A 57,671-nucleotide genomic window follows, 5' to 3' on the forward strand; every position below is an offset into this window, starting at 1 on the left:
AGACAATGGGGCTACAATCACACCAATTTGACGGGCCTCGAAAAAGTAAATGGGGAGCATAGTTTAATTATGCTTGTCTACAACATCAAACGCACGATAAATATTCTTGGTGTACCCAATTTAATTGCCAAAATCAAGAACTGGAACACACCCTACAAAGCAAAAGCTTGTATTGTCTTTATTACGAACTATTTTAGACTTTGTAAAGACATTATTAAAAATGAGCTACAATTTGCTGCCTAAAAAAGAGCTTGTAGTAGAACGATTGTAGTGATGTTTATGAGGATGATTTTAAGCCAAAATAGCGACTAAATGAGGTTTTTTCACAGCCTGACGTCCCGCTACTACAGCGGGTTTGGGACTAAATTAAGCCCTATTTTCGGATTAGCCAAATCTTCCAAATACAAACCAATCTTTCCATAAGCCAAATACCCAAATTGCTTCTAGCGTGTGTTGAACTAAACCTTCGGTAGCACCATTGTTGATTTTGATTATCTTACGAAGATAACTAAAATAGGATATTATGACTACAAAAAAAAGCATCCTGATGCGTTAAGAGAAAACAAAATCCTCAACCAAGCCAAGCGCGAAGTTCCTGGATTTGAGGAATTACTTCAACGATTTGAGCGTACGGTTTCCATTTTAGGAAGAAGCCAAAGCACGTTCAATAACTATTCCCGCCATGTGGCGGCTATTTCGCTTTATTTTGGTAAAATCCCAACTGAATTAGATTCTGAACAAGTACAGGATTACTTGTTTTATCAACAAAAAAAGTCAAAAACACCGTTTCAAACGTACTTTAAACACTGTGTTTACGGACTTCGGTTTTTGCTAAAATCCGAGGGTTTACCGTATGAATTTTTACGGTTGCCCTCGATAAAACACGAGAAAAAACTCCCTGTTGTTTTGAGCAAGGAAGAAGTTTGGGCGATGCTCCATTGTGCCAAGTTGCTTAAACATAAAATCCTCATTGGCTTGCTTTACGGTTGTGGACTTCGCTGCATGGAAGCTAGAAGTGTGCGTTTACAGGATTTAGATTTTGACCGAAAACAACTCAAAGTGGTGCAGGGTAAAGGCAAAAAAGACCGTTACGTACCTCTTTCAGAACATTTAATTCGTGGGCTGAAAAAATACATCGAAGCCGAAAAACCCCAAGATTATGTTTTTAATGGACAGCCTTTGCCTAATGGAGCCGGTGGCGATTTTGACAATCGGTATTCGCAACGAGGCGTGCAATGGGCAGTGAAACAAGTCGCCAAAGCAGCGGGTATTATCAAAGAAGTTCATACCCATACGCTTCGGCACAGTTATGCCACGCATTTGCTCGAAGACGGTATAGATATTATGACTTTGAAAGACCTTTTGGGACACCAGAATGTTGAGACCACAATGGAATATCTACATATTGCCCAACTCGAGAGTCAGCGCGTTTTTAGTCCACTTGATACTCTTTTTGCCCAATGCAGCGGGCGGTAAGCAGCACAGGGCGAAGTCGAAGTGAAGTAGCGGATGTACTGCGAAAAATAGGTTCAAGAATCGAAAACTATGGATTAAATACGTGGCAACTCCGCACGCTTTACGCCATTAAAAAATGTAGAACAGCCGAGTTGGGTGGTCATATCGATGCTTGCGATAGTTGTGGTACTCTCACTATAAGCTACAACTCTTGCCGCAATCGGCATTGCCCGAAGTGTCAGGGTAACAAACGAGAAGATTGGATACAAGCTAGAAGCACGGAACTCTTGCCAGTGCCATACTTCCACGTCGTTTTTACCTTACCAGAAATAATCAATTCTTTGGCGATGCATCAGCCCAAGATGGTTTATGATACCTTATTTGAAGCGACATGGGAAACGCTTCAAAGTTTTGGTAAAGGCAAGCAAATGCAAATGGGCCTGCCTGCCGGCAAGGCAGGAATGATCGCCGTTTTGCACACTTGGGGACAACAATTGAGTTTGCATCCGCACCTGCATTGCATTGTTCCAGGCGGTGGTGTGAATAAAAACGGACAATGGCAAAACAGTAGAACAGACGGTAAATTTCTGTTTCCAGTCAAGGCGTTGTCTAAGGTTTTCAGGGCTAAATTTTGCGAAAAACTCAAGGCAAAATCGCCTACTCAATACGAACAAGTCCGGCAGGAATTATGGCAAAAACCATGGGTAGTATTTGCTAAGAAACCTTTTGGAAGTCCCAAATCAGTGGTGGAATATTTGGGAAGATACACCCATAAAATAGCCATCAGCAATAATAGAATTAAGAGTATTGACGAGCAAAACGTGACTTTTGATTACAAGGATTACCGAATGGGGGGCGTTAAAAAACAAATGACACTAACTCATCAGGAATTTATCAGGCGGTTTTCGTTGCATATTTTGCCCAAACGGTTTGTGAAAATCCGTCATTATGGTTTTTTGAGCAGCACTTGGAAGCGTCAAAAGCTGAAACTTTTGCAGGAAAAACTCAAGGTAAAAGTTTTAGATAAAGCAGAAAAAAAGCCCTTTTTACCCAAGTGTCCTTTTTGTAAAACAGGCAATTTACACCGCATAGCGGTTTTTGACCAGCGTGGTCCGCCTGCTTGGTTTCTCGGCCGTAGTCAAAACGCCATTCCCTATAAAAATTAATTTTACGGGTAAGGGAACTTGTGTTCAAAAGTGAAGGAAAACATGAAAAAAACCAAGTTGAAACAACTCCACAAAAAAAGAGGAACAAAATCCTCTTGAAAATATCTCTACAATCTTTACGATAACTCCATAGTGTTGGCGGCAGGTATTCGGTTCCGTTCAACACGGTTTTCATTGTTGGTGCTGCGCACGCAACGAAATCCTAACTGTTATATGCCGTTATTTTGGAAGCCAATGCAAATAACTATGGATTAACTCTTTTTTGCCTTCAGGTAAATCAATACTTAAAAAACTTTGTTTGTTATCATCGTCGGCTTGCTTAATGCAACTTTCTATAAGGTTTAAAAGAAGTGCTGGATTTAATAAAGTTATGGTTTTATTATTAATATTAGACAATTCGCCATTCCATTCTTCCTCTGAACTAATGAGAAGATCTGTTTGTTCATTGTCGTAGTGAAAAATATAATTTTTCCCCTTTTCTATACCATATTTATTTCGTGAAATGAAACTTGCATTGTGAGTGATTCCGTTTCTTAGGGCATACACTGTTTCTAAAATTTTATCATCATCATCGAAGTTTCCAAAATAATATAAAGCTTTTTTTATTCCGCTAGAATTTGGATTTGGAAATAAAGGTCTCCTAGAGCTAGAGTAGCAATTCCCTAGTTGGTCTAAAATTGTCGTCATTCCAATTAAAGGTAAAATATACTTTGAATTTTCAAAACTAATAGCATGTCTAACTTCTCTATTGAGTCTAGAAAGTGTTGATATTACTCTAAAGTCGATTGTAGTTGTTTCATGATAGGCATTTAAATGAATGTCGATGATTTCGTTATCGGTCAAATCTTGTAAGCGTTTGTCAAAATTTCTCATTAGTTTTTTTATAGTTGCTGTTGTTTATAATGGCATATAACTTGTATAAAAGCGACACAAACCTTCGTATTCATACCCAAAAATGGGTAGATTGATAAAAGTATGTTTCGCTTTGCGTTTTCCAAATATAATTAAATTTTCTTACAATTCTATAAAAAACCGCGCATCATTGGAATGCTTTGCGTGAGGGATGGCAGCGAAAATCCTTTATGTTTTTTCTTTAAAAACATAAAGATTGCAGCGAACAGCCCGACCCAAAGTTGCGAGGAGGAACGACGAAGCAATCTGAAGGGTCACGCCCAAAAAATACGTATTCAATAAATGAGTCCATAAAAAAACCCGCAACTCTAGACTTTTGTCAAAAGGAGCGGATTTATCAAACTACAAATCTAAAAACTACTAACTAAACTCTTTATCCGGATTGTATCCTAAATACGGCATGGATTGTTCCTTGAAAACAACACCATATTCTTCTAATTCTTTTAAAATAGGCACATACACTTCTTTACGAATTGGTAATTGAACTCCAGGAGTTGTAATCTTAGCATTCAAGATTAATAAGGTCGCCATTGCAACGGGTAAACCCACTGTTTTCGCCATCGCCGTGTACGTTTGATCATCGCCAATACAAACCATTTTGGAATCTATTTGTTCTTTTTTGCCATTTAATTCGTATCCAAATTTGTGATACATGACAATCATATCTTTATCATCTTGTTGAAGCGTCCAACTATCAGTTAATATTTTCTCTATAATTTGTGCCGGAGTAGCATTCCTCAATCCTACTTTTTTGTCGCGACTAAACAAATCCAATTCCAAAAGTTTGTCCCACATGATATCATCTTGATCAATCTTCAGAATCAAACGAGTTTTGATTTCCACTGAATCCGTTGGATGATAAGGCAAGAACGAGTTCACAAATTCTCTGTAACTCATGTTTTCTGAATCTTCCATGACGTAACTATCGTCCGTCATTCCTAACTGTACAAACATATTCCATGCTTTAGAAAAACCAACTCTACGAATCGTTCCTCTGTACAAAGTCAGCACATTATCTAATCCATACACACTTCGATATTTCAGGGAATCCCGGTTCGAGTAGGCTTCAAATCGACCATACCCCTCTACATCCAGAAACTCCGTTCTGCGGAATAAATTACCATACGGAATGTATTTATACGTTCCTTCCTGAATAAATTTAGCCGCACCACCCTGCCCTGCAAGAACTACATTGCGCGGGGCCCAGGTAAATTTATAATTCCAAAGATTAGTATCCGATTCCGGCGCAACCAGCCCACCACAAAATGACTCAAAAAGAAGGATTTTACCCCCTTTGTCTTTTATTTCATCAATCACTTTCATCGCACTCATGTGGTCAATCCCCGGATCGAGCCCAATTTCATTCATGAAAATCAGATTATTCTCTTTGGCTGCAGCATCTAATTCCTGCATGGCATCACTTACGTAAGAAGCGGTAACCAAATGTTTTTTGTAAATTATGCAGTCCCTAGCTACCTCAATATGCAAATGAGCCGGCAACATAGAAATAACAATATTGGCTTTTTGTATCGCCGCTTTCCTTTGATTTTCATCAAAAATATCTAAAGCAATCGCCGTTGCATTGGGATGATTATTTGTCTTTTTTTGGGCTAATGCCAATGACAAATCACCAATAATAAGATGCAGGTTCTCTTTTTCTGATTTACATAATAAATAATGTATCAAAGATGAAGCTGATCTTCCCGCCCCGATTATTAAAATTGTTTTCATTTTTTATAATTATAACACAAACATACAAAATTGTTGTATTTATAACAAATAGCTTTGCGAAAAAAATAGCTAAGTTGTGAAATTTGATTCGGGATTAAACCAAGGTTAAAAAAGTAACGCAGCAAACATTATTAAATAACAGACAGATGCGATACTTTTGTAAAAAAATAACAATATCATGGACAAAAAAATTTTATCAACAGGAGCAATTTTCGGAATTATTGCTATAATTCTTGGCGCTTTTGGCGCCCATGCCCTAAAAAAAGTGCTGTCCATCGAGCAATTATCTACTTTTGAAACAGGTGTACGCTACCAAATGTATCATGCGTTATTTTTATTGTTTTTAGGACTTATGACACAAGTACCTCAAAGCACAAAAAAAACAATCTTTTTATTGGTTCTTATTGGTGTAATTTTGTTCTCTGGGTCCATTTATTTGTTAGCGACAAACGACCTTACTTCTTTTAATTTTAAAATTATTGGATTCGTAACTCCTATTGGCGGTCTCTTATTAATACTGGCATGGTGCGGTTTATTGCTGAACATTATGAACAAAAAATCACAAAAATAAAAGAATCAAAGGCTATCTAAAATATAATTTCTACTTTTGCAGTCTATAAAAAGAAACTACACAACAATATATTTATGGACAATAACACGCTTTTCTCGCAATCGATTTCGTTAAAAGAATTAGGAATTGAAAATGCAAAAATTCATTACCAGTTATCCCCTGAAGAATTACACGAAATAACGTTAAAATTAGCCCAGGGAATTGAAAGTTCAACTGGTGCATTAGCTGTAAATACAGGTGAATATACGGGCCGTTCTCCGCAAGACCGATATATAGTTAAAGACAGCATCAGTGAAAACCAAGTTTGGTGGGGAAAAGTAAATATCCCTTTTGAACCAACTGCTTTTGAAGCGCTTTACAACAAAGTAACGTCCTATTTATCTAATAGAGAAATTTATGTAAGAGATTCATACGTATGCGCGGATCCAAATTACAGATTAAATGTTAGAGTAGTCACAGAAACTCCTTGGGCAAACTTATTTTGCTACAATATGTTTTTAAGACCTGAAACGGAAGAATTAGCAAACTTCGACCCCGAATGGACTTTACTTTGCGTGCCTAGCTTTATGGCCGATCCAACTTTAGACGGAACACGTCAAAGCAATTTTGCAATTCTTGATTTTACACGAAAAGTAGTTTTAATAGGCGGAACTGGATATACAGGCGAAATTAAAAAGGGAATTTTCTCTGCTTTGAATTTCATTTTGCCAGTTTTCAAGAATACGTTACCAATGCACTGTAGTGCCAATGTTGGAAAAGCAGGTGATACCGCGATATTTTTTGGACTATCGGGAACCGGAAAAACAACTTTATCAGCTGATCCAAACAGAAAATTAATTGGTGATGATGAACATGGTTGGACTAATGAAAACACGGTTTTCAACTTTGAAGGTGGTTGTTATGCAAAAGTCATAAACCTTTCTGAAGAAAACGAACCAGATATTTTTAGAGCTATAAAAAAAGGAGCAATCCTAGAAAATGTAGTATTTAAAAAAGATACTGATGAAGTTGATTTTGAGGATATTTCCATAACTCAAAACACGAGAGTAAGTTATCCTATTTATCATATTGATAATATTCAGCCAGGATCTATCGGCGACAATCCAAAAAATATATTTTTCTTAACTGCCGATTCATTCGGAATATTACCTCCAATTTCTAAACTGACTCCTGGGCAGGCAGCATACCATTTTATATCCGGGTATACTGCAAAAGTTGCCGGTACAGAAGCAGGTATTACAGAACCTCAGCCTAATTTTTCTGCTTGTTTCGGTGCGCCTTTTATGCCATTACACCCAACAAAATATGCGGAAATGTTGAGTAAAAAAATGAAAGATGCGAATGTAAAAGTTTGGCTGATCAATACTGGTTGGACAGGTGGTCCATACGGAATAGGAAGCCGAATGAAGTTAAAATACACGCGCGCCATGATCACCGCCGCATTAGACGGGGAATTGGATGATGTATCCTACGACAATCACGAAGTATTTGGAATTGCAAAACCGCAAACGTGTCCCAATGTTCCTAATGAAATTTTAAATCCAAGAAACACTTGGAAAGATCCGGAACAATACGATAAAAAAGCAGTAGAATTAGCCCAAAAATTCAAAGCTAACTTTGCCAAATTTGAAGAATTTGCCAATGCCGAAATTATGGCAGGAGCACCATTGACTTAAGTTAATATTAATTCAAAACTAATAGAGCCGCTCGTAAAGAGCGGCTCTATTTTTATATATAAAAATGGCTAATTAAAAACATATCAGTCCTATATACCAATGTTTCTTTTTTGGCGTTAAATTTGTAATCATAACACGAGTCCGACAGGCGAACTGGTGAATCAATCAATCAAAAAATCATAAATCATGTTAAAGCAATTTTTTATCCTCTGTTCCGGCGCAGACAAAAACCTTCTTGAAGGCTGTTCCGAAGGCGAACAAACCAAATATGTAGGTATTGGCGCCACCGTTTTCTTTACTGCAGTAATGGCTTTTCTTGCCAGCTCGTATGCGCTGTTTACCGTTTTCGACAGCATTTATCCGGCAATCGCATTTGGTATCGTTTGGAGTTTGCTTATTTTCAACCTCGATCGTTTTATTGTTTCCACTATTCGAAAAAGAGACCGGTTTGCAAGCGAATTTCTGCAGGCAACTCCCCGAATTATTTTAGCAGTAATCATTGCGATAGTGATCTCAAAACCATTAGAAATTAAAATCTTTGAAAAAGAAATTAATACCGTTTTACTGAAAGAGAAAAATGCCATGGCTTTGAATAACAAAAAAGAAGTGTCGAATTATTTCAAATCCGATCTGGATAAAAACAAAACGGAAAGGGATAATTTAAAATTAGAAATTACCAATAAAGAAAAAGAAGTCAATACACTGTACGAAACTTATATCACAGAGGCAGAAGGAACTGCTGGAACCAAAAAATTAGGCAAAGGCCCTGTTTTTAAAGAGAAAATCGCCAAACATGATTTGGCAAAAAAAGAACTCGACACCTTACAGAAAACCAACTTGTCTAAAATTGCTGAAATGGACAAAAAGTCCCAAACTCTTCAAGCTGATTTAGACAAGAAAGTTACCGAAACCCAACCTATCATTGATGGATTCGATGGATTAATGGCCCGAATCAACGCTTTGGATAAATTGCCTTGGTTGCCTTCATTTTTTATCATGTTGTTATTTCTAGCTATAGAAACCTCCCCTATTATTGCAAAACTTTTATCACCAAAAGGCGAATACGACTATAAATTAGAAGATTTAGAAACCGCATTGAAAGCAACAATCGAACAAGACAAGTACCAGCGCAGTTTACTAGTAAAAACAAGCGCTACAATGCACGACAAAGTATACGGAGATATCGCTGAGGATAAAAAATTATATGATTTACAACGAAAAAACGCTACCGATTTATTAGAATTACAATCCCATAATTTTGTAAAAAAACAGCAAAGAACGCTTTAAGTCAAAGGTCAAAAGTCCTAAAGTCGAAAGCGAGTAAATATCTTTTGACTTTGGGACTTTCGAATTTAAGATTACATATGACTTAAAATTTCTTTTTTGAAAGCATCATATTCCCCTTGTAAAATTAACCCGTTGTCAAGCAATTTTTTGAAGTTCTGTAGTTTTTCAAAAAGTTCATCTTGCGACAAATCATTTAAAGATTTATCTTTTGATGTGACTGCAACTTCCTCGAATTCCTGATGTTCAGCAGTGAAATTCGGTTGTGAAAACGGCATTATTTCAGCGAAATTAGTCACTTCTTCTGTTTCCATTTCTTCAACAGCTTCAATTTCCTCTTCTATCGATATCGCAGGAACTTCATCAATAACTGTTGCGTTTAATATGGCGCCAACTTTCAAGATATCCAATTGTTCTTTGGCATAAGTGAAAATTTTTCGTGCTTGGATTTTAGGAATATAATCAATCGAAACTTCCATATTTGTTCGGGTCGTAAAAGAAAATTCTGAACCCAAAATATTTTCTTTGACAAATGTACCTTCAATTTCATCCCAAGTATAATCAATAAAATTCATTGAAAGTCCCAAATTTTTGGGTTGACAAATGATAATTCTTTTATTTGTCATCACAATACTATCGGGCAAAACGGTAATCGCTGGTTTTTTTTGAACAGCAATGTATCCGATTTCTTCATTCTTCATCAATAAATCACTCAATTTTGACGCGATTTTCTCAATAGCTTTTGGGTCTTGTTCTTCGTTTAAAAATTTCTTAAATTGTTCTTTCATCTGATATGCTGAATTTATTTCAAAGGGTATATTAATTTTAATCCACAATTATTCGCAAAAGTAATGCCTAATTATCTAATTCTTGAATTTCAAGCTGCAATTTCTTTGTTAAACTTTTGAAAACCAATTCATAGGAATGATCAATTAACTCTTTGACAAGCGCATCCGAAACTGACTCATTTACAGCAATTGTATTCCAATGGATTTTACTCATGTGAAAACCCGCCTGAATAGCATCGTATTCAGCACGCAATTCCTGAGCACGCTCCGGATCACATTTTAAATTAACTGATGGCTGCCCTTTCTCCCATTGGCTTAAAGAAGATAAGGCAAACATTTTTCCACCCACTTTAAATACCAACGTATCTTCATCAAAAGGAAAATGTTCCGTCATTCCTTTCTTGGAACCACAATATTCGTAATACGTTTCTAGGTTCATTGTTTATTTTTTTCCTATTTGGCCCAAATGAGTATACTTAAACCCCGTTTCATATTTCAAGCCATAACCAAACATCCGATCCATTGAAGAGTGGGAAAATAAAATTACTCCTGAAAGTTGAATTAATGAATTTGAATAATAAATCCCAATAAAATACAATGCAATGGCAATTGCTCGATGATGAAACAAATTGTAACAGAAAGCTCCTGATTTAGTTCCAAAAACATACCCAATCATGGATAAATCCGGAACTAAAATTAAAACCAGAAACCACCACCAAGCATAATCCAATCGATCGAAAAGATAAATTCCTAGCACAAATAACCATAACTCTTCTAGCTTTAATGTGTTTTTCATAGTATTTTATACAAAACCGGCTTACTCGGACTCGCATCATTTTCAAAAGATGAGATTTGTAAATTCAGCAAATAAGTACCGTCTTTCACCTCATCTGGAACAAAAATCATCTCGGTAATCGTACAATTTAATCTAGCATCTGCATTCAGATTGTTGACATCGGTTACATTCCAAAAGGCTTTGTGCGCCAATAATTTTCCATCATCTTTTTCTTTATCGACACTTGGCAAATCAATTAATAAATGCTGAATTCCGATTTCGCGAATAAAACGCGCAGCCTCTTCATTTAGATAAGGCGGATTCGTATTCGAATATTTTAAAGATTTTTTTATTTTAAAATTAGGTAGAGTTCTAATAATTAGGGCTTCTTTTGGAACACCTAACTTTAATGTCACATCGAGCGCAGTCGAGATGCTATCCAGTGTAATCACCAAATCTTCTCCTTGTAGTTCTGGCACAACCGAAATCAATTCGGCCAAAAATAAAAATTGTTTCAACGATTGATTTATACTGTAAAATTCTCGTGTAATATGCCCCAGACACTCGGTGTGCGTTCCATGTCCGTGTGGATTGAAGAAAATATTATTGAAATTGGTAGACGATTTTCCTTCCGAAACTTTGCCAATCCATTCCCCAAAAACAACAGGTTCAATGACTGGTTTCTCGATATACCAAGCAATTGGATTCTCGTCTGTATTCGTTAACGGAATCGAAATATCAATGGGTTTTGATAAATCGACTTCAATGGTTTGGTTGTTATTTTGAATTGTTGCTAACATTTATGCTGAATTTATTTCAGCATCTCATCTGGAGATACTTTATAAGTTCAAATATAAATCTTTTAATTCAGGATTTGAAAGTTTTGCAATATTCCATTTCCAATCTTTATGCCAATTTTTAAGTTGTTTTTCTCTTTTAAAAGCATCACTTAAATCATCAAACTCCTCAAAATAGATTAAAATTGTAGCATTATATTTTTTTGTAAAAACTGCGCCTGTACCACTTCTATGACAATCAATTCTATTTTTAAGATTTTTGGTAGCTCCAACATACAAAATAGTGGCATTTTTATTAGTCAAAATATATGTAAATCCTTTTTCCATACAAGAATCAATTAAAAATTAACAGATCCTGAAACTAGTTCAGGATAAATAAGTCTGATGCAATTCCATCTGTCAAAAACTTTCCTTTTTTGGTGGGCTTCAAAATATTGTTTTCGATAAAAACCAAATCATCCTCGAGGAATTTCTGAGTCTGTTTATTCAAATATTCCAAATATTCACTTCCAAATTCTGTTTCGACTCTTTCCAAAGAGACGCCCCAAATCGTTCGTAAACCCGTCATAACATATTCGTTATATCGGTCAGTAATCGAAAGAATTTCTATTTCGTTGGGTAATATATCTTCTTGAATGGATTTCAAATAAAGAGAATTATTCGACACATTCCAACTTCTGGAAACGCCATTATAACTGTGCGCAGAAGGACCAATTCCAATGTATTTTTTTCCCAACCAATACGCCGAATTATTCTTGGAGAAATAATTTGCCTTCCCAAAATTTGATATTTCATAATGTATAAAATCATTGGCTTCGAGCGTTTGTACCAAAATAGCAAAATGTTCTTGGGCGACTTCATCTTTCGGAGCGGCAATTTTTCCGGTTTGAATCAGTTTATTCAAAGCGGTTTTTGGTTCTACCGTCAAAGCATAACTCGAGATATGCGGAATCGCAAAAGACAATGCTGTTTCAATGTTTTGTTTCCATTTCTCATTGCTCATTCCCGGAATTCCATAAATCAAATCAAGGGAAATATTGTCAAAATACTGCATCGCTACTTCGAGGCATTTTTTGGCTTCCGCCGAATTATGGGCGCGGTTCATCAGTTTTAAATCTTCTTCAAAAAAAGATTGAATCCCGATGCTTAATCGGTTGATTTTACTTTCAACCAATTCAATTATTCGTTCCCTTGACAAATCATCAGGATTGGCTTCGAGTGTGATTTCAGGACTTTCCGAAACAGAATAGTTTGCATACACTTCAGCAATCAGAAAATTAATTTCTTCAGAAGTCAATACGCTTGGCGTTCCTCCGCCGAAATAAATGGTCTCTACTATTTGATTTTTAAACTCGCTTTTGCGCATTTGAATTTCTTTGGCAATAGCCAAAACCATCTGTTCTTTCTTTTGCATCGAAGTCGAAAAATGAAAGTCGCAGTAATGACACGCCTGCTTGCAAAAAGGGATATGGATATAGATTCCGCTCATTTAGTAATGTTCAGTCGCAGTCGCAGTTTCCAGTTGTTGAGACTGAAAACTGCGACTGAAAACTATTTTTTTATTCGTTCTTCGTTTTGTTTCACAAAAGCACCCCAACCGGTATAACTTTTCTCTCCAACCACTTTTCCAGAATTGAAAAAATGACAAACCGCAGCTGCTAATCCGTCCGTGCTATCGAGGTTTTTCGGTAGTTCTTTCAAGCCAAGCAGTTGTTGAAGCATTTTAGCTACTTGTTCTTTGCTGGCGTTTCCGTTGCCGGTAATCGCCATTTTTATTTTCTTGGGTTCGTATTCAGTAATGGGAATATCTCTCGAAAGTCCTGCTGCCATGGCCACACCTTGCGCGCGTCCTAACTTGAGCATCGATTGCACATTTTTACCAAAAAAAGGCGCTTCAATTGCAATTTCGTCTGGATTATGAGTATCGATTAACTCAATGGTACGCTCAAAAATGATTTTCAGCTTTTGATAATGGTTGTCGTATTTGGACAATTGCAATTCGTTCAGCTGCAAAAATTCCATTTTTTTATTGACAATTTTTATCAATCCAAAACCCATAATGGTCGTTCCTGGGTCAATTCCTAATATGATGCGTTCGTTTGCCAATGATTTAGTTTAAAGTTTAAAGTCTAAAAGTTTAAAGTTTTGTTACTTTGCACCAATGATTTCAATTCCACACAAAATTAAGCAATTCCTAGTACTTCTAATCAAACTTTTGATTGTGGGCGGTGCGTTTTATTTTATTTACAATCAATTGGCTAACAACGACAAACTGAATTGGCAAAAATTCATTGTTTTATTCCAGAAAAACCAGTCCATTGGCGGAATCGCCTTTATTCTATTGTTGAGCGTTTTAAATCGGTTTTTTGAAATCTTGAAATGGCAAAACTTAGTCAAATTTATCCATAAAATATCGTTGGGCGAAGCAACCAAACAAGTTCTTGGAGCATTAACCGCGGGACTTTTTACGCCAAATGGAATTGGAGAATATGCCGGAAAAGCATTGTTTTTTGACAAATCACACACAAAAAAAGTGATTTTCTTGAACCTGATTTGCAACGGAATCCAAATGATAGTGACCGTTATTTTTGGGATTTTCGGCTTATTGTATTTTAACTCGCAATACAATGTGATTACCGCAAAAACGGTAGCACTACTTTTTGGATTTCTAATACTTCTTTTCATTGTTTTATTTTCGGTCAAAAAAATTACTGTCAAAGGTTATTCTATAGAAAAACTGATTCAAAAAATTAATGAAATCCCAAAATCAATTCATCAAAAAAACATCTTTTTAGGCATTTGCCGATATCTGGTTTTTTCGCACCAATACTACTTTTTGTTTTTGGCTTTTGATGTTGATTTACCGTATTTAACATTGCTTGCAACAATCACAAGCGTGTACTTTCTGGCTTCCTCCTTACCCACTTTTCAGTTTTTAGACTTTGCTGTAAAAGGAAGTGTTGCGGTTTATTTCTTTGGAATTCTTGGTGTAAACGAATGGATTGTGATTTTTATCTCGACTTTAATGTGGTTTTTGAACGTAGTTTTACCCGTGATAATTGGCACTTATTATGTATTGAATTTTAAAATCCTCTCCCCAACCCTCTCTAAAGGAGAGAGAGACGAAACTTTATAAAACAACGATGATTACAATTATTTTACACATCATAATCCTCTCTTATTGCTTTGCGATAATTGCACTGATTTATGGTTTCACCAAAGTAACTGCAGTTGAACTTGCCGGCTTAACGCCAAAAACAAAATTCTCGATTATCGTACCTTTTCGGAATGAAGCTGAAAATCTACCTGTTTTATTAGAAAGTTTGTCGAAGCTGAATTATCCGATGGAATTGTTTGAAGTGATTTTGGTCGACGATGAATCTGAGGAAATGTTTTTAGTTCCAAGTGTAAAGTTTAAAACTTCAATTATAAAGAACATTCGGGTTACGAATTCGCCCAAGAAAGATGCTATTGTAACTGCGATGCAAATTGTAAATACGGATTGGATTATCACCACCGATGCCGATTGTGTGGTCAATGAAAACTGGCTATTGACCTTGGACAATTACATTCAGCTTCATGATGTTGCGATGATTGCCGGAGCGGTAACATATGATTGTGACAATTCATTTTTGCATCATTTCCAGCAATTGGATCTAGCGAGTTTACAAGGCGCAACTATTGGGAGTTTTGGCATTGACAAAGGATTCATGTGCAATGGCGCCAATTTTGCGTATACCAAATCATTTTTTAAAAAGCTGCATGGTTTCGAAGGAAATGATGGCATTGCCAGCGGTGATGATGTTTTCTTGTTACAAAAAGCGATTGCCCATTTTCCTAAAAAAGTATGTTATCTAAAATCTCACAGCAATATTGTCATCACAAAACCATTGAACGATTGGAAATCGTTATTCTACCAACGAGTTCGATGGGCTTCAAAAACAAGTTCGTATCAAAGCTCTTTCGGCAAAGGATTAGCAATCCTGGTTTTTATGGGGAATTTGTGTTTGGTTTTAGGTGTTGGGTGTTGGGTGTTTAGCGTTATTCCGTTTCAAAATATAGTTTTGCTGTTCCTTTTAAAATTTCTTGTTGATACCGTTTTGATTTACAAAGCCAATCAATTTTTAACCAAGACCAAAATACAATATTTGATTTTGAGTAGTTTGTTCTATCCTTTTTTTAGTGTGAGCGTGGCTTTGTATTCTTTGTTTGGAAAATACGAATGGAAAGGCAGAAAATTCTAATTTGCACTAAAACCCTAGCCCAGATGGAAACGGCATCCTTTTTCTTTTTTTCTTTAAAAAGAAAAAGATACAGTGAACAGCTGGAAGCAGCTCCAAAAAAAATCTACTCCACTTTAAGAACAACCGGAAGAATAAATTGCGTTTTTACTGGAATTCCTCGCTTGATAGCTGGATTAATTTTGGGGAAATCAACCAAACGGACTCTAAGAATACTGTCAATTTTAATTTTGTCGTACGCAACAGAATCTTTTGGAAACTGCGGTTCAAATTGCAGGGTTGCATTTGGAAAAACAGTGACCTTTACTTCAATTGTATCTAATTCAGGATATTGGATTGAAAGGGTGTCAACGCTCAACTTCTCTTGAATAAGCTGCGTTAAAACTTCAAAAAAACACTGTTGCCGTTGCTTTTTATCTTCTATTTTTTCACAATTAGCTACCGATGGATATTCATCTACTTCTTTCCAATTGATCGCTTTCAGTTCCCTTTGCAATAATTCCTTTTCCGAAGGAATTTGTTTGTCCAAGTACTGACAGGAATTTAAAAATATAAATACTAAAAAGAGGTAATATTGCTTCAAGGTTTTGTTTTTGAATTGAACTAATAATCTATAAAAATACAATTATTTTTTTTGCGATGCTTTCGAAAGCAAATAATTTTCGTAGTTGTCAGCAAACCTTTTCCTTTTGTTTTCAGCTGCCATTTCTTTTTGATCTGGATATAAACCTGCCACTCAATTTGAAAAAACAGCACTTTAAATCGTATACTAAGACCATTCCTACTTTGCGAACACCAACTTCAGATTTAATTTTTTGTCGAAAAATTAAAAGAAAAGCGTTTCAAACTCTTTAACATAAAAATTCAATACTTTTACTGTATTCTCGCATTACATAGCCTCTTAACGCATTATTGCTATTTACATTTTTTTCAAGGCTTTTATAGTCCCGGAAGAAAAAGTAAAAAAAGAACATCCTTGAAAATGAAACAATTCATTTGATCGCTTTCATAAGGTAATTACGTTTTGCTTTTCTGTTTTCAAAATTACTAAAAATAAATATATGGACATACTGCTTTTGACTCTTGGTTTCTTGTGTGTGATTTTAGGTCTTTTTGGTAGCTTTTTACCTGTTTTACCTGGACCTGGCATCAGTTGGGTTGGATTAGTATTCCTTTATTTCACAAATGCTGTTCCGGCAAATTATTGGGTTTTAGGAATTGCTTTATTGATCACCGTAATTATATCGGTTTTAGATTACGTGATACCAGCTAAAGGAACCAAGAGATTTGGCGGGAGTTCCTATGGTATTTGGGGAACAAACATCGGACTTATTGTTGGAATTCTTGCTCCTGTCCCTTTTGGGTTTATTATAGGTCCGTTTGTTGGCGCACTCATTGGAGAACTTATTTATGATTTTAAAGACCATAATCGGGCTTTAAAAGCTGCGACAGGCTCTTTTATAGGCTTTTTAGCTTCCAGCTTTATGAAATTTGTAGTTTGCGTAATGTATTTGGGATTGTTTATTTGGATTGTATGGCAGCATAAATCCGATTTATTCTAACGAATTGTGCGTTTTAGATATATACGACAACAAAAAAGCCTTTCAGTAGCGAAAGGCTTTCCGCTATTTAGCGGTCTGGACGGGACTCGAACCCGCGACCCCATGCGTGACAGGCATGTATTCTAACCAACTGAACTACCAAACCTGCTTTATTTTTAAATCAAAAAAGCTATCCACCAAAGTGGAAAGCTTTTCATTGGTCTAACTACTAAACCCGGTCAGCTTACAAGGCCGACCAAACAACACAACTAACTTTAGATACTTTACAGGGGCAAAAAAGCCTTTCTGTTACGAAAGGCTTTCCCCAATATTGCGGTCTGGACGGGACTCGAACCCGCGACCCCATGCGTGACAGGCATGTATTCTAACCAACTGAACTACCAAACCTCTGCGTTATTGCGGTGGCAAAGATACAATAGATTTCCGTTTACACAAGCGTTTTTAAAAAAAATATTTGACAAAGTTTAACTGGATTATCCAAAGTTTTGTTTTTCAACTAGGTATGTCATTAAAATTTTTTCAAAACTTTCCCCAACGCTTACCGGAATGTACTTTATTCGGTTTTGCGAGCAGGTTAAGGCAAGCTTTTTAAAGTAACTCTCGATCTGTTTTTCGTATTCTTCTTTGACATTATCGGCAAAAACAGCTACTTCTTCGCCCGTTTCCACATCAATAAACTTCTTTGGAGCATTGTCAAAGTCAAAATTCAGCTCCGTTTTGGTATCGACAACATGAAATAAAACTACTTTATGCTTATTATGTTTTAAATGTTGTAAGGCATTAAACAGCTCTTCTTCATTGCCGGACTGAAACATATCCGTAAATAAGATAATCATCGAACGACGGTGAATTTTCTCCGCTATTTGATGTAAAAATGTAATTGTATCGGTGCTTTTTGTAGCTATAGGTTTTTCTAAGAGCCCTTCGAGTGTGTTTAAGATCATTCTGTGATGGCGATCACTGCCTTTTTCAGGGGCATAATACTCGTATCTATCCGAAAACACGCTGATTCCCACAGCATCGCGTTGCTTCTTCAAGAGATTCATTAAAACGGCCGAAGCCAAAACTGAAAACCCAATCTTATTCTCAAAAAAATTCTGGCTGTCTTTTAATTTAGGATAATGCATCGACGACGAATTATCGATGATAAGATGACAGCGCAAATTAGTTTCTTCCTCAAATCGTTTGGTGTACAAACGATCCGTTTTGGCAAACAACTTCCAATCGATGTGTTTTGTGCTTTCTCCAACATTGTACACTTTATGCTCAGCAAATTCTGCTGAAAATCCATGAAACGGACTTTTATGCATTCCTGAAATAAAACCTTCCACAACTTGATTGGCCAGCAACTCCAGATGCTGAAAACTAGAAATTTTCTCTATTTGCGATTCGATCTTCATATCTCAAATGTAGTAAAAGATGGAATGATTTAAAAATTAAAAGATTACATAAATAAAACTAAATCGAGAAGCTGAAATAAATTCAGCTTAAACAAAAAAAAAGGCTTGACTTTCGCCAAACCTTTTATTTGAATCTTTTCAGATTCTATATAAATCATAATCTACCGATTACAACAATGCGTCTAAACTATCGGCGTAAGTTTGTTTTGGAGCAACTCCTACTTGCTTCCCTACTACTTCACCGTTATGAAAAACTAATACCGTAGGGATATTTCTTACTCCATATTTGGCTGCAAATTCTTGATTTGCATCAACATCAACCTTCCCTACAACCACTCTTCCTTCATATTCATTACTTAACTCATCAATGATTGGCCCTACCATTCTACAGGGTCCACACCATGCTGCCCAAAAATCCACCATTACCGGTTTGTCTGATTTCAAAACCAATTCTTCAAAATTCGCGTCTGTTATTGCTACTGCCATAATATTTTATTTAAAGTTTATCGTTTGAAATATTTAAAGTTTCAAACTTGATTACAAATTTAGAAATTAAAAACCAATCAAACGCCATTCATAAATTAGTTTTGATTATAAGTGTATTGTCAATTGTTATTTTTAATAAATGTTAGGAGCTTTTTCCTGCTATTCGTTTCAATCTTTTATAACCCAGTCAGGGTTCGAAACCCTGACCGGGTTGTAAAAGAATTTTCTCTTCAATCAGGGCTAGGGCATTGTGCTTTAATTCAACTTAAAGTTAATCTGCATTTTTTCCAGCTCCACCAGCAATTCATTGGAAATTTTAATTTTCAATTTTCTGCTCGGCATCGTTAGCTTGGTAACTACCTTTATTTCTTCAATTTCTTCTACTTTTGCAACAGAATTCATCTCCGGAATTTCGAGAGCTTCAATTTCAGAATCGGCAACCTCTTCATCGAAAGCAACCTCTTCATTTTCTATCGCAACAGGAGCAACCGCAACCAGTCGTTTCGTTTTTTCTAACTCCATGATTTCAAAAGACACTGTATTATCCCCTTTATTTTCCTGAAAAAGATGACTTAATTTGTGGATAAAATCCGTTTCTAAATCCTTTATATTTAAGAGTACAATCAATTTTCTAGCAAAGGTTTCTAACACATCTTGTAATTGCTTTACTTCTACAAATTGCAGTCTTGGCTCTCCTTTTTTTCCGGTATCGCGGTCTGTCCAACCTTCTTTTACCAGTACTTTCATGAAGGTAAAATTATTTTGAATAAAGAAATGACGGAATTTTAAATACTCTTCCCCAAAAATTCGAAACTCATAACTTTCGTCATATCCCTCCAAAGTGAATATACCCCAGCCTTTTCCGTTCTTGGCCACACGATGTTGCACATTATTAATAATTCCCCCAAATGTGAGGTTTTTACTGACATGCAATTCCATATTCTTCAATGCCTCTAACTTGGCATTGCAAAAATGTTTCATTTCAAATTTGTAATCATCCAGCGGATGTCCTGAAATATAAATTCCCACAACTTCTTTCTCTTTCGCGAGTTTTTCCATCGTACTCCAATCCTCGCAAGGCGGTACAACAGGCTCCGCGATTTGCACATCACTGGTATCACCAAACAAACTTACTTGCGATGAATTCTCGTTTTCCTGATACTTCGAACCATATCGGATTGCTTTTTCATAAAAGGTAATACCATCACCATCATCATGAAAATATTGTGCCCGCGTGGTTCCTAAAAACGAATCAAATCCTCCTGCCAAAACTAGATTCTCCAACGCTTTTTTATTCGCCGCACGTAAATCAATACGTTTGGTCAAATCAAAAATAGACTTGTATCTTCCGTCCTTTCTGTTCTCCACAATTGTTGCCACAGCTCCAGAACCAACGCCTTTTACGGCTCCCATTCCAAAACGCACCGCATAATCATCATTTACCGTAAATTTATAAAATGATTCATTTACATCAGGCCCTAAAACTTGTAACCCCATTCGCTTACATTCCTCCATAAAGAAAGAAACCTGCTTGATATCACTCATATTGTTAGACAAAACTGCGGCCATATATTCGGCGGGATAATTGGCTTTTAAAAATGCCGTTTGGTAGGCAATCCAAGCATAGCAAGTGGAATGTGACTTATTAAAGGCATATTCCGCAAAAGCTTCCCAGTCTTTCCATATTTTTTCTAATTTATCTTCGGCATGACCTTTGGCGGCAGCCTGAGAGATAAATTTAGGTTTCATTTTATCCAGAACATCCTTTTGTTTTTTCCCCATCGCTTTACGCAAAACGTCGGCATCCCCTTTGGAGAAATCCGCTAGTTTTTGAGACAAAAGCATTACCTGCTCTTGGTATACGGTAATTCCGTAGGTATCTTTTAGTAATTCTTCGCAGGCATCCAAGTCATAAATAATTTCCTCTTCGCCATTTTTTCGCTTGACGAAACTCGGAATATAGGCAATCGGTCCCGGTCGATACAATGCATTCATTGCAATTAAATCGGGAAAAACCGTAGGCTTTAATTCCTTCATGTATTTTTGCATTCCTGGACTCTCATATTGGAAAATCCCTACGGTTTCTCCACGTTGAAAAAGCTCGTAGGTCTTTAAATCATCAATCGGAAATTCATCTGGATTCAGGTCAATTCCAGTTCTGTATTTTACTAATTTGACCGTGTCTTTTATCAAAGTCAGGGTTTTCAAACCCAAGAAATCCATCTTTAATAAACCGGCACTTTCCACCACCGAGTTATCAAATTGAGTCACGTACAAATCTGAATCTTTGGCGGTAGCCACCGGAACAAAATTTGTAATATCACTTGGCGTAATAATTACACCACAAGCGTGAATCCCTGTATTTCTTAAGTTTCCTTCTAAAACTTTGGCTTGCTGAATGGTTTCTCCACCCAGATCATCTTCATTAGCAAGGCCTATTAATTCTTTTATTTTATCGTATTCCTCCGGACGAACCGCTTTTTTAATTACATCTTCTTTTTCATTTAAAAAACGAGCCAAATTCCACTTCGACGGCATCATTCCAGGAATCAATTTCGCAATTCTGTCGGCTTCAAACAAAGGCAAATCCAATACACGAGCGGTATCACGAATCGCTGATTTCGTTGCCATTTTTCCGTAAGTGATAATTTGCGCCACTTGTTTCGAACCGTATTTGCGGATCACATAATCCATTACGCTGCTTCGTCCTTCGTCATCAAAATCGATATCAATATCAGGAAGTGATACACGATCCGGATTCAGGAAACGCTCAAAAAGCAGGTTGTACATCAATGGGTCGATATTGGTGATTTTCAAACAATAGGCCACCACCGATCCTGCCGCAGAACCCCTTCCCGGCCCTACCGAAACGCCCATACTTCTCGCCTCAGCAATTAAATCCTGTACAATCAGGAAATATCCCGGATAACCAGAATTGGAAATGGTCAACAATTCAAAGTCGAGTCGTTCCTGAATTTCTTCGGTGATTACAGGATATCTGCGATTGGCACCTTCAAAAGTCAAATGTCTTAAATAGGCATTTTCTCCTCGCACTCCGCCGTCAACTGCATCTTCGGGATTATTAAATTCAACGGGGATTTCAAATTTTGGCAATAAAACTTCCCGCGCCAAATCGAAAATTTCAATTTTATCCACAATCTCCGAAATATTCGAAATCGCTTCCGGAAGATTGTTGAAGAGTTGTTTCATTTCGTCTCCCGACTTGAAATAGTATTCCTGATTGGGCAATCCGTATCGATACCCGCGACCACGACCAATAGGCGTGGTTTGCTTTTCGCCGTCCCGCACACAAAGCAAAATATCATGCGCATTCGAATTTTCTTTGTCTATATAAAAGGTATTATTTGTCGCTACAATCTTGACATCGTGTTTTCTTGCCAATGAAATTAAAGACGCATTCACCCGATTTTCATCTTCCTGATTGTGACGCATCACCTCAATGTAAAAATCTTCCTTAAATTCATTTTTCCACCAAAGCAAAGCCTCTTCAGCTTGGTTTTCACCAATATTTAAAATCTTATTTGGAATTTCGCCGTAAAGATTTCCAGACAAAACAATAATATCTTCTTTGAATTCCTGAATGACTTTTCTGTCGATTCTAGGCACATAATAAAACCCTTCCGTATAAGCGATGGAAGACATTTTAGCCAAATTGTGATAGCCTTTTTTGGTCTTCGCCAAAAGTACTATCTGGTATCCATTGTCTTTAACTTTTTTATTTTTATGGTCCTCACACACAAAAAATTCGCAACCTACAATTGGTTTCATCGGAACTTCGGTAGGTTCTTCACCCTTTTCAATTGCCACTTTATTCTTGGCTTCAGCCCCTTTATTATGGTATAAAATATCACGAACAAAATGGAAAGCACCCATTAAATTGGCATGATCTGTCATGGCCACCGCAGGCATTTTTTGTTGTGAAGCTGCTTTTACCAGTGCTGCAATACTAATCGTAGACTGCAATACTGAAAATTGGGTATGATTGTGTAAGTGAACGAAAGGCGTATCGACAAGTACTTTTTTATTCTCCGAAAGTTCTGCTCTGGAAACAGCTGGCGCTTGTTTTTCGCCAAATTGCTGCCGAATTTTATCGGAAGCTTCCTTAAGATTAATATGTTTTAAGCCAATGAGTTTAATCTCACTTGGATTTTTATTTTGAAAGTCTTTAAAATAACCTATTTCAACATCGAGTTCTTCTTTTGTGAAAATATCACGCCGAATTAACTCTAAGAAACAACGCGTTGTTGCCTCCACATCGGCGGTGGCGTTGTGCGCTTCCCCAAAAGGTTTATTAAAAAGATAACTATGTAATTCTGTTAAGGTTGGCAACTTGAATTTTCCTCCACGTCCTCCTGGTAATTTTAATAAAGAAGCAGTAATTTCAGTACACGTATCTAGAATAGGCATCGAACTCATTTGGCTTTCGATCCCCATTCTATAAAATTCGCAACCCATAATATTGATATCAAAACCTAAATTCTGACCTACAATAAACTTGGCTTTACCTAGCGCCACGTTAAATTTTCCTAAAACTTCGACCAAAGAAATTCCTTCGGCTTCCGCCAATTCAGTAGAAATACCGTGAATTCGCTCTGCGTCATACGGGATATTAAACCCTTCAGGCTTGACCAAATAGTCTTGATGCTCGATGAGTTTTCCCATATCGTCGTGCAACTGCCAGGCGATTTGAATACACCGCGGCCAGTTTTCCGTATCTGAAATGGGAGCGCCCCAGCGCTTAGGTAATCCTGTGGTTTCGGTATCAAATATTAAGTACATAAATCCCCTTCCCAGCCCTCCCTGAAGAGAAGGGCATCTAAATCCATAGATTTAAATTGTGTCTTTAACTGGTTTTAAACACTTTAAAATTAATAAAAGCGACAAAAAATCAATTTCAAAATTAGTCTTTTTTTGGTCAAAGAATGCAGTATTTTATCAACACCTATCAATAATTTTTATTCTTTACTTTTTGCATAAACCATTATAGAAATTGCCAAATAAGGAATATCTTTTAGGATAAAAAAATCAGTTACAGGAAAACCCTCTACCATTTTAAAAACACCAGGAGTGGTAACTAAAAAACTTAAAGTGGTGACAAAAATAATAGCCGAAGCCAAACCAGCATACATTCCGATTTTTTTATTAAAAAAAGAAAGTATTAGTCCAATTGCAGTTACAACTTCAAAAATCCCGATTACATTAGAAACTGTTTGTACAGACATTACGTTGTACATCCAACGCATTGCAAAATGATTTTCGACCAAACCTTTTATGGCTTCAGCTTCGACAGCCGTAAACTTAAATAGTCCCACCCAAATTAAAATGATTATTGTACCCGAGACTCCAATTTTGTATGCGATTTGATTTAAATTCATGATATATCTTTAATTATTTATACTATTCAAAATTAGTGATCTTGATTTAAAGTAATTGTCATTTACTTGTCATAAAAGAATATTTTTTTAAAAATAAACACCGCATATTTTCTTTAAATCTAGTTAAAAAAACAAAAAAATACATGTTTTGGATGTCGTAGTATTTCATCAAAAAAATATACTGCAATACGGGTACAAAACAAGCCCATTATTAAGAAAAACAGGTTAAAAAAGACCTGCCGCCAAAGTCAAATATTGAATTTATAATTAAAATAATGTCGGTTTTAATTCTATTTAATCAATTATTCATAAAATAAACAGCCTTTAAACAGCGTATATTAACTATTCGATAAAAATAAAAATCGTATAAAATTAATTTCGAGTTGATCTGAATAAAAAACAGCACTATTAAAAAAGCAGTGTAAAAGATAAAAAACTGCAAAGAAATACCGTAATACGATTTTGGGTATCGTATATAATGAAAAATTAAAAAATAAAAATTTCATTCTTTTTTTAGTTTAGCTTTCATTGTTATCATTTTAGTCAACTTGGCTACAAAAAAAACACATTAAAACATATTAAAATGAGTACTACATTATTTGACAAAGTATGGGATTCGCACGTGGTGCGTAAAATTGAAGATGGGCCAGACGTGTTTTTTATTGACCGTCATTTCATCCATGAAGTTACTAGTCCTGTAGCTTTTTTAGGCTTAAAAGAAAGAGGGATTTCAGTATTATACCCCGAGCGAACTTTTGCAACTGCCGATCACAATACCCCAACTATAAATCAACATTTACCAGTGCAAGATCCATTATCTGCCAATCAACTTAAAGCATTAGAAGACAATGCAGCAGAATATGGTATTTCTCACTGGGGATTAGGTCATCAAAAAAATGGAATTGTACACGTGGTAGGTCCTGAAAACGGAATTACACTGCCAGGCGCCACCATTGTATGCGGAGATTCTCATACTTCTACCCATGGTGCTTTTGGTGCTATTGCTTTTGGTATCGGTACTTCGGAGGTAGAAATGGTGATGGCTACTCAATGTATCATGCAACCCAAACCAAAAAAAATGCGGATCAACGTGAATGGTGAATTGAGCAAGGGTGTAGGTCCAAAAGACGTGGCGCTTTATATTATTTCTCAATTAACCACTTCTGGAGGAACAGGATATTTTGCGGAATATGCTGGAAATGTTTTTGAAAACATGTCTATGGAAGGTCGTATGACCGTTTGTAACTTGAGTATCGAAATGGGTGCTCGTGGCGGAATGATTGCTCCAGACCAAAAAACATTTGATTTCCTAGAAGGAAGATTATATGCTCCAAAAGGTGACGCTTGGGATAAAGCAGTTGCGTATTGGAAAACATTAAAAACAGATGTTGATGCAGTTTTTGATACCGAATTAAATATCAATGCTTCAGATATTGAACCAATGATTACCTATGGCACAAATCCTGGAATGGGAATTGGCATCTCGGCAACTATTCCAAATGCTAACCAAGTTAAAGGTGGCACCGAAACATATAAAAAATCTTTAGCCTACATGGGTTTTGAAGAAAATGACGTAATGATTGGCAAACCAATTGATTTTGTTTTCCTAGGAAGTTGTACCAATGGTAGAATAGAAGATTTCAGAGCTTTTACAGAAATTGTTAAAGGCAGAAAAAAAGCCGACAATGTTACCGCATGGCTAGTTCCAGGTTCGCATGTAGTGGAAGCTCAGATTATCGAAGAAGGTCTTTTGGACATACTTACCGAATCTGGTTTCGTATTGCGTCAGCCCGGTTGTTCAGCTTGTTTGGCCATGAACGATGACAAAGTGCCTGCTGGGAAATATGCCGTAAGCACTTCAAATAGGAATTTTGAAGGTCGTCAAGGTCCGGGTTCAAGAACTTTATTGGCCAGTCCAATTATGGCAGCTGCAGCTGCAGTTACTGGAGTACTGACAGATCCTAGAGATTTGTTTTGAAAGATTTCAGAATGTAGATTAACGATTTTTGAATTTAGATTTCGCTAGTCAACAAATTACAGATTTCTTTTACAGCATTCATATTAGAATAAAAAATTTAGATTACACAAAATAACATTAACGTTTAAGATTACACTTCACTTACGGTAAATCAAAAATCGTTAATCAAAAATCAAAAATCAAATGGCATACGATAAATTTAACATCCTTACCAGTAGCGCAGTGCCGTTACCAATAGAAAATGTGGATACCGATCAAATTATTCCAGCGCGTTTCTTAAAAGCGACTGAACGCGTTGGTTTTGGCGATAACCTTTTCCGAGACTGGAGATACAACGGAGATGATACTCCAAAAGCAGATTTTGTACTAAATAACGCAACTTATGGTGGCAAAATATTAGTAGGCGGAAAAAACTTTGGTTCAGGTTCTTCACGAGAGCACGCAGCTTGGGCAGTTTACGATTACGGATTTCGTGCAGTTGTCTCCAGTTTCTTTGCAGATATCTTCAAAGGAAATTGCTTGAATATTGGTGTTTTGCCAGTGCAGGTGAGTCCAGAATTTGCAGAGACCATCTTCAATGCTATCGCAGCCGATCCAAAAACAGAACTGGAAATAAATCTTCCGGAACAAACCATTACGCTACAAGCAACGGGTCAAAAAGAATCTTTTGAAATCTCTGGATACAAAAAAGACAATATGGTTAATGGTTTTGATGATATTGACTATTTACAAAACATCAAAGAAGAAATTGTTGAATTTGCCAACAAGCTTCCTTACTAAAAAGAAGCAATATAATGCAGTTGTTTCTCAAACCAGATAACTGCTGTACCTCTTAACAAAACGCATCAACAAGATTTCAAATTACTGATGTCAAAACCAATTTTAGGATCAAATTTATAATGAAAAAAAGAAAAATTGAAATAATGGATACGACGCTCCGTGACGGTGAACAAACCTCCGGAGTATCATTTTCTGCTGCAGAAAAACTAACCATTGCGCAATTGTTGTTGGAAGAATTAAATATTGATAGAATTGAAATTGCTTCGGCACGTGTTAGCGAAGGAGAATTTCAGGGTGTTAAAGGCATTATGACTTGGGCGAATGAGAAGGAATACTCGAACCGAATAGAGGTTTTAACCTTTGTTGACGGGGGCCTTTCAATCGATTGGATGAAAAAAACCGGAGCTAAAGTTCAAAATTTATTGACTAAGGGATCTTTGAATCATTTAACACATCAGTTAAAAAAAACACCCGAACAACATTTTACCGAAATTGCGCAGACGATTGCATGGGCGCAGGAAAACAATATTGAGACTAATGTTTATTTGGAAGATTGGAGTAACGGAATGCGCAATTCTCCTGAATATGTGTATCAATATTTAGATTTTTTGACCAAGCAACCTATAAAAAGAGTATTACTACCGGACACTTTGGGCGTTTTAATACCTTCTGAAACTTTTGAATTTATTTCGAAAATTGTAACGAGCTACCCTGATACCCATTTTGATTTTCATGCGCATAATGATTATGATTTGAGCATTGCCAATGTCATGGAAGCAGTAAAAGCCGGAATTCAAGGACTTCACGTTACAGTAAACGGAATGGGAGAACGAGCTGGGAATGCGCCATTAGAAAGTACCGTTGCGGTTATTAATGACTTTTTTCCACAAATAGAAATCGGTGTAAAAGAATTTTCATTATATTCTGTGAGTAAATTAGTAGAGACTTTTACCGGTTATAGAATTCCCGCTAACAAACCTATCGTTGGCGACAATGTGTTTACGCAAACTGCAGGTATTCATGCTGACGGGGATAATAAAAACAACTTATATTTTAATGATTTACTTCCCGAACGTTTTGGGAGAACACGAAAATATGCATTAGGGAAAACATCTGGAAAAGCTAATATTGAAAAAAACCTTCAGGAATTAGGTTTAAAATTAAATCCGGACGACTTAAAATTAGTCACCCAACGCATCATTGAATTGGGCGACAAAAAAGAAACAGTTACCAAAGAAGATTTGCCATACATTATCTCTGATGTTTTGGATAGCCAAACCTATCAAGAAAAAGTTGTTGTCGAATCCTATATATTATCTCATGCAAAAGGCATGCGTCCATCAACTACTTTATCTTTAAAAATAGATGGTGAAATCTTTGAAGAGCACGCGCAAGGTGATGGTCAATTTGATGCTTTCATGAACGCATTGGCAAAAATATACAAAAGCAAAAATTTGGAATTGCCTAAATTGATCGATTATGCCGTACGAATCCCACCAGGAGGTAGTTCTGATGCATTATGTGAAACCATAATTACCTGGACGAATAATGAAAAAGAATTTAAAACCAGAGGATTAGATTCAGACCAAACGGTTGCGGCCATAATAGCGACCCAAAAAATGTTGAATGTAATCCCCTCCCCAGCCCTTCCTGAAGGGGAGGGAGCCAAGCCGAAATTGGACCTTGAAAATTTGGAATAAAATTAAAGAGATTTAACAGATACAATAAACTCAATCCTATTCCACCTAGTTTCCCCCTCCTTGGGAGGGGGCTGGGGGGAGGAAAACACTATTAATATGAAATTTAACATTGCCCTTTTAGCCGGAGACGGAATTGGACCCGAAGTAATCAATGAAGCTGTAAAAGTTTCAGATGCAATTGCAAAAAAATTTAACCATGAAATCACGTGGACACCTGCCCTTACTGGAGCCTGTGCCATTGATGCCGTTGGAGTACCTTATCCTGACGAAACACATGAAATTTGCATGAATGCCGATGCGGTTTTGTTTGGAGCAATTGGACATCCAAAATACGATAATGATCCAAAAGCTACCGTAAGACCTGAGCAAGGGTTGTTATTAATGCGCAAAAAACTAGGCCTGTTTGCCAATGTACGTCCAACGTTTACTTTTCCTTCATTGATTGACAATTCTCCTTTGAAAAGAGAACGCATCGAAGGAACTGATTTGGTTTTCTTAAGAGAACTTACTGGAGGAATCTATTTTGGGGAAAAAGGACGAAAAGACGATGGCGAAACTGCATTTGATACTTGTACTTACACCCGAGCAGAAGTATATCGTTTGGCTAAAAAAGGTTTTGAATTGGCGATGACCCGCACTAAAAAACTATGCTGTGTTGACAAAGCAAACGTACTAGAAACCTCTCGCTTATGGAGAGAAACTGTACAAACTATGGAAAAGGATTACCCTGAAGTAACGGTGAGCTATGAATTTGTTGACGCTGTTGCCATGCGGCTGGTACAATGGCCTAACTCGTATGACGTACTGATTACCGAAAACTTGTTCGGAGATATATTAACGGACGAAGCTTCAGTGATATCAGGTTCTATGGGATTAATGCCATCAGCATCTGTGGGAGAACACACTTCTTTGTACGAGCCTATTCACGGATCTTATCCACAGGCGACAGGTTTAAATATCGCTAATCCATTAGCAACGGTATTATCGGCAGCGATGATGTTTGAAGATGCTTTTGGATTAAAAGAAGAAGCAGCAGCGATTAGAGCAGTAGTTAATAAATCGTTAGAGCAAGGAATTGTAACCGAAGATTTAGCGGGCAAAAATGCTAAAGCATATAAAACAAGCGAAGTTGGTGACTGGTTAATTGCTAATCTTTAAATTATTGCAAAAAAAAACCATGCTTCAGCTCTCTTTTCTTTAAAGAGGCCAGTAGTAAGCGAACAAAAAAGGTGTCAATTTTCATTGACACCTTTTTTTATAGCTAGAAAAAAATATTAATATCCTCCTCTGTTTCCACCACCACGGTTGTCTCCACCACGGCTGTTTCCACCACCATAACCACCGCGTGAATCTCCACCACGACTGTTATTGTTAAAACTTCTTCTTTCACCTTCTGGTTTAGGCTCAGATTTGTTTACTACGATTGCACGTCCTTGAACAGTAGCTCCGTTCAATTCGTCAATTGCTTTTTGAGCTTCGTCATCATTTGGCATCTCAACAAAACCAAATCCTTTACTTCTTCCAGTAAATTTATCAGTAATAATTTTTACTGAATCAACTGCTCCGTACGCCTCGAAAGACTCTCTTAAATCTGCTTCCTCAATACTGAATGGAAGGCTTCCAACAAAAATATTCATATGTACTTATTTAAATAATAGAACAAATATACTATTATATTTTTCTAATCTACTATACATTAGCTTATTTATGATTTTATTTTTAAAAATATAAGAAAATGTGCATCGTAAAGGTGTTTTAATAAATCAACTTGCTATATTACTGAACAACAGAACGAATTATAGGAATTTTATAAAAAACACCATTTTGAAAATTGACCACTGAATTGGTTAAAGAACTACTATTAGTGTTTTTAGCATTAAACTTAAAAGTACCACTTATGGTGTTATTAACTGTATCGTATTCTGTAATCACAATTTGCCCTTCACCTACTCCAAGACCTGTAGAAAAAGTAATTAAACCATTTGTAGCATCAGTGATTGTATAGATCGCTTTTTTAGATTCACTCGTTCCTAAAAAATATGTTTGCGTTTTAGTAGAAGTAGTTTTCAAGGACAAAGTCTCATTTGCTGTAAAGGATTCTATAAGCAAAGAGCCATCAGCACTTACTGTCGCTTTAGATTGCACCCCTCTCCAAAACACATTATCTTTCGTGCCCTGAAGTGAAGGATTATTAAAACTAATGTTTTCTTCACAAGCGATTAAAGAAAAAAGCACAACAATAAATAAAAAATATTTTTTCATAAAATGCATCTTTTAGAGTAACAAAAGTATGACATTAGACCTTAAAAAAATATAATTGCACTAAAAATAAACACTCCATTGTACCAAAAATAGTACTGTTGGTTAAAACAGCGCCCGAATTAGTATTTATCGATAAAAGATGTATCTTTGCACCCTTAATTAATCGAGGTCGAGTACCTCAAAATTTAATCACAAGATTATGTCAGTAAAAATTAGATTACAAAGACACGGTAAAAAAGGAAAACCTTTTTACTGGGTTGTAGCAGCAGATGCTCGCTCAAAAAGAGATGGTAAATACTTAGAGAAAATCGGTACTTACAATCCTAACACAAACCCAGCTACTATCGACTTAAACCTTGATAGCGCAGTAAAATGGTTGCACAATGGTGCTCAACCAACGGATACTGCAAAAGCAATTCTTTCTTACAAAGGAGCTTTATTGAAACATCACCTTGATGGTGGTATTCGTAAAGGAGCTTTAACTCAAGAACAAGCTGATGCAAAATTAGCGGATTGGTTAGAAGCTAAAACTGGAAAAGTTGATGCTAAAAAAGAAGGTTTAACAAAAGCGCAAGCTGATGCTAAAGCTAAAGCTTTCAAAGCAGAACAAGATGTGAATGCTAAACGTTTAGCTGCAGCTGCTCAAGCAGAAGCTGACGCTATCGCTGCTGCAACTCCAGCTGTTGAAGAAGAAGTTACTGAAGTTGAAGCTGAAGAAGCTCCAGCTGCAGAAGAAAATAACGAAACAACTGAAGCATAATTTTAGAAGGCGAAGATGCGTAAAGAAGATTGTTTCTATTTAGGTAAAATCGCTAAAAAATTTAGTTTCAAAGGGGAAGTTCTTGCCTATTTAGATACGGACGAACCGGAGTTATACGAAAACCTGGAATCAGTGTTTGTTGAATGCAACAAACACTTGGTTCCATTTTTTATTGAAAGCAGTTCGTTACACAAAAATGATTTCCTTCGAATTCGTTTTGAAGACATGAACACCGAGGAAGATGCCGATGCCATTATAGGAAACGCCATTTATCTTCCCTTAAATATGTTGCCTAAACTTACTGGCAATAAATTCTACTTCCACGAAGTAATTGGTTTTGAAGTTGAAGACAAACGCTTAGGTATTGTCGGAAAGATCGAATCCATTAATGACACCACCGCCCAACCTCTTTTTGAAGTTTTAAACGGTGATGTTGAAATCCTCATTCCTATGATTGACCATTTCCTTGTAAAAATTGACAGGGAAAACAAAAAAGTTATCATGGATCTACCAGAAGGACTTATTGAAATGTACCTTTAAAAAAGTTTATTTGTTTATTCGGTTATTTGAAAATCTGACTCGAGCGATAGCGAACAGGCGAAGCAAATCAAAAATCGTTAATCCTCAATCTGAAATCAAAATTCTTCATGTTTAGTTTCAAACAATTCTCAATCCAACAAGATCGTTGTGCCATGAAAATTGGAACCGACGGTGTTTTACTTGGCGCCTGGGCACCAATTGAAAACAATCCCTTTAGCATCTTAGATATTGGAGCCGGAACAGGCGTAATCGCTTTGATGTTAGCGCAAAGAAGCAACGCCGAACAAATTGATGCTTTGGAAATTGATGAAGAAGCCTATGAGCAATCAGTAGATAATTTTGAAAACTCCCCTTGGAGTGATCGCTTATTTTGTTTTCATGCCGGCTTGGACGAATTTGTCGAAGAACCTGAAGATGTATATGATTTAATTGTTTCCAATCCTCCTTTTTACACCGAAGATTACAAATCAGAAAACCAACAACGCGATTTAGCCCGTTTTGCTGACGCCATGCCTTTTGAAGATTTAATTGAAGCGGCCGACTTGTTACTTTCTGAAAACGGAATTTTCGCAGTAATCATTCCTTTTAAAGAAGAAGAAAACTTCTTGGCTATAGCCAAAGAATTCGAATTATACCCATTAAAAATTACAAGAGTAAAAGGTACTCCAACCACCGAGATCAAACGTAGTTTATTGGCTTTTAGCCGAAACGAAAGTGTGAATTTTCCAATTGATGAATTAATTATCGAAACTTCAAGACATCAATATACTGCAGAATACATCGCCTTGACTAAGGATTTTTATTTGAAGATGTAATTCCGGATTTTATCCAAATACATAAACAGACTTATTTAAAATAAATTTCGATCAGCATTTAACAATTTTATTGTAAATTAGTTTTCATTGATTTTTTTTCAGCAAACTCCTTCTTTGAAAATCTTCTTAATTGATTGAAAACACATTGTTTTCTATCAAAATAAAAAAATATAACATTTGTTAATCCTTTTGTTATATTTCTTTATGTAAATTTGTCACATACAAAATTAACAAACCATGAAACCAGACTTATTTCAAGCTCCAGATTATTATAACTTAGACGATTTACTTACAGAAGAACACAAACTAGTACGTGATTCTGCCCGTGCATGGGTAAAACGTGAAGTCTCTCCTATTATAGAAGAATATGCTCAAAAAGCGGAATTTCCTAAACAAATTATAAAAGGCTTGGGTGAAATTGGCGGATTTGGTCCTTACATTCCAGTAGAATATGGTGGCGCAGGTTTAGACCAAATATCATATGGCTTAATTATGCAGGAAATAGAACGTGGAGATTCTGGCGTTCGTTCTACCTCATCTGTACAATCCTCTTTAGTGATGTATCCCATCTGGAAATACGGAAATGAAGAGCAACGCATGAAATACTTACCTAAATTAGCTACGGGAGAATACATGGGATGTTTTGGATTAACGGAACCTAATTACGGTTCTGATCCAGGCAGTATGATTACAAATTTTAAAGATATGGGAGATCATTATCTATTAAATGGTGCCAAAATGTGGATTTCAAACGCTCCCTTTGCTGATATTGCCATTGTTTGGGCAAAAAGTGAAGAAGGAAGAATTCACGGTCTAATTGTCGAAAGAGGAATGGAAGGGTTTAGCACTCCGGAAACGCATAACAAATGGTCTCTTCGTGCCTCTTCAACTGGAGAATTAATTTTTGATAATGTCAAAGTTCCAAAAGAAAATTTATTACCCAATAAATCGGGATTAGGAGCGCCGCTGGGCTGTCTCGATTCGGCACGGTACGGAATTGCCTGGGGCGCTATTGGTGCCGCCATGGACTGTTATGATACCGCATTGCGTTACGCTAAAGAAAGAATCCAGTTTGACAAACCTATTGCAGGAACACAATTGCAACAAAAGAAATTAGCCGAAATGATAACTGAAATCACCAAAGCACAATTGTTGACCTGGAGATTAGGTGTTTTGAGAAATGAAGGGCGAGCCACTACAGCTCAAATCTCAATGGCCAAAAGAAATAATGTAGATATGGCCATTCACATCGCTCGTGAAGCTAGACAAATACTTGGCGGAATGGGAATTACAGGCGAATATTCGATCATGCGTCACATGATGAATTTAGAATCGGTAATTACATATGAAGGAACACATGACATTCATTTACTAATAACAGGAATGGACATTACCGGAATTCCGGCCTTTAAATAGTAATTAACAACTATTTAAAGTATTTATAAAAATGATACAAAAAGCTTCTTGGAAACAAGAAGCTTTTTTATATTTACATAAAATTACCACCTATGAATATTGAAACAATCAACAATAGCATTCAGCCCCAAAAAGAATTATTGGTACACCATCCTTTATATAAAAAAGTAAAAACAATTGAGGACTTACAGTGCTTTCTTGAAAATCACGTATATGCAGTTTGGGATTTTATGTCTTTATTAAAAGCATTACAGTCCAAATTAACGTGTACGACCACTCCTTGGTTCGCCACAGAAAATCCGGAAACCAGATATTTGATTAACGAAATAGTCCTTGCTGAAGAATCCGATTTGACAATTGATGGTCGACGCCAAAGCCATTATGAAATGTACATTGAAGCGATGGAAGCTTGTGGCGCAAATACCGCTGGAATTGCACATTTTTTATCCGAAGTAAATTCGCTTAAAAACATATTTGTTGCTATCAAAAAAAGCAATTTACATCCCAACATTAAAGCTTTTTTAGATTTTACTTTCAGAGTTATTGACGAAGGAAAATCGCATGAAATTGCCGCTGCATTCACTTTTGGTAGAGAAGATCTAATTCCAAGTATGTTTACCGAGATTCTGAAAAACTTCCAAGAAAATTTACCACAAACTGATTTAAGCAAACTCATATATTATTTCGAAAGACATATCGAATTAGATGCTGACGATCATGGCCCAATGGCAATGAAAATGATAACAGAACTTTGTGGATCTGATGCTCAAAAATGGTCTGATGTAGAAGCAATTTCAATTTTAGCCTTGGAGAAAAGAATCGGATTATGGGATGCCATCGAAGAAACAATTATGATGAATGTTGAACTAGCATAAAACCAACTCCTACCGATAAACGTAACTATTATTTAGAAATGAATTACATCAAATTCCAAAATAATGAAAAAACAATTCCAACTACTAGTTGCGTTCCTTTCACTCCTTTTCATTGGGAGTTGCAGCACCGAAAACCCAGTTACTGAAAAAGCTCCCACACCCATAATTACAATGCCGCAAACACAAGGCAAATCCTTTAATTACTTAGCACTTGGCGACAGCTACACTATTGGGCAGAGCGTATGTGAAACCTGTAGATTCCCTGCACAATTAGTAAAGAACCTGGGAAATCTAAATCCGAACAACACTTATTCCTTGAAAATTATTGCACAAACCGGATGGACTACTTCCAACTTAATTACGGCAATAAACACCCAGAATCCAACTTTTAATTATGATTTGGTCACACTGCTTATCGGCGTAAACAATCAATATCAAAACAAACCTTTTTCATTATACGAAAAAGAATTTCCTGAATTACTGAATAAAGCTGTTGCTCTTGCAAAAGGGGATAAAACGAATGTAATTGTAATTTCAATACCTGATTATGCCTTTACTCCTTTTGGTCAAGCATCTGGTAACCAAAGTACAATTTCGACAGAAATAGATTTGTATAATGCTTTTGCAAAAAAATACTGCGATGACAATACAATAGTGTTTATAAACATAACGGATATTACCCGACAAGGTTTAACGAACAAGAATCTTGTAGCTCAAGATGGACTTCATCCTTCGGAAGCAGCGTATTCATTATTTGTAGAGCGAATTTTACCAAAAGCGACAACTGCTTTACATAATTAAAAACAATTCCTCAAAGAAGTATCTATCCAAAAAACAGCTTTCTTCGCTATTTTTTTTATCTTTATTTTTTAAAATATATCAATGTCTTCCCAAGAACGATTAACGACAGCGTACAAAGAGGCCAAAAGAATTCCTTTTGACGATCAATCAAAATTCATCCTTTTTAGTGATTGTCACAGAAGTGACAACAGTTTTGCTGATGATTTTGCAAGCAATCGAAATGTCTATTTTCATGCTATGACCCAATATTACAATGATGGCTTTACCTATTGTGAGCTGGGAGACGGCGATGAGTTATGGGAAAATATATTCTTTAAAACCATTTTTGAAGCACACAAGAACGTGTATCTTTTGCTAAAGAAATTTCACGATTCCAATAGGTACTATAAAATTTGGGGCAATCATGAAATGACTTTTCGAGATAAAGACCATGTAGCAAAAACACTTACTACGTATACAAACACACAAAATGATAGAATTGAACCCTTGTTCACTGGCATACAATGCCACGAAGCCATCGTTTTAGTTCACCAGAAAACCCATCAGGAATTGTTTTTGACTCATGGTCATCAAGCCGATTTCATGAATTATGTGGGTTGGAAAATCAATCGGTTTATGGTACGCGTTTTATGGAAACCTTTACAAATCTGGGGAATATCAGATCCTACGAGTCCTGCTAAGAATTATATAGAACGGATAAAAATCGAATTGCGCATCAAAAAATGGATCGAGAACAACAATCGAAAAATTACTATTGTGGGCCATACGCATCGTCCTAGTTTTTCTTACCCAAGTCAGAACACAACTCCTTACTTCAATGACGGAAGCTGTGTACACCCTAGAAGTATCACCGGAATAGAAATTGTAAACGGAACGATAACACTTATAAAATGGTTTATAGACACGAAGGAGAATGGCGTTCTTCAAGTTGTACGAGAGGTACTTGAAGGCCCTACTAATCTAAAAGATTACAAATAAAAAAAGCGTTTGCTAGGCAAACGCTTTCTTATTAATTTTCCGGAGCCAACTCCAGTTCTAATCCTTCGAGGCTTTCCGTGATTGGGATTTGACAGCCCAAACGACTATTTGATTTTACGTAAAATGCTTCTGAAAGCATCGCTTCTTCATCATCGCCCATTTCTGGCAAAGGCACGTTATTAAGAACATAACATTGACACGACGCACACATGGCCATTCCGCCACAAGTTCCTTCTACAGGAAGCTCATAGGCTTTGCATAATTCCATGATGTTCATAGCCATATCTGTTGGAGCCTGTAATTCATGTATTACTCCTTCTCTATCTTTTATCTTTATTAGTACATCCATTTTTTAAGTTTTGGAATTGGTTGGATAATCAGTTGTATACTATTGGAATACGGATTGTATGCTAGGGATAAAAGCCAGCTACCAAAGTAGCGCAAATAGCCCAGCGCTCTTAAGAAAAGGCAGTTACCCACATTAATATCGAGTAGCCTTTTATCTTAAAAGCGTCACGTCCAAAAAATTTATAGAATATTTACGACAGTTTCTATTTGTGGTGCAAACTTTTTAATGGTGGTTTCCACACCAGCTCTTAATGTCATTTGGTTGACACTACAACTGGTACACGCTCCCTCGAGACGTACTTTTACGTGTTTGTCATCCTCGATAGAGATCAATGTGATATCACCGCCGTCAGAATTTAAAAAAGGTCTGATTTCTTCGAGTGCTTTTTGAACTTCTACTACTAATTCTTCTGTTGTCATAATTAGATTGTTGGATTTTTGGCCTGTTAGATTTTTAGATTTTCCTAACAAACCAAATTTCAATTTATTTTTTTACTGCTGAACAACCGGCCATAGTTGTGATTTTAACAGCCTCAGTCGCAGGTAAACTTTCGTTTCTACTTACTACTTCCCGTACCACATTTCTAGTGATTTCTTCGAAAACAGTTTCGATAATAGAACCTGTTTGCATCGCTGCCGGACGACCGTAATCTCCTGCTTCACGAATAGATTGAACGATTGGCACTTCGCCAAGGAATGGAACTTCTAGATCTTCTGCAAGATTTCTAGCGCCTTCTTTTCCAAAGATGTAATATTTATTTTCTGGTAATTCTTCTGGTGTGAAATACGCCATGTTTTCAATAATTCCTAAGACAGGAACATTTATAGCCTCTGACATAAACATTGAAACTCCTTTTTTAGCATCGGCCAGAGCTACTGCCTGTGGAGTACTCACTATTACAACACCCGTTATGGGCAATGATTGCACGATGGAAAGATGAATATCTCCTGTCCCTGGTGGCAAATCGACTAACAAAAAATCCAATTCTCCCCAGTCTGCATCAAAAATCATTTGGTTCAATGCCTTAGAAGCCATAGGTCCTCTCCAGATTACCGCTTGACTTGGCGCAGTAAAAAATCCTATCGAAAGAATTTTTACTTCGTAGCTTTCAACCGGTTTCATTTTTGATTTTCCATTGACCGTTACAGAGATTGGTTTTTCATTTTCCACATCAAACATAATTGGCATAGACGGTCCGTAAATATCGGCGTCTAAAATTCCAACTGAAAAACCCATTTTTGCTAATGATACCGCCAGATTTGCGGTTACCGTAGATTTCCCTACTCCTCCTTTACCAGAGGCAACACCTATAATGTTTTTTATTCCTGGTATTGATTTCCCTTTGATTTCTGGTTTGTCCGGAACCTCAACTTTACTATTGATTTTGATTTTAGCATCTGGAGATACTAATTCAAGAATTGTTTTTCTGATATCGTCTTCTGCACGTTTTTTAATGTGCATTGCTGGTGTGTGCAATACTAAATCTACTACAACCTCATCGCCAAAAGTAATTACATTTGCTATTGCACCACTTTCAACCATATTTTTTCCTTCTCCAGCTATAGTAATCGTTTCTAAAGCTTTAAGAATGTCTTTTCTATCTAATTTCATTTTTAGTTTACTGTTTTCTATTGGCCTTTTAGTACCAAAATATTATCTTTATTTAAACTGACTTCAGATTACAAAGATACTATGAAAAGTTCTTATTTTAAAGATTTTGCATTGCAATTATTGATGGCAAAATTGAACGTATTTATGAAAGAAAATATCGTTTTTTGGCCCTAATAAAGCTGAAGTATTGTATTCTTTCTGATTACTTAATCCTCACTTCCGGATGCCAGAAATGCTTCTCGAAATCCACAATTTGGTTGTCAACCACAACAATTCCCTCGTTTTCTAGTAATTGCTGCATAAGATTGGTTCCGTCAAAATGCAATTTCCCCGTCAGCAATCCCTTTCGATTCACTACACGATGTGCCGGAACATCTTCGAGAGTATGCGAAGCATTTAGTGCCCAGCCTACCATTCGAGCAGAGCGGGCTGTCCCCAAAGCCTTCGCAATAGCCCCATAAGAAGTGACTTTCCCGTAAGGAATTTGCCTGGCGATAGCATAAACGCGTTCAAAAAAGTTATCGTTTGACATAGTTATAAAATCGGACACAACCGCGCTATTATTCTGTTTAAAAAGCTATCTCAGATAATACCGAATAATATTGATTAAAGTGATTAAAGCGATTAATCCTGTTATACTTCCTATGATGGTATTCATGTTTTTCATCATATAATCTGTTTTGTTTTCTATTTTCTGGAAGAAAGTGATGTACAAATAAAAAACTAAAAAAGAACCCAATACCACACCCATAACAAAAGTAAAAACATGCGAAATATCAAAAGCAAACAATTTATAAGAAGCCAACGTTATGCTTACAAAAACATAATATGGAATGGGAAAAAAATTAAGTGCAGACAACAACATTCCCAGAAAAAAACGAGTGGAAGTACTCTTCTTTTTAATTTTACCTTTCTTCGCTTTTGGTTTTTTGGCAATCAGCAAGAAGTAAATGGTTAATACTGAAAATATAGCAAATCCCACTTCGCGCAGCAAAACAATAACCTCTGGTCTGCCTTCAATGTACCTTGCAAATAATATGGCTAGTGTCGCCTGGAAAAAAATTACGATTATCGCTCCTAAAACAAACCAATAAGCACTTCTCTTTCCTTCTTTCAGATTCACTTTGGCGGCTGTCATATTGATTAATCCCGGAGGTGTAATCCCTACAAAAGCAGTAACAAAACCCAAACACAAGGAAGTAATTAAATTCATAGGCACAATACAAGGATCAAAATAGCAAAATTATTCTTTAATTTTAAATCGAATATACGTAATTGCTTTGTTAATTTCCAAATATTGTTTTTCATAAAAAGTTTGAAATGCAGTCACTTCCTCCGGACTTCCCTCATTTACATACACATTATGATTGGCATATAAAACTTCGTGTCCTTCACCGTGCAACAACCCAAGGGTGTATCCATGCATGAACTCGCTATCCGTTTTTAAATTTACAACGCCATCTTTTGTAAGTATTTTTTTATACAATTGCAAAAACTCCGAATTAGTCATTCTGTGTTTTGTGCGTTTGTATTTAATTTGTGGATCCGGAAAAGTAATCCAGATTTCATCTACTTCATTTTCTGCAAAAATGTGTTCGATTAATTCAATTTGGGTTCTGATAAAAGCCACGTTATGTAATCCGGTATCAACGGCAGTTTTGGCACCACGCCAGAAACGGGCTCCTTTGATATCGATTCCAACAAAATTTTTATTTGGATATCTTTCGGCAAGACCTACTGAATATTCTCCTTTTCCACAGCCTAATTCCAGCACTACCGGATTTTCATTTTTGAAGAATTCCGAATTCCATTTGCCTTTAAGCGGAAATAAATCTGCTACAACCTCTTCTCTCGTTGGCTGAAAAACGTTTGTAAATGTTTCGTTTTCCTTGAACCTCTTTAATTTATTTTTACTTCCCACTTTTTCAGAATATTTCGGCAAAATTAAGGAAATATATAAGACCGAACGGAATACCGGCATAAAAATGAAAAAACGTTTTAAAAATTAGGACAATTACAAACATTTCAACTCATAACATCCTTGTTAATTTCCTTTTTACTTATAAAATAGTTCTTGATTTATCTCAAGAAGGGCAAGAGTGTTGCTTTAAAGTACATCTATGCAGAAAAAGAACAATAAGCTAACTCCTTTAGACTATAGCGGTAAAAAATTTACGCGAAACAAATGTTTGAAATTTATGATTTAGCTCCTTTACGTCAAATATCGCTTGGTTTTAAGTATTTAATAATCAATTTATTAAAAAACGTCAATCTTTTTTAATTACATTTATGTTCTAAAATTCAACTTATGAAATCCAAACTATACCCGATTAGAACACAGATCATGTTGGTATCTTCCATTTTATTGTTAGGTGCTTTTAACACTTCTGAAAAATCAGACCCACTTCTTTCTGGAATTAACAAAGAAAACATAGACACATCGGTCAGACCTGGTGATAATTTTGATGCCTATAGCAACGGAACTTGGATTAAAAACACTAAAATACCAGATGATAAAGCCTCTTATGGTGCTGGCTATATGGTTTATGAAAAATCACAAGAAGACGTAAAAGCCATTATTGAAGCTTCGTCCAAAGCTAATTTTGCAGCCGGTTCCGATGAACAAAAAATCGGAGATTTTTACGAAGCCTTCATGGATACCAAAATGAGGGAACAAAAAGGAATTACACCGTTACTTCCAGAATTCACTAAAATTGACGCTATTAAAAACTATACTGATCTGGCTGCTTATTTTGGATATGCCAATAAATCCGGAATCAACATTCCATTCTCTGTTTCAGTAATGGAGGATTTAAAAAATCCAACCCAATACATGCTTATTTCTTGGCAAGGTGGTTTAGGATTACCGGATAGAGAATATTACTCCCTTGAAGATATCAAATCTAAGGAAATACAAAAAAAATATGTAATTCATATCGAGAAGATGCTACAACTGGGCGGAATAGCTAATGCCCCTGAATTAGCCAAAAAAATCATGGCATTAGAAACTACTTTGGCAGCGCAGCATATGAAAAAAGAGCAAACCCGTGACATCGTAAAACTGTACAACAAATATGCGATTACCGATTTGAAACAACTTATGCCTGATTTTAATTGGTCCACCATGCTAAAAAACGCTGGAATCCTAAACCAACAACACATCGTAATCGCGCAAGTTAATTACATTAAATCGCTCAACACAATTATAAAAACAACACCCTTAAACACTTGGAAAGCCTATCTGAAATGGAATGCCATTCATGGCGCGGCGAGCTCATTAAATGCTAAACTAGACAATGAAAATTTTGACTTCTTTGGCAAAACCCTCAACGGAACCCAAGTACAACGACCGTTATGGCGAAGAGGTGTTGATAGAGTAAACAATAGCCTTGGTGAAATCGTGGGAAAGGTCTATGTGAAAAAACACTTCTCTCCCCAAGCCAAAGAACAAGTAACACTTTTAGTTAAAACCCTTCTAAAAGCCTATGGAGAAAGTATAAAAAATCTGGATTGGATGAGTCCAAAAACCAAAATGCAAGCCTTGGACAAACTCTCGAAATTCACTCCAAAAATTGGTTATCCTGACAAATGGAGAGATTATTCTACCTTAAAAGTAATTAAAGGTGATTTATACGGAAACCAACAAAAAGCCACCGCTTTTGAATACAACAGACAAATCAATAAATTAGGAAAACCTGTTGACAGAACTGAATGGGGAATGACTCCACAAACTGTAAATGCATACTACAATCCACCACTTAATGAAATCGTATTTCCCGCAGCCATACTTCAGCCGCCTTTCTTTGATGTAAAAGTAGAAGGCGCAGCAAATTATGGCGGAATTGGTGCTGTAATCGGGCATGAAATAGGTCATGGTTTTGATGACCAAGGAAGTAGCTTTGATGGTGACGGAGTGCTACGCAATTGGTGGACACCTGAAGATTTAACTGCTTTCAAGCAAAAAACAGGTGCATTAGTCGCACAGTACAATACCTTCAAAGTATTTCCTGACCTCAATGTAAATGGTGAATTTACCCAAGGGGAAAATATAGGAGATTTAGGAGGATTATCCATTGCGCTAAAAGCCTATAAAATGAGTCTTGAAGGAAAAGAATCACCCGTTTTAGATGGCTTCACGGGTGATCAACGAGTATTATTAAGCTGGGGACAATGTTGGTTAGATAAAAGTCGTGAGGAAGCTTTACGAAATCAAATCGCTACCGATCCGCATTCACCAGCAAAATTCAGGATTAATGGCGTCGTTCGTAATATACCTGAGTTTTACACCGCATTTAACATACAACCTACTGATTCATTGTATCTGGCGCCAGAGAAAAGAGTCAAAATCTGGTAATTATCAGATTTATAGATTACTGAAAACCGTTGCTTTTTTTGCAGCGGTTTTTTTGTACAAAAGAGAGAATAACTAAATAGTTAATAACATGAATTTATTGTTTCGACTTTAATGTTTGTATCATGGCATCTTCCAGCGACGCCTTTACTTTTATGACTTCATTTGAATTTTCATTTGGGATCGTCATTGATAAAACATACTGTTTTATTTTCCACTCACTACCTATTTTTATCAAAACACCGGAACCACGGCACAGCTTCATTTGAGTATTCAACAATTCGTCAAACCAAGCTGTTCTACCTGTTTCATCAAAATAAATATGTCGTTCCAAAGCGGTAAAATGCCACGCTTTACCTTTCTCAAAATGAGGTTTTGCATAGGCTTGAAAAGCTTTTTTATTCCAATTCTCTGTCGCATCGGTACCTATGAAAACTGCATCATCAGTCATTAAACTAAAATAGTCGTAATAATTAGCTTCAGCTGCAGCTTTGTGCCAGTCATCGAGTGTAGAATTGATATTTGCTTTTGAAACTGTTTGATTCTCCATCATGCTTTTGCATCCGGACAAAATTAAAACAATAAGGACAGTCCGTATTTTATACATGTGATTTCAGTATTTATTCATCGTTTTTATTCCATCTGACTTTTATTTTTCCATCCACATCAACTGCCAATAAATGCAATACAATTCCAGTATTGCGCTTTTCAGCTCTTTTAATTTCATCGGTGATAAACGCATCCTTTTTTGGATTTCTCAACGGAATAGTCATCGCTAAATTTGTTCCTCTGTTAAATGAATACACGCCGTTTACATCAAAATTTAAAACGTTAGAACTGACTTTCAAATCATTTACATCGACTAAATCGCCATTGATTTTAAAATTTCCGGACAAATCCCTAAACACGATATTGTCAAGATCTCTGAAAGGAAATGCGAACTTACCAATATTTTTAATAGGTTCAAAATCTACCAGTGCACCTTGAATTACCGCAAATTTGGCGGTACCGGAAAGTGAATTTGTTTTTAGTTGCCCTCCTGAGAGCAAAGTTCCTTTTACCGATGCCGAAGCAGATAGCAATCCTTTAATATTTTTGGGTTTAAAGGATTGAATTCCAAAATTATTCATTGCAGTCAGGAATCGCGCAATATCCACCCGATTGATTTTTGCATTGGATTCCAGAAAAAATTGATCGCCACTTGGCGCTAATTTCCCGTCAAAAGATATTGTACCTCCTGAACTTTGCACCCAACCATTTTGTACGACTAACTGGTTATTGACCAATAAAACCGTTGCTTTAGCATTCGCAGCCTCTAGTTTACGATAAATCATTTTATCCGCTTTTAGACGCAATACAACTTGGCATTTATCAATTACCCCATTTAGTTCCTGCGATAAATCATTTTTTGCGTGCTGTTTTTTCGGGGATTTCGGACCTGAACGGGTAATGACACCTATAAACTGTTTCACATCTAAAAAAGGAGCGTAGATATCCCAATTCACAATCATTTTTTCTGGATTTTCATAATACAAGGTTAGGAAATTATCGATTTTCCCCTCCATAAAAATCGTGTTGCGACGTTCTTTAAAATTAATTTTTTTTATTAAAAGCGCTTCTTCCGTAAAGTCAAGCTGAATGTCTGTTTTTACGAAAGTCAAATTCCGTGGACCATAGTTCAACGTTGTATTTTTCACGGCTACATTTCCTGTAAACATTGGTTTTTGTATTTTTAGATTCAAAATATCAAATTTGAATTCCAGATTCACTTTGGCGTTACCATCAGAAAAATGGATAAAATCTTTAGCAACAATCTCGTTCAATCGGGCCACATTAAAATTTGATTTAAAGCTTCCGGCCGCAGTTGTTTTTTCAAAATTGGAAATAATTCCGATGGGAATTGTAAAAGGAATCGTTTTATATCTCCCAGAAAAATTCATAATTGTAATCGTAGAATTAACATCATTAAATCCAGCATCTTTTTCATAATGGTTGGTAAAATTGGCTTCAAAACTACAGTCTGAAATGATTCCGTCCGGTATCGTGAGTTCATTATTTTTTATTTTCGTAATCACTACAATCTCCGGATCGCCTTCAGCATTCATGTCGCCCACAATCGTACAGCCCACATTTATTGCCTTTTTTAAGTCAAATTGATTGATCCGGCTGCTGATATTAGCACTCAATAATTCAGAAGCATCTTTCCACAAAATGTTAGTCTTAATAGCAATATCAAAAGGAGACTTGTTTTTGTCCAAACTAAAATGTGCGTTAATATCGAAAAACTCTTTCCCTATTTTGAGCTGTTCCGTCGCGACTCTAATCTGATTTTTTTGCTTCGAAAAGTCAACAACCAACACCCCTTCAACAATTTTATTTTTTATAAAACTACCTCTTTTGGTATTGAAAGCCATATTTTTGGCACTCGTTTTCAGATACAATTTGGTGCGCCAATTGTCATCGTCGAAATCTATTTTACTCCGTAAAGCAAGAATATCAAAATCAAATAACTTGTTTCCTACTTGATTTTCGGAAATAAAATGCACTTGGTCCAACACAATTTCATTAATGGAGGAAGTAGTTGAGCTTTTTGATTTTGCACCTTTTGGCTGGACCTTAAAAATCGCGGTATTGACAATTCCGTTCTTACCTTTAAACAGATACAAAGTGGCCTGCTGAATTTCGATTTTATCTATAGTAATCTCATTTGAAAGCACGTCCCAAAGATCGATCCGGATCTCTATTTGTTCCGCTTTGAGCAACGTGCGTTTGTGAATGGCCCACAAACTGTCTTTCAGTTCTACTTGGCTTAGCGCCAAAGTCATATTAGGAAACCCCTTTAAAAATTTATATCTGATATCGCCAATATCGATTGTACCCGTAATATTTTCGTTGATTTTGGCATTGATTTGCGTGATAATTTCCGCTTTGTTATTGTTAAAATAAAGCGCAACTACCGCAGAAGATAATAGAAAAAACGCAACTATTCCCACAATGAAAAAACCAATTGTTTTGATTGTTTTCCTGAAATTTGTTGTTTTAAAAAATGTTTCTGCGCCCTTCCAAAATTGAGTCATCCGTATTCCTTTACTGTTTATAATAAAGGTAGCATAAAAACTGACTTTCCTACTGATTTGAAACTACTAATTATAATTTGCATTCTGCAGTATCACTTTAAGCGGAGCACCTTATTCAGCTGAATTAAAGAATAAAAACAGCGATATTTTGGCAGTAAGTGGTACTATTATTTTCATAATTTTTGGATTTTTAAAAATTTATTTGTCAAAAATATTTCATTTAAAAATCAAAAATAAAATAGTAAATAGCTTATTACCAACTATTTATAAGTTATTTTATTTTTCCTGATGCCTATAATTTTAGCTTGTAATTTCTGCTTTGAAGAACAAAGCCCATTCATAACTGGTAGTACGATACATGAATTGACGTATTTTTGTAATGCTTTAGAAGAATTCCTGACGAATTAAAATTTGACCTATGAAAAAGTTATTTTCCCCGTTATTAATTATTGCTTTTACAGTACTGGTAACCGTCGTATCTTGTAAAAAGAAAACTAATCCTGATTCTCAAAAGACTCAAACGAGTTTAAACACCATTGAAATTGCTTTTGACAGCACTCAAATTAGCACTTTCTTTGGAAAATATCCAAAACTGAAGAGTTACCAAGGCGAAGTGGAACAATTGTACCGCAAACATCAATTTCATTACATCTGGTTTGATAAAGATGGACTTAATGAATTTGCAGGTTTGCTATATAATAAGGTGAATAATTTGAGTCAGGAAGGAATTGAAACTGAGATTCCCTACAAGGAAAAATTAGATGACATTTATGATAATCCAGATGATAATCAAAAAGCAACTATAGATACTGAGCTATTGAGTTCGGCGTTGTACTTTTTTTACGCCGATAAAGTATACGATGGAATTAGCACTCAAAAAACAAAAGATCTTGAGTGGTTTTTGCCTCGAAAAAGACAATCGTATGTCAATTATTTAGATTCGCTGTTAATTAATCCTTCGTTGATCAACAAAGACGAAAAAGGGGTTTTGAAGCAATACTATCTTCTTAAAGATGTGCTGCAGGAATACCGCAGCATTGAAAAGAAAGGCGGATGGAAAAGCATTGCACTGGATCCAAATGTCAAATCCTATAAACTTGGCGATAGTGCCACTACAATTGCACAAATTAGAACCCGCTTGTTTATTACGGACGATCTTTCCCGAGATTCTAAAAGTGCTGTATATGATGCCGAATTAGCTACAGGAATTTTGAAATTTAAAAAGAGAAGCGGGAATCTCCTTAACAAAACGATTCTGCCGGAACATATTGCCTACATGAATGTCTCTATTGCGGATCGCATCAAAACCATTATGGTCAACATGGAACGCTGCCGATGGATCTCGAATGATATTACCAAATCCAAGGAATTAATTGTGGTGAATATTCCAGCCTATGAATTAACCTTTTTCAGAGACGGAAAACCAGAATTACGTTCTAAAGTTGTCGTAGGAAAAGCCATGAACAAAACGGTGGTTTTTAGTGCGCCAATGAAATTCATTGTTTTTAGACCGTATTGGAATGTACCGAAGAGTATTCTAAAGAAAGAGATTTTACCTGCCATAGCGGAAAATCCCAATTACTTGGCCGAACATGACATGGAATGGAAAGATGATTATGTAAGACAAAAACCAGGTCCTGAAAATTCGTTGGGGCTTGTGAAGTTTTTATTCCCCAATTCGAATGCGATTTATTTGCACGATACGCCTTCCAAAAGTTTATTTGGGAAAGAAGACCGCGCTTTCAGCCATGGATGCATTCGTGTAGCCAAACCAAAAGAACTAGCTGCCATGATTATGAAAAATGATAAAAAATGGAACCCTGAAAAGATAGAAACTGCGATGAACGGTGGAGAAGAATATTGGTACACGCTTAAAAACAAAATTCCAGTCTATATTGGTTATTTCACGGCTTGGGTAGATGATCAAGGCGTGATTCATTTCTATGAAGATGTGTACAAAAAAGATGAAACATTGGCAACTTTGCTGTTTGACACATAAAAGAGAACTTTTTTCTCCAAAGAATAACTACCAAAAAAAATGACACTTTCTTGTAAAGACAGTGTCATTTTTTTGTTTGCCAAAAGGCAACTATTTAATACGCTTTCTGTTTTTCAAAAGCGGTGTCCAACACTTTTTTAATTTTGTCTAAGGCACCGTGAAAGGCTTTCTCTGTAGTATCGGCATGATTGGTAACCGCTACAGGTTGCATATTTACGGGACGGGCTTCGATTAGGCATCGTTTATCGTTGACTCCGAATTTATCACTATTTTCGTCTGCAAGATGCACTTCTAAACGGGTTATCTTATCTTCAAAACGCGCCAAAGCTGTTCCTAATTCTTCCGCAATATACGTTTTCAAACGTGCGTGTCCTTCTACATTGTTGTCTGTGTTGATCTGTACTGTCATATTTTTATTTATTTAATGTTGTCTTTCAAATTTACCGATTGCAGTATGAAAAACCGAACCAATTAATAAAACATTGTGAAAATAAAAGAGAGAAATTGTGGAGTTGAGGATAGAATTGGATTATCCATTTTCTAAATAATCATAAATAAAGTCAGTTTCCGTTTCAAATCCAGAATCAAATTTCATTACAAACCGAGAAGTTAGTTTTTCTACCCAATTTTCAATTTCTTGTTATGAATTTAGATCATTCAAAAAAAGCAACTGTGAATTTTCTTTAGAAAAATTATTATTAAAGAACACAGTAATTTCAGCTTTAAAAGTGTCAGGATAATTCTCTTCTGTTTAATTGAGAAGTTGCTCTAAGAATTCGATTTTTTCAAGTAATGTCATTGTTATAAAATCTAAATTAATTAGCCAATTGACATTTTTCGCAGATTCTTTCCAAAGATAATTTGGCATTGGCTCACTAAGTTCCCATTTAACACTCATAGGTTTTGAACCTTTAGTATCTTTAAAAACTCCTTCACCAATAAAAACATAACCCATTGTATTTCCTTTTTCATTATTTGCCTTTTCTCTAACAAAAAGTAATATTTTTTTATTATTCTCTATATGATTTATATACGACAATCCTTTATTTGTTATCGTTGAAAATATATTAAACAGAGGGTTTATTGTAAAGACGTCTTTAAAAGCTTGGGTTTCTGATATCACCTATATTCAAACCAAATAGGGATTTGTATACCTGACAACTATTATGGATTTGTACGATAGAAAAATCATAGGTTAAAGTTTAAGCGATGGAATGAGTACAGATGAAACCTCGCTTAAGGCTTGGAAAATGGCGGTCAAAAACCGAAATATTGAGGAAGGTTTGATTTTTCATTCCGACAGAGGTGTTCAATATGCAAGCAAAAAGTTTGTAAATGTTATTGATTCCTACAAAAAAATAACCCGCAGTATGAGCCGCAAAGGAAATCGTTGGGACAATGGAGTAGCGGAAAGCTTTTTTAAATCCTTGAAAACTGAATTGATTTATGGAAACAAACTGATTTCTAAAGAACGAATGAAACTGGAAATCTTTGAATACATTGAAATTTGGTACAACAGAAAAAGGAGACATTCTGCTTTGAATTATGCAACTACTGAAGAATTTAACAATCAAATTAATTACAAAAATGTACCTTAACTCAATGTGTACCTATTATTTGCATATCCATTCTGTCAATTTAATTTCACCATAAATATGTTTTGCTATAAAAGGAATTAAATTAATTTTAAATTTTTCATAATCATAAATATTACTAGAAAGCTTTTTTAGAACTTCAATATCTATGTTTATCTCCTCTTTAATTTCCCTTTTAATACAATCTATTTCAGTCTCGTTTTCTTCTAATTTACCTCCTGGAAATTCCCATTTTAAAGGTAATTTCATTTTATCACTGCGCTGAGTAACTAAAATTTTATTCTCAATTACGATAATAGCGCAAGTGACGTTTACAATGTTTATATTCTCATCCGACTTGATATGCAACTTCATGCTCTGATCTAATTCTTTTAGCTGCAAATCAAATAATTCTAAAGTGCTTTTTAGCTAATTGATTATTGATTCTGTTCGATACATCCAAATCCAGTGCGTGTAATTGATTATTAATTACAGATTTCAACTCCTGAATATTTTGATGTTGCCTGGTGTAACGACGCAATTCATAATAAAAATGACCCAATGGCTGCCATAATTCCAGACATTGTTCTGCTCCCGTTTGTGATAGTCCTCTCTCATCTATCGAATTATTCTTTGATTTCAAACCCAAACATTCTAAATATTTTTTCGCATTGTTTGTCAAAATTATTGAGGTTTTATAATCCTTTTCAAATAAATACAAAGCACGTGATAAATACCCGTAGCTTCCATACGAATAACCAAAGAAACTTGGTGCACTTTGTGCCCCTTTTCAATCCAATGCTCTAGTTTTTTATATCCCTCTAAATTGTTGCTGAAAACAATTTTTGATTTAAAAGTTACTTGTTGTTTTCGTTTATAACACTAATACAGCCATCAATCTTTTTGCTTGAAACATCTGAACCTACTGAATACTTTAAATCCATAACTTTTAAATTTACGATAAACAAAAAAGTACACGGATCTTGGCTCATAAGTTATACTGCATCTAAATTCAAAACCTAGTGCTTAAGCACTATTGTGACTTGAAATGTAATTAAAATGAAGTTGATTAACCTAGCTTACAATATCATCTTTGACGTATCTGCCTCTGATAGAATTTTGCAACTTCATTTTGCTTATCAATTGTTACTATTTCAAAGATAAGTATTTCATAAATCTCTAACCTTAGCAAAGATATGAGCCCTGATGGCAACGAAAATCCTTTTTATTTTTTCTTTAAAAATAAAAAGATTGAAGTGAAAAGCAGGAAATAGCTCCAGAAAAAAAAGTTGAAAAATTACTTTTTGAATTGAGACAACGCTTTTTTGGTAAAATCTGACAACACCAATTTACCCGAAATCGCGGCACGTTCCAACAACAATGTGTCCCAATGTTGCGTTCCTTCCCAAAAAACATTTTTCATCTCCAGTAAAGCTTCCGGATTGTAACCGGCTAATTTATCAGTAAAATCAACTATTGCGGCATCTAACGCTTCGATTGTTTCAAAAGTATTGGCGTACAACCCGTTATCTTTTGCCCAATCAGCGGTTTTCCATTCGTGAGCTGCCAGCGTCATTTCGGCCATTGCCGTTTTTCCAATTTTCTTCGAAACGACAGGTTCTATTACAAAGGGTCCAATTCCGATAGCCAATTCTGATAATTTTATTGATGCATTTTTTGTAGCCAATGCATAATCACAAGCGGAAGCAATTCCTACGCCGCCACCAACTGCTTTTCCGTGAATGCGCCCCACGATAAGCTTGGAACACAAACGCATTGCATTGATTAAATGGGCAAATCCAGAAAAGAACTCGGTTCCTTCTGATTCATTGGAAACAGCCAAAAGTTCATCAAATGAAGCACCTGCACAAAAAGCACCTGAGCCTTCACTTTGTATACCTATCACCGAAACGTCAGGGTTGGCACTTAAATTATTGAATTCAGTAGTGAGCCGGTCTAACAATTCTCTCGGAAAAGAATTACTCGAAGGATGACCAAATGAAACGGTTGCAATTTTATTCTCGATAGTTGTGACGAGTGAACCTATTGGGTTTTCTGATGCCATAGCGGGGATTTTGATGTAAAGTTAAAAAAAGTAAAGAAGGATTTGACTTTTTTTCGAATAGAACGGATTTGTATTTTGAAATTTGCTTTTTGGAAAATTTAAATGCTATATTTGCCATGTACTTTGGGGGATTAGCTCATTTGGCTAGAGTGCTTGCCTGGCAGGCAAGAGGTGACGAGTTCGAATCTCGTATTCTCCACCAGTAAAATCAAGCCTTACAGCAATGTAAGGCTTTTTTTATGCAATCTAAGCGTACCTATTGAGTGTACTTTTGATATTCGGAGTGTAAAAAATGAAGCTCCACTTATAGGTATCCAAATCCCTTCCGATTCACTTCTATTCATACTTCAACTTTATCATTATAATTATTCAAAATCATTGGATGTAAAAATAAAAAGCGTGTTAAAAGTATAAAAAAAATTTAGAGCTCGTTTGATTTTTGTAAGAAAAATATAATTGTATATTTGGAAAGATAATTATCAATTACATAATAGCGAGAATATTTTCATATTTGGATGTATAACCGCTAGTTTGTAGTGGGCATATGCAAGTTGTATGAAATATTAAAAAAATTTAAACCAAATAAATGCCAGGAATAATATACTTTATAATAGCTGTAATAATTGTCTTAATATTAACATCGTATAAGAAAACAAGAGAATACATAACTACCTTTTTGTCTGAATTTCTAACAGTCATTGGTGCTATTGGCATGACATTAATTGGTATAATGTCCAATAGTACAAAAAAATTTGTATCTGATTACACATGGGAAGACAGTTGGGTTTTTCTTTTAATTTTATTTGCTATAATTATGTTTGTTTCGATTGTTGTAAGCACAAAACGAAATTTGCATAATAGAACAGTTTCTGCTGAAATTAAAAAAAATGAGGAATTAAAAAAATCCATCAACATTTATAAAGATGAATATTATAAACTTTGTAGTAATAATATTTTAAGTATGTTTAAAATATTTTTTTCAAGCTATAATGAAAGAATTAGCATTTATAAATTTAATGATAATCATTTTATTCTTTTAGGCAGATATTCAAAAAATCAAAATTTCAATAAAAAAACAAATTATCAATATTCGGCTGAAGAAGGATTAATTGGAAAAGGATGGAATGATGGAGAGGTAATTGTTAATGGAGCCCCTAAATGGTCAAAGAACAATAAAAGCGACTACAATAATTTCATGAAGCAACTCTGTCATATTAAGGATAAAAGATTGAATAATCTTACGATGAAAAGCCAATCTTTATATATTCTTACACTTCATGACAACTCAACAGCAGAAGACCCCGATGGTATAATAGTTTTTGAATCAACAGACCCAACAAAAGTTAATAAAATTGAGTGTGATGATTTAATAATCGAAAGGGAAAAAGAATTATTTCTACTTTTGAAAAATATGAAAAATCTAATAAAGAATACATAATAAATACTACATACAACCGCTGTTTATATATTGTGATTTATTGGAATTACCGTTAAGAAACATATTTTATTGAAACCCGAAAATTGAAAGGTTAGGTACAACACTTCAACTCAAAACGGCCAAACGTTAGTTAAAATTTAAATGCAGAATCATGAATCTAACACAATGTATAATCTAAAAATGATTTAAAATTGTTTTATGAAAAAACTATTACAAAGGCTAAAGATAATTAAAAATAATAATAAATAATTTAGAAAATGGATAACCCAAAATTTGATTTAACAACATAAGAAGGGCTGATTAATGCACAACAAAAGCTAAAAGATTTAAAAATAAACTCCAAAACTGCAAGACTAATTTAAATGTCGATATTGAAGGAATTGTCAAAGAATTAATTAATTTGATATCGAGGGTTTTTGATTTATTTGATGATACGAAAAAACTTGAAAAACAAATGGAAATGGTAATAAAAACTATTGAAATTTGTAAAGCAACAGGTGCAAAATCAATTGACATTACCTTAAATTCTAAAAATGGGGGAAAACTTAAACTTTTTTTAAAGAAAATTGACGCAACAATTGGTGGAAAATTAAAAAAAGATAATACGATAATTTATAATACAAAGTTCTAATAACCTACTGGCAAAAGAAGGAGCCATTTACTAATACCAAAATAGTAGAATTGTCGTTTTATCGTTAAGACTAAAACACATATTTTCATAAGCTGCAAACAAACTAGAAATTTGTGAATTTAGCGACAATTATATATCATACTGAACCAACAAAACTAATTGCTAAAAGGCACTAAACAATAATTTATCAAAAAATGAATTCATTACTTACGGATAGAGAAAAACAAGACTTTTTCATCAAACTTTATTTCAACATAGCTAATGGATTTGAACTTGGTGGAATAAAACGAGCCTATTTGGATTTTAATAGAACTTTAAAAATTATAGATAATAATAGAGTATTTCTAAAACAAAGTGCCGAAAATTATCTATTGACAAATTTAAAGGTCGGATTGCATAAGCAATTTCTTAATCAAGAAGAATTTGATGAACAACATAAAATTTGGTGTGAAGAATTAATTCAAACTTGGACTGAACTTTCATATGGACAATCTCAAAAATGGGTCAATATGACTTTAAAATATTGGTTGTTATTTGGCAATGAAAGAATAAATAGCGTTGAACTTAATGCAAAATATTTTCATATTCCCATTGATAGTTATGTACAAAAAGGGATGTTCAATGAAAAAACACCAAAACCTTGGAGTAAAATTTCAAACTATAAAGATTATATGAGATATCAAATTGAGCATAGAAAAAAGGAAACAGGAAATCACCCTATTGTTGATGAATTCAATTTTTTCAATAACTATAACCTAAATTAGAGTAAAAAAACTTCCAAACAACGACAAAAAAAACTACTACCAACACTTAATACAATTGGCTTGATTTAAAAATTATTTTTTATTTGGAATGTTTAGGCAAATCCGAGAATTGGGCTTAATTTAGTCCCAAACACGCTGTAGTCTCCGAAAGGTCGTGGTAATTTTAAAATAAATGTAATGAAAGAAATAGAAAAGCATCCTATAGAAAATGGTTTTATCCAAAAAAACATAAGAACTCTTATCATAGGAACATTTCCGCCTAAAGATGTCTACTATAATAACAATAACTTTTTCTTTTATTCTTCAGTCAGAAATCATTTTTGGAATAGAATGGAAAATATTTTTCCAATTTATTCTCTAAAAAAAACACTAACTAAATGTTGTGAAATTTCTCCTGAACAAAATAAAATAGATAAAAAAAATTTTTCAGAGATAAAAGAAATCGGTTTTTTAGATGTTTTTACAAAAATTAGTAGAATAAAAAACTCAACAAAAGATGAGGATTTAATAGGTGTTGAAAATATTGTAGAAAATGGAAAATTAGAAAATATTTTAAACCAAAATTCGAGTTTAGTTAGAATTTGTTGCACATATAAATTAGCTTTTGAAATATTAAAATTTAAACTTATAAAAAATAAATTATCTATAACTGAAGATAGTATTTCAGCAAACGGACAAAAAATGATTTATCAATTTGGAAAAAGAAAAATTGAAATTTATCTATTATATCCAGCTACTAGAAGTCGTGAGAAAAGTGAAATTAAAGATAAACAATATGCCGAATTATTATTTAACAAAGCTATCAGCTAATAGCTAGAGCTACGTTGCCTTCGGAACACGAACAATGAAACCTATTGTTGGACGAAACCTAATACTTGCCGTGAACACTATGGAGTTATAGTACTGTAAACACCAGTGATATTAATCACTTAAAATCTAGCCAAAATACCCAAATCCCTGTCTATTTATTTCCTTTACAACTTCAACTTTATCAATATAGTTTGTCATAGTAACCTTACCCGATTTTTGATAACCCATACTTTCAACAAAACCAGTTTTTATATGCAATTTCGTTAAAAACGTTTTTCTTAAATGTTTCAAAGTAAACATATTTGAGATTTGTGCTTTATTTCTAAAAAACGTAAACGAATCACTTAATTGGACCGCTATGGTTTTCCTTAAAATCTTCTCATCATCTGCAATCAAATACTTATCCACCCCCAAATTCTCTTTATAATTCAATCGAATCAATAAAGCCTCTAATTCTTTGGTACATGGAATCAATACCTTTTTTGGTTCCTTGGTGTTGTTCCAGTTATGGGCTCTATCAAATTTGAGGTCTGTTCCAATTAAATGCTCAATTTCGCCATCATTACCCAACACAATATCTGAATACTTTAAAATCATTGATTCTTCAATTCGCATTCCTGTAAAAGCAACCAATTCAATCGCATCCCTAGTATAAGGTCTATACATATTCTTTCTTTCACCTGTTTTGAAAACGTGGACGGAATCAACATCTGATATGGCATTCAACAACTTGATAAAGTCATCATCGTTAATGCTAATCGGATTTGAATTTTCATATTTTAAGTTAACATCCTTAAAGTAATTTGGAATTAAATATCCCTTTTTATCAATCAAAAAGCTATTGAAGTTCTTCAAAGCCTTTGTGTTGTGATTATACGTTGATGTTGATTTGCATAATGGCTCCAAATGCTCGTAATACTTTCCGACAATACCATCATTCAAATCATAGATTTTAAACTTGTTTAGATTGATAGAATTAGCTTGCAAAAAATCCGTGAAATTCAGAACGTAGCGAACAGTTGATTTAACATAACCATTGGAACGGATAACTTGTAGGTGTTTCGGCACATCAACATTTTCTAACCAATCACTATACATCATTATACATTCTTTCAACAATTCATGTTTAACTTCTGCTTTTGGCAAAGGAGTTACAAATTTAAATGGGGTTGATAATTGATTTTTGAATTCCAATAATTCTGCTACTGCATCATCATACTCCAATGCTTTCAAGTCCCTTGTTTTACGGATTCCATTTAGCTTGATTATTGCTTTGTATTTCTGGCGCTCTATCGGGTGCTTACAGCCTTTATATGTATCTTGTGAAACCTCAATTAGTTTGTTGCATTTCTTACAGACCACATGCAACCCAGTGAATTTTTTATATTTTAGTATTTTCATTTTTCAGATTTTATATTTAATGCGAGTGTAATTTATTTTGGCGACCCACCAAATAATTTTGTTGACAATTTACCTTTTGGAACATATCCTATTTTTTCTTTAATTGTATTTGTTGTATTCAAATCCAACATTTTATACAACTCCCCTTTATTATATGCCTCATAATATTCAATCCAATTATCACCATGATTTAGTTTTAATTCTTTTATTAGAGGCATATTATAAGCTAATTCAAATTCATTTTCGTTTACAAATTCTCCCGAAGAATTTCCATAGATTTTTAAATGGTTTTTCGCACACCAAATACGAATACTCCTTTTATCTTTTCTATTTATTAGACCCGAAAGTTTACTGAGATATATCCTATTCATTATTATAAAATACATAGATTCATGATTAAATATTAAACTTTAATAGCTATTAAACTAGCCAGTTTCCTTATAAATCTCCTCAAAA

General features: G+C 35.2%; 57 protein-coding genes, 3 tRNA genes and 1 pseudogene. 28 read left to right on the top strand and 33 right to left on the bottom strand.

All coding sequences use genetic code 11. The annotated features are described in order from the left end of the window. The 3 genes and pseudogenes from ACNQGJ_RS00005 to ACNQGJ_RS00015 all read left to right on the top strand — a co-directional run. Positions 1-243 (top strand): annotated as a pseudogene (locus tag ACNQGJ_RS00005) (hypothetical protein); the annotation flags it as partial. Between the two features lie 441 nt (positions 244-684). Next, complete coding sequence (locus ACNQGJ_RS00010) at positions 685-1,476, top strand: tyrosine-type recombinase/integrase (protein WP_417980291.1); 792 nt, start codon at positions 685-687, stop codon at positions 1,474-1,476. Beyond that, positions 1,461-2,621 carry an IS91 family transposase gene (locus ACNQGJ_RS00015; protein WP_417971332.1) on the top strand — a complete coding sequence of 387 codons (1,161 nt, stop codon included), beginning with the start codon at positions 1,461-1,463 and terminating at the stop codon, positions 2,619-2,621. Before ACNQGJ_RS00010 ends, ACNQGJ_RS00015 begins: the two co-directional genes overlap by 16 nt. Before the next feature lie 219 nt (positions 2,622-2,840). Here ACNQGJ_RS00015 and ACNQGJ_RS00020 read toward each other — a convergent pair whose 3' ends face one another. Both ACNQGJ_RS00020 and ACNQGJ_RS00025 read right to left on the bottom strand, forming a co-directional pair. Then, positions 2,841-3,494, bottom strand: coding sequence for a hypothetical protein (locus tag ACNQGJ_RS00020; protein ID WP_417971330.1), 654 nt, complete (start codon positions 3,492-3,494; stop codon positions 2,841-2,843). A gap of 399 nt (positions 3,495-3,893) precedes the next feature. Then, the gene (locus ACNQGJ_RS00025) at positions 3,894-5,264 is read right to left on the bottom strand and encodes a saccharopine dehydrogenase family protein (RefSeq protein ID WP_417971328.1); all 1,371 of its coding nucleotides are present in this window, start codon (positions 5,262-5,264) and stop codon (positions 3,894-3,896) included. A gap of 178 nt (positions 5,265-5,442) precedes the next feature. On the opposite strand from ACNQGJ_RS00025, the gene ACNQGJ_RS00030 reads away from it, so the two are divergent. The 3 genes from ACNQGJ_RS00030 to ACNQGJ_RS00040 all read left to right on the top strand — a co-directional run bounded on the left by ACNQGJ_RS00030 (position 5,443) and on the right by ACNQGJ_RS00040 (position 8,798). Further along, positions 5,443-5,835: a DUF423 domain-containing protein gene (locus ACNQGJ_RS00030; RefSeq protein WP_417971326.1), complete on the top strand. Its 393-nt coding sequence runs from the start codon at positions 5,443-5,445 to the stop codon at positions 5,833-5,835. 74 nt (positions 5,836-5,909) lie between these two features. Continuing rightward, complete coding sequence (gene pckA, locus ACNQGJ_RS00035; protein WP_417971324.1) at positions 5,910-7,511, top strand: phosphoenolpyruvate carboxykinase (ATP); 1,602 nt, start codon at positions 5,910-5,912, stop codon at positions 7,509-7,511. Positions 7,512-7,697: 186 nt separating this feature from the next. After that, positions 7,698-8,798, top strand: coding sequence for a DUF4407 domain-containing protein (locus ACNQGJ_RS00040; protein WP_417971322.1), 1,101 nt, complete (start codon positions 7,698-7,700; stop codon positions 8,796-8,798). 71 nt (positions 8,799-8,869) lie between these two features. On the opposite strand, the gene ACNQGJ_RS00045 is transcribed toward ACNQGJ_RS00040, so the two are convergent. The 7 genes from ACNQGJ_RS00045 to ruvC form a co-directional block, all read right to left on the bottom strand. Then, complete coding sequence (locus tag ACNQGJ_RS00045; RefSeq protein WP_417971320.1) at positions 8,870-9,583, bottom strand: PH domain-containing protein; 714 nt, start codon at positions 9,581-9,583, stop codon at positions 8,870-8,872. A gap of 67 nt (positions 9,584-9,650) precedes the next feature. Then, a complete protein-coding gene (locus ACNQGJ_RS00050) occupies positions 9,651-10,022 on the bottom strand; it encodes an MmcQ/YjbR family DNA-binding protein (protein WP_417971318.1) in 372 nt (123 codons plus the stop codon). Between the two features lie 3 nt (positions 10,023-10,025). Then, positions 10,026-10,379, bottom strand: a complete 354-nt coding sequence (locus ACNQGJ_RS00055; protein ID WP_417971316.1) for a DUF4260 domain-containing protein — start codon at positions 10,377-10,379, stop codon at positions 10,026-10,028. After that, positions 10,376-11,158, bottom strand: a complete 783-nt coding sequence (locus ACNQGJ_RS00060; RefSeq protein ID WP_417971314.1) for a cyclase family protein — start codon at positions 11,156-11,158, stop codon at positions 10,376-10,378. The genes ACNQGJ_RS00055 and ACNQGJ_RS00060 overlap by 4 nt, the downstream gene beginning before the upstream one ends. A gap of 39 nt (positions 11,159-11,197) precedes the next feature. Then, positions 11,198-11,482 (bottom strand): GIY-YIG nuclease family protein, encoded by a 285-nt coding sequence (locus ACNQGJ_RS00065; protein WP_417971312.1) that lies wholly within the window; start codon positions 11,480-11,482, stop codon positions 11,198-11,200. Between the two features lie 34 nt (positions 11,483-11,516). After that, entirely contained in the window at positions 11,517-12,644 is a 1,128-nt protein-coding gene (gene hemW / locus ACNQGJ_RS00070) for a radical SAM family heme chaperone HemW (protein WP_417971310.1), read from the bottom strand. A gap of 62 nt (positions 12,645-12,706) precedes the next feature. Beyond that, positions 12,707-13,261, bottom strand: a complete 555-nt coding sequence (gene ruvC, locus ACNQGJ_RS00075) for a crossover junction endodeoxyribonuclease RuvC (protein ID WP_417971308.1) — start codon at positions 13,259-13,261, stop codon at positions 12,707-12,709. Positions 13,262-13,316: 55 nt separating this feature from the next. Here ruvC and ACNQGJ_RS00080 point away from each other — a divergent pair, with 55 nt between their 5' ends. Beyond that, positions 13,317-14,291, top strand: a complete 975-nt coding sequence (locus ACNQGJ_RS00080; RefSeq protein ID WP_417971306.1) for a hypothetical protein — start codon at positions 13,317-13,319, stop codon at positions 14,289-14,291. 7 nt (positions 14,292-14,298) lie between these two features. Next, positions 14,299-15,399, top strand: coding sequence for a glycosyltransferase family 2 protein (locus ACNQGJ_RS00085; protein WP_417971304.1), 1,101 nt, complete (start codon positions 14,299-14,301; stop codon positions 15,397-15,399). A gap of 103 nt (positions 15,400-15,502) precedes the next feature. Here the strand turns inward: ACNQGJ_RS00085 and ACNQGJ_RS00090 are convergent, their stop codons facing one another. After that, positions 15,503-15,979: a hypothetical protein gene (locus ACNQGJ_RS00090; protein ID WP_417971302.1), complete on the bottom strand. Its 477-nt coding sequence runs from the start codon at positions 15,977-15,979 to the stop codon at positions 15,503-15,505. A 478-nt stretch (positions 15,980-16,457) separates the two neighbouring features. Here ACNQGJ_RS00090 and ACNQGJ_RS00095 point away from each other — a divergent pair, with 478 nt between their 5' ends. Next, complete coding sequence (locus ACNQGJ_RS00095; RefSeq protein WP_417971300.1) at positions 16,458-16,958, top strand: DUF456 domain-containing protein; 501 nt, start codon at positions 16,458-16,460, stop codon at positions 16,956-16,958. Positions 16,959-17,029: 71 nt separating this feature from the next. Here ACNQGJ_RS00095 and ACNQGJ_RS00100 read toward each other — a convergent pair. From ACNQGJ_RS00100 to ACNQGJ_RS00125, 6 genes are all read right to left on the bottom strand, one after another. Continuing rightward, positions 17,030-17,103: transfer RNA gene (locus ACNQGJ_RS00100), tRNA-Asp, on the bottom strand. Positions 17,104-17,271: 168 nt separating this feature from the next. Next, a tRNA-Asp gene (locus ACNQGJ_RS00105) sits at positions 17,272-17,345 on the bottom strand. 86 nt (positions 17,346-17,431) lie between these two features. Beyond that, positions 17,432-18,358 (bottom strand): DUF58 domain-containing protein, encoded by a 927-nt coding sequence (locus ACNQGJ_RS00110; protein WP_417971298.1) that lies wholly within the window; start codon positions 18,356-18,358, stop codon positions 17,432-17,434. 168 nt (positions 18,359-18,526) lie between these two features. Beyond that, positions 18,527-18,844 carry a thioredoxin gene (trxA, locus tag ACNQGJ_RS00115; protein WP_417971296.1) on the bottom strand — a complete coding sequence of 106 codons (318 nt, stop codon included), beginning with the start codon at positions 18,842-18,844 and terminating at the stop codon, positions 18,527-18,529. 255 nt (positions 18,845-19,099) lie between these two features. Then, on the bottom strand, positions 19,100-23,644 hold the full coding sequence (gene dnaE, locus ACNQGJ_RS00120) for a DNA polymerase III subunit alpha (protein WP_417971294.1): 4,545 nt from the start codon (positions 23,642-23,644) through the stop codon (positions 19,100-19,102). Between the two features lie 176 nt (positions 23,645-23,820). After that, complete coding sequence (locus ACNQGJ_RS00125) at positions 23,821-24,240, bottom strand: DUF417 family protein (protein ID WP_417971292.1); 420 nt, start codon at positions 24,238-24,240, stop codon at positions 23,821-23,823. A 583-nt stretch (positions 24,241-24,823) separates the two neighbouring features. Here ACNQGJ_RS00125 and leuC point away from each other — a divergent pair. The 4 genes from leuC to leuB all read left to right on the top strand — a co-directional run bounded on the left by leuC (position 24,824) and on the right by leuB (position 29,856). Beyond that, entirely contained in the window at positions 24,824-26,218 is a 1,395-nt protein-coding gene (leuC, locus tag ACNQGJ_RS00130) for a 3-isopropylmalate dehydratase large subunit (RefSeq protein WP_417971290.1), read from the top strand. Positions 26,219-26,401: 183 nt separating this feature from the next. Then, a complete protein-coding gene (leuD, locus tag ACNQGJ_RS00135) occupies positions 26,402-26,998 on the top strand; it encodes a 3-isopropylmalate dehydratase small subunit (RefSeq protein ID WP_417971288.1) in 597 nt (198 codons plus the stop codon). Positions 26,999-27,117: 119 nt separating this feature from the next. Continuing rightward, positions 27,118-28,698 carry an alpha-isopropylmalate synthase regulatory domain-containing protein gene (locus ACNQGJ_RS00140; RefSeq protein WP_417971286.1) on the top strand — a complete coding sequence of 527 codons (1,581 nt, stop codon included), beginning with the start codon at positions 27,118-27,120 and terminating at the stop codon, positions 28,696-28,698. Between the two features lie 96 nt (positions 28,699-28,794). Beyond that, positions 28,795-29,856 carry a 3-isopropylmalate dehydrogenase gene (gene leuB, locus ACNQGJ_RS00145; RefSeq protein WP_417971284.1) on the top strand — a complete coding sequence of 354 codons (1,062 nt, stop codon included), beginning with the start codon at positions 28,795-28,797 and terminating at the stop codon, positions 29,854-29,856. A 116-nt stretch (positions 29,857-29,972) separates the two neighbouring features. Here leuB and ACNQGJ_RS00150 read toward each other — a convergent pair whose 3' ends face one another. Together ACNQGJ_RS00150 and ACNQGJ_RS00155 are read right to left on the bottom strand one after the other, a co-directional pair. Further along, positions 29,973-30,335 (bottom strand): RNA recognition motif domain-containing protein, encoded by a 363-nt coding sequence (locus ACNQGJ_RS00150; protein WP_099713722.1) that lies wholly within the window; start codon positions 30,333-30,335, stop codon positions 29,973-29,975. A 139-nt stretch (positions 30,336-30,474) separates the two neighbouring features. Beyond that, complete coding sequence (locus ACNQGJ_RS00155; protein ID WP_417971281.1) at positions 30,475-30,960, bottom strand: DUF6252 domain-containing protein; 486 nt, start codon at positions 30,958-30,960, stop codon at positions 30,475-30,477. A gap of 199 nt (positions 30,961-31,159) precedes the next feature. Between ACNQGJ_RS00155 and ACNQGJ_RS00160 the strand changes: the two genes are divergently transcribed. From ACNQGJ_RS00160 to ACNQGJ_RS00190, 7 genes are all read left to right on the top strand, one after another. After that, positions 31,160-31,720 carry a 30S ribosomal protein S16 gene (locus tag ACNQGJ_RS00160; protein ID WP_417971279.1) on the top strand — a complete coding sequence of 187 codons (561 nt, stop codon included), beginning with the start codon at positions 31,160-31,162 and terminating at the stop codon, positions 31,718-31,720. 15 nt (positions 31,721-31,735) lie between these two features. Continuing rightward, positions 31,736-32,260, top strand: a complete 525-nt coding sequence (rimM, locus tag ACNQGJ_RS00165) for a ribosome maturation factor RimM (protein ID WP_417971277.1) — start codon at positions 31,736-31,738, stop codon at positions 32,258-32,260. A 107-nt stretch (positions 32,261-32,367) separates the two neighbouring features. After that, positions 32,368-33,075 carry a tRNA1(Val) (adenine(37)-N6)-methyltransferase gene (locus ACNQGJ_RS00170; RefSeq protein ID WP_417971275.1) on the top strand — a complete coding sequence of 236 codons (708 nt, stop codon included), beginning with the start codon at positions 32,368-32,370 and terminating at the stop codon, positions 33,073-33,075. A gap of 237 nt (positions 33,076-33,312) precedes the next feature. Then, complete coding sequence (locus ACNQGJ_RS00175; RefSeq protein ID WP_417971273.1) at positions 33,313-34,491, top strand: acyl-CoA dehydrogenase family protein; 1,179 nt, start codon at positions 33,313-33,315, stop codon at positions 34,489-34,491. Between the two features lie 92 nt (positions 34,492-34,583). Beyond that, on the top strand, positions 34,584-35,366 hold the full coding sequence (locus ACNQGJ_RS00180) for a DUF3050 domain-containing protein (protein ID WP_417971271.1): 783 nt from the start codon (positions 34,584-34,586) through the stop codon (positions 35,364-35,366). A 63-nt stretch (positions 35,367-35,429) separates the two neighbouring features. Next, the gene (locus tag ACNQGJ_RS00185; protein WP_417971269.1) at positions 35,430-36,167 is read left to right on the top strand and encodes an SGNH/GDSL hydrolase family protein; all 738 of its coding nucleotides are present in this window, start codon (positions 35,430-35,432) and stop codon (positions 36,165-36,167) included. Positions 36,168-36,248: 81 nt separating this feature from the next. Continuing rightward, the gene (locus tag ACNQGJ_RS00190; protein ID WP_417971267.1) at positions 36,249-37,145 is read left to right on the top strand and encodes a serine/threonine protein phosphatase; all 897 of its coding nucleotides are present in this window, start codon (positions 36,249-36,251) and stop codon (positions 37,143-37,145) included. A 31-nt stretch (positions 37,146-37,176) separates the two neighbouring features. Here ACNQGJ_RS00190 and ACNQGJ_RS00195 read toward each other — a convergent pair whose 3' ends face one another. The 6 genes from ACNQGJ_RS00195 to trmB form a co-directional block, all read right to left on the bottom strand. After that, positions 37,177-37,494 carry a 2Fe-2S iron-sulfur cluster-binding family protein gene (locus ACNQGJ_RS00195; RefSeq protein WP_417971265.1) on the bottom strand — a complete coding sequence of 106 codons (318 nt, stop codon included), beginning with the start codon at positions 37,492-37,494 and terminating at the stop codon, positions 37,177-37,179. Positions 37,495-37,673: 179 nt separating this feature from the next. Next, positions 37,674-37,913 (bottom strand): NifU family protein, encoded by a 240-nt coding sequence (locus ACNQGJ_RS00200; protein WP_417971263.1) that lies wholly within the window; start codon positions 37,911-37,913, stop codon positions 37,674-37,676. Positions 37,914-37,977: 64 nt separating this feature from the next. Further along, positions 37,978-39,105 carry an Mrp/NBP35 family ATP-binding protein gene (locus ACNQGJ_RS00205; RefSeq protein WP_417971261.1) on the bottom strand — a complete coding sequence of 376 codons (1,128 nt, stop codon included), beginning with the start codon at positions 39,103-39,105 and terminating at the stop codon, positions 37,978-37,980. Positions 39,106-39,307: 202 nt separating this feature from the next. Beyond that, positions 39,308-39,637 (bottom strand): MGMT family protein, encoded by a 330-nt coding sequence (locus ACNQGJ_RS00210; RefSeq protein WP_417971259.1) that lies wholly within the window; start codon positions 39,635-39,637, stop codon positions 39,308-39,310. Between the two features lie 45 nt (positions 39,638-39,682). Next, positions 39,683-40,318: a LysE family transporter gene (locus ACNQGJ_RS00215; RefSeq protein WP_417971257.1), complete on the bottom strand. Its 636-nt coding sequence runs from the start codon at positions 40,316-40,318 to the stop codon at positions 39,683-39,685. A gap of 30 nt (positions 40,319-40,348) precedes the next feature. Then, on the bottom strand, positions 40,349-41,026 hold the full coding sequence (trmB, locus tag ACNQGJ_RS00220; RefSeq protein ID WP_417971373.1) for a tRNA (guanosine(46)-N7)-methyltransferase TrmB: 678 nt from the start codon (positions 41,024-41,026) through the stop codon (positions 40,349-40,351). Positions 41,027-41,413: 387 nt separating this feature from the next. On the opposite strand from trmB, the gene ACNQGJ_RS00225 reads away from it, so the two are divergent. Beyond that, complete coding sequence (locus ACNQGJ_RS00225; protein ID WP_417971255.1) at positions 41,414-43,459, top strand: M13 family metallopeptidase; 2,046 nt, start codon at positions 41,414-41,416, stop codon at positions 43,457-43,459. Positions 43,460-43,553: 94 nt separating this feature from the next. Here the strand turns inward: ACNQGJ_RS00225 and ACNQGJ_RS00230 are convergent, their stop codons facing one another. Together ACNQGJ_RS00230 and ACNQGJ_RS00235 are read right to left on the bottom strand one after the other, a co-directional pair. Further along, a complete protein-coding gene (locus ACNQGJ_RS00230; protein WP_417971253.1) occupies positions 43,554-44,009 on the bottom strand; it encodes a nuclear transport factor 2 family protein in 456 nt (151 codons plus the stop codon). A 67-nt stretch (positions 44,010-44,076) separates the two neighbouring features. After that, positions 44,077-46,533, bottom strand: coding sequence for an AsmA family protein (locus ACNQGJ_RS00235; protein WP_417971251.1), 2,457 nt, complete (start codon positions 46,531-46,533; stop codon positions 44,077-44,079). A 418-nt stretch (positions 46,534-46,951) separates the two neighbouring features. Here ACNQGJ_RS00235 and ACNQGJ_RS00240 point away from each other — a divergent pair, with 418 nt between their 5' ends. Further along, entirely contained in the window at positions 46,952-48,532 is a 1,581-nt protein-coding gene (locus tag ACNQGJ_RS00240; protein WP_417971249.1) for a L,D-transpeptidase family protein, read from the top strand. Between the two features lie 94 nt (positions 48,533-48,626). Here the strand turns inward: ACNQGJ_RS00240 and ACNQGJ_RS00245 are convergent, their stop codons facing one another. Next, on the bottom strand, positions 48,627-48,941 hold the full coding sequence (locus ACNQGJ_RS00245) for an HPF/RaiA family ribosome-associated protein (RefSeq protein ID WP_417971247.1): 315 nt from the start codon (positions 48,939-48,941) through the stop codon (positions 48,627-48,629). A gap of 342 nt (positions 48,942-49,283) precedes the next feature. Further along, positions 49,284-49,655 (bottom strand): DUF3427 domain-containing protein, encoded by a 372-nt coding sequence (locus ACNQGJ_RS00250; RefSeq protein ID WP_417971245.1) that lies wholly within the window; start codon positions 49,653-49,655, stop codon positions 49,284-49,286. A 91-nt stretch (positions 49,656-49,746) separates the two neighbouring features. Here ACNQGJ_RS00250 and ACNQGJ_RS00255 point away from each other — a divergent pair, with 91 nt between their 5' ends. Continuing rightward, positions 49,747-50,130, top strand: a complete 384-nt coding sequence (locus tag ACNQGJ_RS00255) for a transposase (RefSeq protein WP_417971243.1) — start codon at positions 49,747-49,749, stop codon at positions 50,128-50,130. Positions 50,131-50,145: 15 nt separating this feature from the next. Here the strand turns inward: ACNQGJ_RS00255 and ACNQGJ_RS00260 are convergent, their stop codons facing one another. The 3 genes from ACNQGJ_RS00260 to ACNQGJ_RS00270 all read right to left on the bottom strand — a co-directional run bounded on the left by ACNQGJ_RS00260 (position 50,146) and on the right by ACNQGJ_RS00270 (position 52,171). Beyond that, on the bottom strand, positions 50,146-50,508 hold the full coding sequence (locus ACNQGJ_RS00260) for a (deoxy)nucleoside triphosphate pyrophosphohydrolase (RefSeq protein WP_417971241.1): 363 nt from the start codon (positions 50,506-50,508) through the stop codon (positions 50,146-50,148). Position 50,509: 1 nt separating this feature from the next. Continuing rightward, positions 50,510-50,788, bottom strand: coding sequence for a hypothetical protein (locus ACNQGJ_RS00265; protein ID WP_417980293.1), 279 nt, complete (start codon positions 50,786-50,788; stop codon positions 50,510-50,512). Positions 50,789-51,403: 615 nt separating this feature from the next. Beyond that, positions 51,404-52,171: an enoyl-CoA hydratase/isomerase family protein gene (locus tag ACNQGJ_RS00270; protein ID WP_417971237.1), complete on the bottom strand. Its 768-nt coding sequence runs from the start codon at positions 52,169-52,171 to the stop codon at positions 51,404-51,406. A 125-nt stretch (positions 52,172-52,296) separates the two neighbouring features. Between ACNQGJ_RS00270 and ACNQGJ_RS00275 the strand changes: the two genes are divergently transcribed. The 5 genes from ACNQGJ_RS00275 to ACNQGJ_RS00295 all read left to right on the top strand — a co-directional run bounded on the left by ACNQGJ_RS00275 (position 52,297) and on the right by ACNQGJ_RS00295 (position 55,814). Continuing rightward, positions 52,297-52,373: transfer RNA gene (locus ACNQGJ_RS00275), tRNA-Ala, on the top strand. A gap of 384 nt (positions 52,374-52,757) precedes the next feature. Continuing rightward, positions 52,758-53,609, top strand: a complete 852-nt coding sequence (locus ACNQGJ_RS00280) for a hypothetical protein (protein ID WP_417971235.1) — start codon at positions 52,758-52,760, stop codon at positions 53,607-53,609. 454 nt (positions 53,610-54,063) lie between these two features. Continuing rightward, positions 54,064-54,240, top strand: coding sequence for a hypothetical protein (locus ACNQGJ_RS00285; protein ID WP_417971233.1), 177 nt, complete (start codon positions 54,064-54,066; stop codon positions 54,238-54,240). A 194-nt stretch (positions 54,241-54,434) separates the two neighbouring features. Further along, complete coding sequence (locus ACNQGJ_RS00290) at positions 54,435-55,004, top strand: hypothetical protein (RefSeq protein ID WP_417971232.1); 570 nt, start codon at positions 54,435-54,437, stop codon at positions 55,002-55,004. Between the two features lie 177 nt (positions 55,005-55,181). Beyond that, a complete protein-coding gene (locus ACNQGJ_RS00295; RefSeq protein WP_417971230.1) occupies positions 55,182-55,814 on the top strand; it encodes a uracil-DNA glycosylase family protein in 633 nt (210 codons plus the stop codon). Positions 55,815-55,940: 126 nt separating this feature from the next. On the opposite strand, the gene ACNQGJ_RS00300 is transcribed toward ACNQGJ_RS00295, so the two are convergent. Further along, positions 55,941-57,215 carry a hypothetical protein gene (locus tag ACNQGJ_RS00300; RefSeq protein WP_417971228.1) on the bottom strand — a complete coding sequence of 425 codons (1,275 nt, stop codon included), beginning with the start codon at positions 57,213-57,215 and terminating at the stop codon, positions 55,941-55,943. Between the two features lie 32 nt (positions 57,216-57,247). Next, entirely contained in the window at positions 57,248-57,601 is a 354-nt protein-coding gene (locus tag ACNQGJ_RS00305; RefSeq protein ID WP_417971226.1) for a hypothetical protein, read from the bottom strand. Between the last annotated feature and the right edge of the window lie 70 nt (positions 57,602-57,671).

Source organism: Flavobacterium cryophilum (genome assembly GCF_048286555.1).
Lineage (GTDB): Bacteria > Bacteroidota > Bacteroidia > Flavobacteriales > Flavobacteriaceae > Flavobacterium.

What these genes read in the sequence shown, in the direction of transcription:
- ACNQGJ_RS00015 (WP_417971332.1), top strand. Translation starts at nt 1,461, where the DNA reads ATGCAGCGGGCGGTAAGCAGCACAGGGCGAAGTCGAAGTGAAGTAGCG.
- ACNQGJ_RS00020 (WP_417971330.1), bottom strand. Translation starts at nt 3,494, where the DNA reads ATGAGAAATTTTGACAAACGCTTACAAGATTTGACCGATAACGAAATC.
- ACNQGJ_RS00025 (WP_417971328.1), bottom strand. Translation starts at nt 5,264, where the DNA reads ATGAAAACAATTTTAATAATCGGGGCGGGAAGATCAGCTTCATCTTTG.
- ACNQGJ_RS00030 (WP_417971326.1), top strand. Translation starts at nt 5,443, where the DNA reads ATGGACAAAAAAATTTTATCAACAGGAGCAATTTTCGGAATTATTGCT.
- pckA (WP_417971324.1), top strand. Translation starts at nt 5,910, where the DNA reads ATGGACAATAACACGCTTTTCTCGCAATCGATTTCGTTAAAAGAATTA.
- ACNQGJ_RS00040 (WP_417971322.1), top strand. Translation starts at nt 7,698, where the DNA reads ATGTTAAAGCAATTTTTTATCCTCTGTTCCGGCGCAGACAAAAACCTT.
- ACNQGJ_RS00045 (WP_417971320.1), bottom strand. Translation starts at nt 9,583, where the DNA reads ATGAAAGAACAATTTAAGAAATTTTTAAACGAAGAACAAGACCCAAAA.
- ACNQGJ_RS00050 (WP_417971318.1), bottom strand. Translation starts at nt 10,022, where the DNA reads ATGAACCTAGAAACGTATTACGAATATTGTGGTTCCAAGAAAGGAATG.
- ACNQGJ_RS00055 (WP_417971316.1), bottom strand. Translation starts at nt 10,379, where the DNA reads ATGAAAAACACATTAAAGCTAGAAGAGTTATGGTTATTTGTGCTAGGA.
- ACNQGJ_RS00060 (WP_417971314.1), bottom strand. Translation starts at nt 11,158, where the DNA reads ATGTTAGCAACAATTCAAAATAACAACCAAACCATTGAAGTCGATTTA.
- ACNQGJ_RS00065 (WP_417971312.1), bottom strand. Translation starts at nt 11,482, where the DNA reads ATGGAAAAAGGATTTACATATATTTTGACTAATAAAAATGCCACTATT.
- hemW (WP_417971310.1), bottom strand. Translation starts at nt 12,644, where the DNA reads ATGAGCGGAATCTATATCCATATCCCTTTTTGCAAGCAGGCGTGTCAT.
- ACNQGJ_RS00080 (WP_417971306.1), top strand. Translation starts at nt 13,317, where the DNA reads ATGATTTCAATTCCACACAAAATTAAGCAATTCCTAGTACTTCTAATC.
- ACNQGJ_RS00085 (WP_417971304.1), top strand. Translation starts at nt 14,299, where the DNA reads ATGATTACAATTATTTTACACATCATAATCCTCTCTTATTGCTTTGCG.
- ACNQGJ_RS00095 (WP_417971300.1), top strand. Translation starts at nt 16,458, where the DNA reads ATGGACATACTGCTTTTGACTCTTGGTTTCTTGTGTGTGATTTTAGGT.
- ACNQGJ_RS00110 (WP_417971298.1), bottom strand. Translation starts at nt 18,358, where the DNA reads ATGAAGATCGAATCGCAAATAGAGAAAATTTCTAGTTTTCAGCATCTG.
- trxA (WP_417971296.1), bottom strand. Translation starts at nt 18,844, where the DNA reads ATGGCAGTAGCAATAACAGACGCGAATTTTGAAGAATTGGTTTTGAAA.
- dnaE (WP_417971294.1), bottom strand. Translation starts at nt 23,644, where the DNA reads ATGTACTTAATATTTGATACCGAAACCACAGGATTACCTAAGCGCTGG.
- ACNQGJ_RS00125 (WP_417971292.1), bottom strand. Translation starts at nt 24,240, where the DNA reads ATGAATTTAAATCAAATCGCATACAAAATTGGAGTCTCGGGTACAATA.
- leuC (WP_417971290.1), top strand. Translation starts at nt 24,824, where the DNA reads ATGAGTACTACATTATTTGACAAAGTATGGGATTCGCACGTGGTGCGT.
- leuD (WP_417971288.1), top strand. Translation starts at nt 26,402, where the DNA reads ATGGCATACGATAAATTTAACATCCTTACCAGTAGCGCAGTGCCGTTA.
- ACNQGJ_RS00140 (WP_417971286.1), top strand. Translation starts at nt 27,118, where the DNA reads ATGAAAAAAAGAAAAATTGAAATAATGGATACGACGCTCCGTGACGGT.
- leuB (WP_417971284.1), top strand. Translation starts at nt 28,795, where the DNA reads ATGAAATTTAACATTGCCCTTTTAGCCGGAGACGGAATTGGACCCGAA.
- ACNQGJ_RS00150 (WP_099713722.1), bottom strand. Translation starts at nt 30,335, where the DNA reads ATGAATATTTTTGTTGGAAGCCTTCCATTCAGTATTGAGGAAGCAGAT.
- ACNQGJ_RS00155 (WP_417971281.1), bottom strand. Translation starts at nt 30,960, where the DNA reads ATGAAAAAATATTTTTTATTTATTGTTGTGCTTTTTTCTTTAATCGCT.
- ACNQGJ_RS00160 (WP_417971279.1), top strand. Translation starts at nt 31,160, where the DNA reads ATGTCAGTAAAAATTAGATTACAAAGACACGGTAAAAAAGGAAAACCT.
- rimM (WP_417971277.1), top strand. Translation starts at nt 31,736, where the DNA reads ATGCGTAAAGAAGATTGTTTCTATTTAGGTAAAATCGCTAAAAAATTT.
- ACNQGJ_RS00170 (WP_417971275.1), top strand. Translation starts at nt 32,368, where the DNA reads ATGTTTAGTTTCAAACAATTCTCAATCCAACAAGATCGTTGTGCCATG.
- ACNQGJ_RS00175 (WP_417971273.1), top strand. Translation starts at nt 33,313, where the DNA reads ATGAAACCAGACTTATTTCAAGCTCCAGATTATTATAACTTAGACGAT.
- ACNQGJ_RS00180 (WP_417971271.1), top strand. Translation starts at nt 34,584, where the DNA reads ATGAATATTGAAACAATCAACAATAGCATTCAGCCCCAAAAAGAATTA.
- ACNQGJ_RS00185 (WP_417971269.1), top strand. Translation starts at nt 35,430, where the DNA reads ATGAAAAAACAATTCCAACTACTAGTTGCGTTCCTTTCACTCCTTTTC.
- ACNQGJ_RS00190 (WP_417971267.1), top strand. Translation starts at nt 36,249, where the DNA reads ATGTCTTCCCAAGAACGATTAACGACAGCGTACAAAGAGGCCAAAAGA.
- ACNQGJ_RS00195 (WP_417971265.1), bottom strand. Translation starts at nt 37,494, where the DNA reads ATGGATGTACTAATAAAGATAAAAGATAGAGAAGGAGTAATACATGAA.
- ACNQGJ_RS00200 (WP_417971263.1), bottom strand. Translation starts at nt 37,913, where the DNA reads ATGACAACAGAAGAATTAGTAGTAGAAGTTCAAAAAGCACTCGAAGAA.
- ACNQGJ_RS00205 (WP_417971261.1), bottom strand. Translation starts at nt 39,105, where the DNA reads ATGAAATTAGATAGAAAAGACATTCTTAAAGCTTTAGAAACGATTACT.
- ACNQGJ_RS00210 (WP_417971259.1), bottom strand. Translation starts at nt 39,637, where the DNA reads ATGTCAAACGATAACTTTTTTGAACGCGTTTATGCTATCGCCAGGCAA.
- ACNQGJ_RS00215 (WP_417971257.1), bottom strand. Translation starts at nt 40,318, where the DNA reads ATGAATTTAATTACTTCCTTGTGTTTGGGTTTTGTTACTGCTTTTGTA.
- ACNQGJ_RS00225 (WP_417971255.1), top strand. Translation starts at nt 41,414, where the DNA reads ATGAAATCCAAACTATACCCGATTAGAACACAGATCATGTTGGTATCT.
- ACNQGJ_RS00230 (WP_417971253.1), bottom strand. Translation starts at nt 44,009, where the DNA reads ATGATGGAGAATCAAACAGTTTCAAAAGCAAATATCAATTCTACACTC.
- ACNQGJ_RS00235 (WP_417971251.1), bottom strand. Translation starts at nt 46,533, where the DNA reads ATGACTCAATTTTGGAAGGGCGCAGAAACATTTTTTAAAACAACAAAT.
- ACNQGJ_RS00240 (WP_417971249.1), top strand. Translation starts at nt 46,952, where the DNA reads ATGAAAAAGTTATTTTCCCCGTTATTAATTATTGCTTTTACAGTACTG.
- ACNQGJ_RS00245 (WP_417971247.1), bottom strand. Translation starts at nt 48,941, where the DNA reads ATGACAGTACAGATCAACACAGACAACAATGTAGAAGGACACGCACGT.
- ACNQGJ_RS00255 (WP_417971243.1), top strand. Translation starts at nt 49,747, where the DNA reads ATGAGTACAGATGAAACCTCGCTTAAGGCTTGGAAAATGGCGGTCAAA.
- ACNQGJ_RS00270 (WP_417971237.1), bottom strand. Translation starts at nt 52,171, where the DNA reads ATGGCATCAGAAAACCCAATAGGTTCACTCGTCACAACTATCGAGAAT.
- ACNQGJ_RS00280 (WP_417971235.1), top strand. Translation starts at nt 52,758, where the DNA reads ATGCCAGGAATAATATACTTTATAATAGCTGTAATAATTGTCTTAATA.
- ACNQGJ_RS00285 (WP_417971233.1), top strand. Translation starts at nt 54,064, where the DNA reads ATGGAAATGGTAATAAAAACTATTGAAATTTGTAAAGCAACAGGTGCA.
- ACNQGJ_RS00290 (WP_417971232.1), top strand. Translation starts at nt 54,435, where the DNA reads ATGAATTCATTACTTACGGATAGAGAAAAACAAGACTTTTTCATCAAA.
- ACNQGJ_RS00295 (WP_417971230.1), top strand. Translation starts at nt 55,182, where the DNA reads ATGAAAGAAATAGAAAAGCATCCTATAGAAAATGGTTTTATCCAAAAA.
- ACNQGJ_RS00300 (WP_417971228.1), bottom strand. Translation starts at nt 57,215, where the DNA reads ATGAAAATACTAAAATATAAAAAATTCACTGGGTTGCATGTGGTCTGT.
- ACNQGJ_RS00305 (WP_417971226.1), bottom strand. Translation starts at nt 57,601, where the DNA reads ATGTATTTTATAATAATGAATAGGATATATCTCAGTAAACTTTCGGGT.